The sequence below is a fragment of the Nocardia sp. A7 genome, from assembly GCF_046549215.1.
Lineage (GTDB): Bacteria > Actinomycetota > Actinomycetes > Mycobacteriales > Mycobacteriaceae > Nocardia.
In genome coordinates, this window is record NZ_JAJPWE010000002.1 from 974,625 (window position 1) to 1,030,823 (window position 56,199).

Here is a 56,199-nt window from a genome sequence, read left to right on the forward strand (position 1 = left end):
GATGCCCCCCGCGGCGGCACCGAGGATGATCATCACGCCCGCCGTTCCGCCACCGACGATCAGCGAGCCGTTGCCCCAGGTCACATCGGACAGGATTCGCATGGATTCGCGGCTGTACTGACGCAGGGCCACCGGAATCGAGACCACCGCGCGCACGAAGAACGTGAACATGTGCCCGAATCTGATGATGCCGCGCCACGGCACGGCCGCCGCGGTCATAACGCTCCGCACACCCGGTGGCAGATAGGTGGCGGCCATTACAGCGTCGTCCTCGGGAACAGCATGGTGTAGATCTGGGTGAAGCCGAGGTTTACCACCATCAGCACGACGATGGAGGCCACCACGGCGGCATTGACCGAGTTCGCGACACCACCCGGCCCACCCCGGGTGTTGAGGCCCTTCTCGCAGGCGATCACGACGACGATCACCCCGAACACCGCCGCCTTGACCATCGCCAGATACAGGTCACCCGCGGTCGCGAACGAGGAGAAGGTCGCCATGTAACTGCCCGGCGTCCCGTCCTGGACATAGACGTTGAACAGGTAGCCGGCGAGGAATCCGACAAAGCAGCTGATACTGGTGAGCGCCATGGCGATGAGGATTCCCGCGGCCAACCGAGGCACCACGAGCTTGCGCAGCACCGAGACGCCCATGACTTCCATCGCGTCGATCTCCTCGCGGATCTTGCGCGAACCCAGATCGGCGCACAGCGCCGAACCGACCGCCGCCGCCAGCAGAATGGCGGTGACCAGCGGTGCCGATTGGCGGATCACCGCCAGCCCACTCGCCGCCCCGGCCAGTGAGGTGGCCCCGACCTGCCCGGCCAGCAAACCGAACTGGATGGACAGCGTGGCGCTGATCGGTAGCGCCACCGCCACCGTCGGCAGCAGGGAGGTCTTCACCATGAACGCCGCCTGCCCGACGAACTCGTCGAAGGGAAAGCGCCGCGCCGCGATATCGGTGACGAGGTAGCGAAACGCGTCTCGCCCGAGCACGACCTGTCGTCCGACGGTCTGTAGCGAGGCGATCGGGTGTCGCCGGTTGTACTGCTTCGACCAGTCCTTGATCTCGGTGACCGCGGATGTGCTGGGTTCCACTGCGAGCCTCCCTCTTTCCGGTTCGATGTCGCGCTATCGCGGTGCGGGCGCGGCGAGTTCCCGAAGCGAGGACAGGAACAGTTCGTCCATGTGCGGGCTCAGTTCGCTCAGGGTCGCCGCGCCGGCGTGACTGGCGGAGCCGAAGACACGTTCGAGGGCGTCGGCGGGCGTGGTGGTGCCGATGGACAGACACAGGCAGGCCACGCCGTCGACGCGCAACTCCTCGAGTGCCTTGGCGGCATCGGCTTCGGCGTAGCGGCCTTCGTAGCCGCCGTCGTAAGGGCAGCCGTCCGACAGCACGACCAACAGCCGATTCTGTGTTCCCGCTTCGTTTTTGAGGATTTCGCCCGCACCGCGGATGCCTGCCCCCAGCCGGGTGTAGTTCGATGGCTGCAACTGATTGAGTCGGGCTCGTCCGACGGCGCCGAACCGCTGATCGAAGGTCTTGATCGCAGGCAGGTGCACCGCGTGGCGGCCCTCGGAGCGGAAGGCGTACACCGCGACACGGTCACCGAGCTCTTCGAGCGTGACGGCCAGGGTGGCGGCCGCGCGCCGCTGATGTTCGTGTACGGACAGACCCTCCAGATCGGCATCGGTCGCTGATCCGGAAGCATCGACCAGGATCAGCACTCCGAGATTGCGTTCGAGCCTGCGGTGTTCCAGGTACACGTTCTCCGGCCGCGAATAGCCGGAGCGCAGGTCGACGAACAGATCGATGAGCGCTTCGATATCGAGCTCGTCACCATCGGGGCGACCCCGTAACACCTTCGGGCCCAGCCCCACCCGAGCCAGCCGCCGCCGGAGCACGTCGTCTTCGGGAACCCGCGCCGCCGAGATATCGGTGGGAACCGTCAGCGGAAAATCGACGACTCGGCACCAATCCGGTTTGTACCGGTCGTTGAACACGTCCCACTCCGGATAGAGCGCGCCACCGATTCCGACGGCGGCACCGGGCTTGTCGGCATCGGTGAACTTGATCCGGGTGGGCAGCGGCCGGGCTTCCGGTCCGACCATCCGCGCCCGCCGCACCGCACTGACCGGTGCTTCGGCGCCGGCGGGGGAGTCCCCGTCCGAACGTGAACTGCCCGCTGTCTTGCGGAGGAAGTCCATCACCGACTTGCCGCTGAAGAGCGGATTCTCGAAGAGTTTGAGGATCTTGCTCTCCTCGGATTTCTCGACGCTGTCCTCGAGTTCCTCGTCGGCCTCCGGTATCTCGCTGAGATCGAATTCCAGACGCAGCTCTCGGTCGGTCGCCCGCCCGCCGGGGCCGGGGTCCGACGCCACCAACTGGGAGGGCTTGATGGTGCCGAACCACACCGGTGGCTCGTCGATCTTCATTTTTCCCTTGGCCGCCGCGAGTGAATCCGCGGCGGTCGCGGTTCTGGGTTCTCCGTCGAGCCCGAGTCCGGCAGCGAGCGGAAGGCGTTCGGCGAGTTCAGCGAGGACACGGTGGCCCTCGAGTGCCAGATAGCGGCGCGCTACCGAGGGACGCCCCCGCAGTGACCGCACCCATGCCGGGTCCAGGCTCCCGGCCCCGAGCAGCGCGCTCTGCACGAGTACTTCGCGGCGCTGCTCGGTGTCGGTACCGCCTCCCGAGACGAAGACGATCTGGCCGTTCGTATACGGGACCCCGCCCGCAGGCAGCTCTGCGACAGCCACAGACCTGCCTGCGAGGTAGGTGGCGAGGAGCCGGAACCTGTCCGGCCCGTTCGCATCGTCGGCGTTCATGGCCGCGGCAGGACGGCGTCGACGAGTTCGCCGAGGGCGGCAACGATATCCGCGTCATCGGACAGCGCCTGCACGACGGCCGATTGCACGGCAGCGCGCAGGCTCAGCCCGCCGGCGACGAGACCACCGGCGAGGATCAGCATCCGGGTGGAGGACACCTCGCGCAGCGGCGAGTTGTCCAGGTTGCGGATGGCACTGCCGACTCTGACCAGAGCCCGCGCGGTCTCGGCGTCGACCCCGGCTTCGTAAGCCACCACCTCGCGCTCGATCTCGGGTGGCGGGAAACCGAGTTCGATGGCCACGAACCGCTGGCGAGTCGACTCCTTCAGGTTCTTCAGAACGCTCTGGTAGCCGGGGTTGTAGGAGATCACCAGCTGGAACCCGGGTGCCGCGGGCAACGTCACCCCGAGCCGGTCGACCGGAAGTTCGCGACGGTGATCGGCGAGCGGATGGATCACCACGGTGGTGTCCTGGCGCGCCTCGACGACCTCGTCCAGATAGAAGATGGCGCCCGCCCGCACGGCCCGCGTCAACGGACCGTCCACCCAGACCGTTTCGCCGCCCTTGAGCAGGAAACGGCCGACCAGATCGGCCGAGGTCATGTCCTCGTGACCGGCGACGGTGATCAGCTCCCGGCCGAGCTCGGCGGCCATGGTTTCCACGAAGCGGGTCTTGCCACAGCCGGTAGGACCCTTGAGGAGAAGCGGTAGGCCGCCGACGGCCGCGGCGCGAAAGACTTCCACTTCGTTGCCGACCGCCCGATAGAACGGTGCCTGCGCAACGTCGAGCACAGCGCTGGATCGACTGGTCATGTCAGTTTCCTTTGTCGGTGTCGGCGAAGGGAATGATCTTCGGCAGTTCCGCACCCTCGGGCAAGATGAGTCGGCCATTCGGATCTATGTAGCCGCTGTTCCGGAAGGGAACCGGAAGATCGGGATGCGGGCAGAGCCGGTCGGTGCCTTCACCACAGATACCCATGTTGAAGTACGAGCGCTTCTGGATATCCTCGGGCCAGGGATCGGTGTGCAGGGCGAAGAACTGCGCGGGCAGGTTGTAGCCCACGAAGAAGAAGGTGCTGACCGCCGCGAAGATCGCCAGGAAACGCGTGAACTGTTGTCTGACGAATCCGCCCTGGATCTGATCCAAGCCACGTTCGACCATGGTCCGGCCGCGGTCGTCGGTGAAATAACGCAGCGAGCAGAGGCCGGCCTGAACACCGCCCCACATGAGTCCTTCGTACAGCGGCCACTGGTAATAGGTGCCCGCGTTGATCGACCATGCCTGGAGTGCGCCGGGGTAGGTGAAAAGACCCATCGGCATCAGGAACAGACCTTCGATGATCAGATCGAAGAAGAATGTCCAGACGAGCAGCACCCCGATCAGCCCCATAGTGCTGATATTGGGGAACCGTTGCTTGGTCTTTCGCATCACCCAGCAGCCGAGGATCGTGCACAGCAGCACGCCGTAGGAGTAGCCCGGTGCGTTCATCAGGATCGGTTCGGCCATCATGGCGCCCGGTTCGCCATAGGATTGCCAGCCCGGCACATCCTGCACCCACGAGCCCATATTGAACATCCAGGTGTTGTACGTACTCCATGTATTGAAGTAGTTCAGCAGTGGATCCTGGAAGAACATCAGGCCGCAGGCGACGAACAGCATGCCGTCCAGCGTTATTCGCCGCTCACGCAGCCATGGCCGGATGATGAAGAAATACATGCCGATCGGCAGACCGAGCAGGATCACCCCGGTCCAGACGGTGAGAATAACTTTCATGAAAGTCGGCGGATCGCTCGGTCCGGTGGGCACGCGCTCGAAATTGGGACCGGTGATCCAGCGGATCCATACATACATCTGGAAGGCGAGAATCAAGCCACCGACGGTGGCCCAGATCTTGACTGCATTGCTGGTGGATTGAACTTTTGCGCCGAGGGTGGCCACGCTACCGAGTGGTTCGGTAATGGTGGTTCCCTTTTTCGGCTCCGACGGTCCGCTCACAGCGCACCTCCTCGATGAATTGTTGTGGTGGTAATGGAATCGGCGATGGCCGTGGAAGTCGATGAGGGAGTCATCGGTCACGCTCCTGAAGTATCTGTACGAAGAGAAATATACCACTGGGGATCTCAGATTCCAGAGGGTTTCTAAGATTCGTGCCATAATCGCTGACATGGCTGAGCGTTGGACCAGAGAGCGCAGACTCGAACGCACCAGGGGGCTGCTCCTGGATGCGGCCGAAGAAGTATTTGCCGAAAAAGGCTTCGCGGCGGCAACACTCGATGACATCGCGCATGCCGCCGGCTACACCAAGGGCGCGATCTACAAGCACTTCGCCACCAAGGAAGAGCTCTTCCTCGAGGTGAACGATCGATACCTGCAGCGCTACTTCGACATGTTCGCCGAGGTACTGGCGGCGGCATCGAGTGTGGGAGTACAAGAGCTGGACCGAGTCGGCGAGCTGTGGCGTCGGCTCGGCGCCGACCGCGGCACCGAGCACGCCGCGCTCGGGATGGAGTTCACGCTGTACCTGCTGCGCAACCCCGAGGTCAGGGAACGAGTCGCTGCCCGGCGAGAAGAAGCCGTAGAAGCCCTGGGACAGTTCATCATCGAGAATCTCGACCGCCTGGGAGCGACCTCGCTGATTCCGCCCATGACGATGGCGCGGGTGCTCATCCACACGACGCCCTCCGTCGTGCTCGGTACCGAACTCGACGGCGTCGACCTCTACGGACCGATCCTCGAGATGTACATGTCGGCGATCAAACTGCCCTGATCGCGATTGCCCGCACCGGCCGCTCATGAGCCGCGGATTCCCCTCGGCGGACCCGCGGCGCGAGCAGCGCCGACGGTATCTGCCTGCGGTGCAGCGGAATTCGCCGCTGCCGGGCGGATCGAGAGCGATACGGTGTCGAGGTAGCCCTCGAGGCCCTCGGTGCCGAACTCGCGGCCGATGCCGCTGTTCTTGACGCCGCCGAACGGCGCGACGGGATCCATGCTGTAGGGCTCGTTGATGCCGACAGTTCCTGTGCGCACTCGGCGGGCGATCGCGGTGGCGCGCTCGATGTCGGGTGACCACACCGAGCCGGAGAGCCCGTACTCGCTGTCGTTGGCGAGGTGGACGGCGTGTTCGTCGTCGGCATAGGCGATCACGCTCAGCACGGGTCCGAAGATCTCTTCCTGCGCGATCCGCATGGAATTGTCCACGTCGGCGAACAGGGTGGGCCGGACATACCAGCCGCGCTCGATGCCCGCGGGCAGGTCGGTGCCACCGACGAGCAGGCGCGCTCCTTCGCGCAGGCCCAGGTCGATGTAGTCGCGAACCCGCTGCTGCTGACGGCGCGAGACCATCGGACCGATGCGTGTCGCGGGATCGAACGGGTCTCCGACAGTGAGGTTTTCGATCTCACTCACCAGCGCGTCGACGAACTCGTGTCGGCGGCGCTGGGGGACAAGCACCCGGGTCTGGGCGACGCAGGCCTGTCCGCCGTTCATCAGCCCGGCGACCATCATGCCGGTGGCGACGGCCTGAGGATCGGCGTCGTCGAGCACCACCGCGGCGGATTTGCCGCCGAGTTCGAGGCTGACCCGGCGCAGTGCGCCACCGCAGACCTCGGCCACCTGCCTACCCGCCGCGGTGGAACCGGTGAACGAGACCTTGTCCACGCCTGGGTGCGCGACCAGATGCCGACCGACCTCGCGCCCACCCGGTAGAATGCTGACCACCCCGGGCGGCAATCCGACCTGCTCGAGAAGCTCTGCCATGTGCTGCGCGTCCAGTGGCGTCTCCGGCGACGGCTTGAGCACTACCGTGCAGCCGGCGAGCAGCGCTGGAATCAGCTTCGCCACGATCAGGAACATCGGCATGTTCCAGGGAATGATCGCTGCCACCACCCCGACGGGTTCGTGGCCGATGACGACCTCACCCCCGAGGAAGCCGGCTCTGGTCTCCTGCCAGCGGTAACCGGCGGCGGTGTCGGCGAAAGCGCGCATCATGACGCCGGGCAGCTTTGCGTGCGCCGAGCGTGCGAACGTGATCGGCGCACCCATTTCGGTGGTGATCAGCTCGGCGAGTTCGTCTTCTCGTGCGCGGTAGCACTCGGCCAGTTCGCGGACGATCGCCACGCGGTCCTGCGGATCCGTGCGTGGCCACGGCCCCGCGTCGAATGCGCTGCGCGCGGCCGCGACAGCGCGATCGACATCCTCAGGTGCCGGGTCGGCGACCCGCGCGATGACCTGCTCGGTGTGCGGCGAGATCACCTCGTTCGTCGCGCTGGTGGCGGGGTCGACCCATTGCCCGCCGATATAGAGCTGATGACGTGGCGACATTGCTACCTCGGATCTGATTCGCGCATTCGGACTGCGGGCGAACGGGTTTCGCTGACTACGGTCGCTTGTGGACGCGACCGTCCTTCATCACGAACCGCACGTCCTCGATGGTGGTGATATCGGCGGTGGGGTCACCGGGCACCGCGATGATGTCGGCCAGCAGCCCGGGCGCCAGGCGTCCGCGATCATCGACGCCGATCAGTTCGGCGCTGGTGACGGTGGCCGCCCGCAACGCCTGCGCCGGCGTCATCCCGCGGTCGACCAGCGCCCACAGTTCCTTCGCGTTCTGCCCGTGCGGGACGGCGGGCGCGTCGGTGCCACAGGCGATCTTGACCCCGGCCGCGATCGCCTTGCGCAGCGTTTCCCGCGCTCGGGGAAAGACCTCGGCCGCCTTCTTCTGTAGTGCCGGTGCGGCTTTGGACAGGTCCAAACCTTCGGAGAGATAGCTGGTCGGCACCAGGAAGGTGCCTCGCTCGACCATCAGCGCGATGGTGTCGTCCTCGGCCAGCGAGCCGTGTTCGATGCAGTCGACGCCGGCCCGGATGCAGGCGCGAATTCCGGCGTCGCCGTGGGCGTGCGCGGCGACGGGCACACCGGCGCGATGAGCCTCGTCGACGATCGCGGCCAACTCCTCATCGGAGTACTGCTGTGCGCCGGCGACGGTGCCGTGTGACATCACCCCGCCCGATGCCGAGACCTTGATGACCTCGGCACCGTATTTGATCTGGTATCGCACACATTCGCGGACCTGTGGCACCCCGTTGGCGCGGCCTTCCTCGACAGTGATCGGCATGATGTGCGGGGCGAGCCGCTGGAACATCGTCGGGTCGAGATGGCCGCCGGTGGGCGTGATCGCGTGCCCGGCCGCGACGATGCGCGGACCTTCCAGCCAGCCCTGCTCGATGGCGCGGTGCAGGTCGACGTCGAGCAGATAGCCCCCGGTTTTCACCATCAGACCGAGATTGCGGACGGTGGTGAAACCGGCGTGCAGGGTCGTCCTGGCGTTCACCGTGGCCCGCAAGGTCCGGTACACCGGGTCGTCCTGCACGCCGTGCATCGGGTTGGGCAGCCCCGAGGGATTGTCGGGCCCGCCGATGAGCAGGTTGACCTCCATATCCATCAACCCGGGCAGCAGCGTGAGCGAACCCAGATCGATGACCTGCGCACCCGCGGGCACCTCGACCGGATCGACCGCGGCGATCCGGTTGCCTTCCACTACGATCACCGCCGGTGTGTGTCGCTGCCCGGTCTCGACATCGACCCAGGCCGCGGCGCGCAGCACGACGACCTGCCCGGTCACAGGCTCGGCTCGATCACACAGGTCAGCGACGCCGATCCGGTATCGGGAATGCGCGGCTGACTCCACACTTCGACCGGGAAGGAAACCTGAATCATCGAATACAGCAGATACATCAGGTTTTTCGCGTCGTCGGGAATGTCGTCGATGGTGAACTTGTCGCAATAGGCGAGCGCGTCTTCGGCGCGCGGGGCTATGGCATCGTAGAACCGTTGCATCTCGGTCATCGTCGAACCGAGGCGCCGGTCGTAGCGCTCGGTTTCGGTGGGCAGGCACCACACCGCGGCGAACTGCTCGAGATCGGCGAATTCGACAGGTAGCAGAGTCGCACTCATCGCTTGGCCTCCGTGCGCTCGCGCTGATAATCGCCGACCCAGTCCGCGGCGACCTTGTGCAGGTGGCGCAGCAGAATTTCCTGATCGTTGAGTTGGAAGGTGGTGACCGCCCGGGACTCGAGCATGATCTGCGTCGCCTCGAGCGTCGAAGAGTCCTGCAGCCCATACTCTTTGAAGGTGACCGCGGCCATTTCGTGCGCGACACGGTCGCGCGGGGAGCGCGCGGGCGTGAAGTACAGATTGCCTTCGAAGATGTGGGTGTTGTGCGAGGTCGGCCAGTACTGATAGGTCAGGTACCAGCCGCCGGACCAGATGAGAATGCTGAAATTCGGCCACAGCTGGAACGAATCGAGCCCCCACGGGTCGCAGCCCGCCGGATTGAGCCCGGTCGGCATCGCTCCCAGATCGGGCACGTCCCATGGACCGAACAACCCACTGCGGGTGATGTCTTCCATCGGCTTGCGCATGGTGGGGTCGAGTTCCCAGGTGACAACACCGGACGTGCTGACCAGCCGGTGCGGTCCGTCGAGTTGGTAGTGCGGCGCCTCGAAGCCGGCTTGCTGGGCGGCGACGGAGAAGTTGTCCGGTGTCTGCTTCCCGTGCAGGATCGGGGCGTGATAGAACTCCTGGAAAGCGTCCAGGTAGAGCTTCCAGTTGGCACCGACTTCGGCCCGGTAGGAATAGCGTTCGGTGAGCTTGTCGAACGGGTATCCCTCCAGCCCGGTCACCATCGGACCGAGGAATTCGCGCAGCGTCTGACGCGGTTCGGCGGCCAGGTTGACGAAGATGAATCCCGACCAGACTTCGCAATGCACGCGCACCAGCCCCAGGGTCGCCTTGTCGAGGTCGAAGAACTCGTTCTCCTGCTGCACGAAGGCCAGCGAGCCGTCGAGTCCGTAGCGCCAGCCGTGATATTTACAGGTGAACTGGCGACACGTCCCCGAGGTCTCCTCGCGCGGGAATTCGTTCCACACCAGCTTGTTTCCGCGGTGCCGGCAGATGTTGTGGAAGGCGTTCACGCTGCCGTCGCGGTCGCGGACCAGGATGAGCGAGGTGTGCGCGGCGTTGATCTCCTTGGTGAAGTAGCTGCCGGTGCGCGGCAGTTGTTCGATGCGACCGACATTGAGCCAGGCGCGTTTGAAGATCGCGTCGCGTTCGAGAGCGAAGAACTCCGGGGAGATCGAGTCTTCGTAGGACATCGGTGCGGTGCCGAGTTCGGGGTAATGCTGTGTCCAGCTACCCTCGGCCGGCTTGGGCCAACGAGGCATGGTGTTCTCCTATTCGATCGGTTCTTCACCGAGCACGGTGGTACGCAACATCTCTCGCGGCGAACCCGCCGGATACGGTGCGGCACGATGGATGACGCCGCGGTTGTCCCAGATCACGGTGTCGCCGACAGCCCAGGTGTGTCGGTAGACGCGGTCCGGTGCGGTGCAGCGACGCAGCAGTCCGTCGAGTAGCTCCCGGCTTTCGGCCGCGGGAATCCCGACAACATGGTCGGTCGAGGCTCCGAGCACCAGCGAGCGACGGCCGGATTTGTGGGTCCAGATCAGCGGATGTTCCTTGCTCGGCCGCCGCCGCCACACCGCGAGTTGCTCCGGCGTCGGATCCGGGGTGACGCCACGTTGTGATGCCTCGAGTGAATGCACTACGCGCAGGGGCGCGAGATACCGCTGTTCCGCGGCGCTCAAGTCGTCGAAAGCCTTGTAGGTGCTGGCGAATTCGGTTTCTCCACCGCTGGCGGCGACGGCCTTGGCGGTGAGCACGGTAGCCATCTGCGGGTAGGCGTCGTCCTCCGGTGTGCAGCCGTCGATATGCCAGTCGAAGGTGGCGCGCAGGTAGCTCGCCGAGGAGTTCTTGGCGGTGTCGAGGCTGACCCGGTAGATCCCCTCGGTCGGATGATGGCCCGGTGAGGTGTCGACCTGTCCGAGGGTGCGGCAGAACGCGACCTGGGTTTCCGGGTCCAATCGAAGGTCGCGAAAAACCAGGACCCCGTTGGCTTCGAGAGCGGTCATCACGGCATCGGCCACGGTGTCATCGGCGAGCAACTGTTCACGTGTCACGCCGATGACCTCGGCTCCGACAGTGTCGCCGATCTTGTCGATCGTAATCGTCATGGTGGGTGTTCCTTTGGTATTACGGCCAGGGCTGTGCGACGCGTTCGAGTTCGGCATCGGCGCTGTCGACGGGCTTGGGCTGTTGGAAGATCTCCACTGCCATCGCGACCATCACCAGCGAATACACCAGGTGCAGTAGGTGTATCGCGTCCTCGGGGAGTTCCTCGAGCGGAAATTTGTCGCAATAGGCCAGCGCGTCCTCGACACGGGGAAAACACGCGTTGTAGAAGGTGATCAGCTCCTGCATGGAACTGTTCAAACGGCGGGCGTAGCGCTCGGATTCGCTGGGCAGACACCACGTGTGCGCGAAACGCTCGAGGTCGGCGAAGGCGGGAGGCAGCATGGTCGGTGTCATCGCGCACCGGTCCCGGCGAGATCCTGACGGTATTCATCGACCCAATCGGCGACGGCCTTGTGGAAATGGCGAACCAGGATTTCTTGGTCATTGACGGGGAAATGCGTCAGACCGGCGGTCCGGTACGCCGACTCGAGTGCGGTTTGCGTGCCGGTGAGCATGCCTGCGTCCTGGAGCGCGAATTCCTTGAACACCACCGAGGCCACTTCGTGCTCGACCCGTTCGCGAACCGTGCGCGCCGGCTGGAAGCACAGCATGCCCTCGAACCGGTGGGTGTTGTGGGAAGTCGGCCAATACCGGTACAGCAGATACCAACCGCGGTAGATGAGGATCTCGATATTGGGAAAGATCTGGAAGTTGTCGATGCCCCACGGTTCGACGCGGCCGGGATTGAGTCCCGGGGGAGTCTCGCCGATATCCGGTGATTCCCATGGCCCCACCAGGCCGCTGCGGGTGAGCCGTTCGATCGGATACATGAACTCCGCCGGCAGCGTCCAGCGTCGCGCACCGCCGGTGGATACCAGCCGATGCGGACCGCCGATCTGGAAGTGTGCGCATTCGAAGCCCTTGCCCGGGGTGCGCACCGCACTCGGCACCTGTTGCGTGTGCAGGGCCGGGACGTGGTAGTACTCCTGGAACGCGTCGGCGAACAGCTTCCAGTTGCTCTGGTTGTCGGCCTTGAATTCGTACCACTCGGTCATCTTGTCGAACGGGTAGCCGTCCAGATCGGTGATCATGGGGCCGAGGAATTCCCGCAGCGTCTGCCTTGGCACGGCGGCGAGGTTGACGAAGATGAATCCAGCCCACACTTCACAGTGCACCGGCACAAGCCCCAAGTCCTTCTTGTCGAGATCGAAGAACTCACCTTCCTGCTGCACGAATGCCAGCGAACCGTCGAGTCCGTAGCGCCAGCCGTGGTATTTGCAGGTGAACTGGCGACATATTCCCGAGGTCTCCTCTTTGGGAAATTCGTTCCAGACGAGTTTGTTGCCGCGGTGGCGGCACACATTGTGGAACGCGTTGACGCCACCGTCGCGATCGCGCACCACGATGATCGACGTGCGTGCGACGTCGAGTTCCTTGGTGAAATAGCTGCCGGTGCGCGGAACCTGCTCGATCCGCCCCACATTGAGCCACGCGCGTTTGAAGATCGCCTCGCGCTCGAGTTCGAAGAACTCCGGGGAGACCGAATCCTCGAACGACATCATCGACGTTCCGAGCTCGGGATAGTGCTTGGTCCAACTGCCCTCGGCAGGCCGCGGCCATTGGTGTGGTGTGGCCGGTGCGCTCACTGGTTCGCTCACGGTCGTTCCTCCGATTCCGGGTCCGGTTGCAGGGCAACACTGTTGAGTACCATCGCCAGGCACAGATAGGAGCCGGCGACGAAGAGCAGCTCGAGCAGCTGCCGCTTGTCGAAATGGCGTTCGAGCTGGGCCCACGTGATGTCGTCGACACGATGGCGATCCAGCAGTTGGTCGGCCATGGCCATCAGTGATCGCTGCACGAGCGACCACACCGGGGCCTGCGGCCCGTGCCGGACCGCCTCGACCTGTTCGTCGGTGACGCCGAGCGCCCTTGCCATCCGAACGTGTTGTGCCCATTCGTAATCCGACCCGCTGCGCCAGGCCACCCGCAGGATCACCAGTTCGCGATCGCGTGGGTCGAGCAGGGGGCGATCGAGCAGCAGGCCGTTGTAGGCCAGCCACGCGCCCGCGAGTTCGGTGTGGTGGGCGAGCACACCGAGGATGCCCGGCATCGCCGGTGCGTCGGGAGCGCCGGACAGGTACTGATCGGCGGTCTTCACGTGCCCGCGCAGCATCGCTCGTGTCTGTTCGTCCCATTCGTGCACCGGCAACGGCGCCAGGCGGGGAGCGACGGATTCGGTCATATCACCGATCCGCCGTTCACGCCGAGCACCTGTCCGGTGATGTAGCCTGCCTGCTCCGAACACAGGAACGCGCACGCTGCGGCGATATCCGCACCGGTGCCCAGATGTCCGACGGGAATCGCCTTGGCCATCACCGCGCTGTCGGGCAGGTGCCCGGCCGCCTGCGAGCGGCGTGACATGGGTGTGTCGATACCCGAGGGCGGAATCGTATTGACCGTGATTCCGGCGGCGGCGTATTCGCGCGCCAACGCTTTGGTCATCGCCAGGACGGCGCCTTTGGACGCGGTGTAGTGCACCATGCCCGGCGACCCGCGCTGCGCGCTCGACGACGAGATCGTCACGATCCGACCCCATCCGGCGGCGAGCATGTCCGGGACCACAGCCTGCGCGCAGTGGAAAACCCCGTTCAGATTCACCGCGACCACCCTGTCCCACGCCTCCGGCGTGAGGTCGGTGAACGGCGCGAAATCAACCAATCCCGCACTGGTGACCAGGATTTCGATCGGGCCGAACTCGACGCGAACCTTGTGCACGGCCTCGCGAACAGCGGCTCGATCGGTGACATCGACCGCGCATGCCATCGCTGTGGCGCCGTCTGCTTGCAACTGCTCCGCGGCTCGTGCGGCAGCGGTGCCGTCGATATCGAGGACCGCGACCCGATGTCCGGCTTCGGCGAGCGCCGAACAGATCGACAGCCCCATGCCGGACGCGCCACCGGTGACGACCGCGACCCTCGTCGGCGTCGACCGACCGTGTATCGGTGCCGATTTCGCGATAGGTGTGTTGCTCATGTCGGAATTCCTCTGTTCGTCGATCCCCGCCGCTGGGAGAGGGTCCCGGTGTCGTCAGCGCGGTGGGAGCGCTTGATTCGGGGAAGGGGGTCGGCTGCCGTGAGCAGGCCTTCTGCCGGCCCGGGATGACCGTTCGAGGCCTGCTCGGAGGCCTTAATCGACTGCTCAAATTGAGCGAGTGATTAAGATATACGTGACGGCGCTCACGGCTGTCAAGAGTCGGGTTCGTGAACCGGCCTTGCCGACGATGAACGGCCCCGCGCGGACGTAAGCTGTTGAACTCCACCGCCGCTGGGCGCCGACAGATGACCCACGTGGCAGGCCGTGCGCCTGCCGTCCAACAGAAAGGTCTCCGTGTGAAGCCGCAGCGCAGCGCAGGCACCGAGGACTCCAGCACCCGATCCGCGCTACTCGATGCGGCCCAGCACATCATGTTGGAGGAGGGCTACGCGGCCGTCAGCTCCCGCCGACTCGCCACCCGAGCCGAGGCCAACCCGGCGCTGGTCTACTACTACTTCGGCAACATGGACAACTTGTTCGTCGAACTGTTCCGGCGAGGTGCCGACCGCAGCTACGAACGTCAATTGCTGGCGTTGAAATCGGCCCAGCCGCTGTGGGCGCTGTGGGAAGCCATCCACGACCAGTCCCATACCGCCCTGACGATGGAATTCGTCGCGCTGGCCAATCATCGGAAAGCGATTCGCGCCGAAATCTCGGAATCCTCGCGGCGATTCCGCGCGCTCCAGCTCGATGCCGTGACCGCGGTGCTCGCCGAATACGGCAACAGCGCCGCCGGCTACACCCCCGGCGCGCTCGTGCTACTCATGTCGAGCGTGTCCCGTTTCCTGCGCATGGAGGAAGCCTTCGACGTCGACACCGGCCACGCCGACGTCATCGACCTCATCGAGTCCTTCCTCCGTGAGGTCGAAGGTGAACGGCGCGTTGGCAACAGCGGTTGACGGGTCGGGTGCTACGCCTGCTGTGCACGAGGTGACGTCGCGGCACGTGCCGCGAGGAAGTCGTCGACGATGCGGGCGCAATCCTGCGGAGTCGACTCACGCAAGCCGAGAAGTTTCGCGAAAACGAGCGGACCGACCAATTGCGACAGCACGAAGTATGTGTCGAACTCGCCCAGTTGCCGATGGGCCTCGGGGGTTTCGAGCACCTGGTCGAACGGCACCCGGTACTGGTCGATGATGCGCCGGCTGAGCGAGGTGATGGCCGGGTTGTCGGCGTTGCGGTCCGAGCCGGTCGCCAGCCACGCCAATGTCGACACCTGCAGTGGCGCGTCCCGAATCGCGTCGGCCTGCCGTTCCAGCAGTGTGATCAGTCGGTCCCGCAGCGGGCCTTCCGGCGGAGTCTCCACTACCGGTGGCAGCAGACGTTCGATGGTGGCCGCCCGCAGTTGCATCGCATTGTCGAAATGGCGGTACAGGGTGGTTCTGGCGACCTTCGACAACTTGGTGACGCCCTCGACGGTCACCGCTTCCAATCCACCGGCCTGCATCAGGTCGGCAGCGGCATCGAGGAGGCGGGCGCGCGAGCGAGCCTTGCGTGGGTCGACCTCGACGTCGTCAGATCCGCTCATGGAGCCCAGTATTCCTCCGTCCAGGTACGTCAGCTCATCGGCCTATCTCTTGCCGCACAGTTGTGCTACAAGTTGTAGCGTAGCAATACTAAGAGTATCGGAGGCCCCCGATGGATCCCACCGGACGTGCGCGACTGTCCGCGGCCCAGCGCTGGCTACTGACACTGTCCTGTCTGGCGGTCATTCTCGTCACTTCCTCCATGGCGGCGCTGTACACGGCACTACCGGAGATCGCGGCCGACACGGGTGCCAGTCAGGCCGAACTCACTTGGATCGTCGACGGATACACCTTGGCGCTGGCCTGCCTCGTCCTGCCCGCGGGCGCGTTGGGCGACAGGTACGGCAGGCGCGTGGTCCTCATCGTGGGACTGTTGATCTTCTCGGTCGCTTCGGCGGCGCCATTGCTGCTCGACACCCCGATCTGGCTGATCGCCGCGCGGGCCCTGACCGGGGTCGGCGCGGCACTGGTGATGCCGTCCACCCTGTCTCTGTTGACCGCGGGATTCCCGGCGGAACGGCGAGGGAGCGCGATCGGACTGTGGGCCGGTGTCGCCGGTGTCGGCGCGATCCTCGGTATTCTCGGCTCGGGCATCCTGATCGAAAGTTGGTCCTGGGTCTCGATTTTCGTCGGAATGGCCGTGGCGGGCGCGGTGCTGTCGGCGGCGGCTTTCACCGTGCCCGAATCGGTGGACACGTCACGGCCCGCGATGGACCCGCTCGGCGCGATCACCAGCGCCCTGGCAGTCGGCGCGATCGTGGTCGCGGCGATCGAAGTGCCCGCGCGTGGCTGGCTCGACCCGATAGTGATCGGCGCGACCGTGATCGGGATCGCCGTGGCCATCGCTTTCGTCGTCATCGAGAAGCGGGTCACGCATCCACTGATAGATCTGCGGCTCTTCGCCGACCGGGGATTCGGCAGTGGCACCGCGATAGTGACCGTGCAATTCCTGGTGACCTTCGGCCTGTTCATGCTGATCGTGCAATATCTTCAGCTGATTCTCGGCTACCGGCCATTGCTGTCGGCGCTCGCGCTGGCCCCGATGGGTATTCCGATGGTGGTGATCTCCGCGTTCGCACCCCGGCTGGCGGAACGAATCGGCCTGCGAATCCCCACCTTTGCGGGCCTGTTGGCGATCGGGGGCGGGCTGCTCATGATCGCGCAGGTCGACGCCCATTCGTCCTACCTGGATCTGCTCGGCCCACTACTGCTGATGAGCGCGGGGATCGGATTGTGCACCGCGCCTGCCACCGCCGCGATAGTCGACGGCACCCCGGTGGAGAAGCACGGCGTCGCCGCGGCGGTCAACGACGCTGCCCGCGAAGTCGGTGCCGCGATCGGCATCGCGATCGCGGGCAGTGTGCTCGCGGCGGGATACGGCCAACGCATCGCCCCCGCACTACCCAACCTCCCCGAGGCCGCGCGCGAACCGGTCGGCGACTCACTCGCGGCGGCACTGCAGGTGGCCGAGCGCGCAGGTCCCTCCGCGCAGCCACTCGCGGATTTCGCGAAATCCGCGTTCATCCACGGCATGCACCAGTCGGCGACAGCTCTGGGCTGGCTGACCATCGGCGCTGCCGTCCTCCTGGCCGGATGGACACCAGGCCGACGCCGCGCGACCCCGCCTTCCGCTGTGGAGCCTGTCGATTCACGCCGGGAGGTCACGGCCGAGACCGGACTGAACAGCGGGTCTGCGAGTTCCGAGAAAGAATGAGGCCGGTTCGCCGTCACCGGCGGATACCGAGCAGACCGAGGGCGAAGTCGGCGTAGGCGGTGGCGATCTGCTCCGGCGTGGCCGGGCCGTCGAGACGGAACCACTGGGGCAGGGCGGTACACATCGTCGCGATCGCGCGTCCGGCGGCCCTCGCGTGTTCGGCGGTGAGGTTGTCCTCGGCGAGTGCGGTATCGATGTCCTCATCGAGGAAGTGCTGGATCTCATTGCGGGAAGCGGCGATTCGCGCTCGATTGCCAGGGTTCAGACTGCGCATTTCGCTGGCGCCGATGAAGGCTAGTTCGCGGCGGTGGGTGTGGAACAGGGCGAGTGCCTCGACGACTCGGGCCACCCGGTCGCGGCCGGTGCTCGCCTCGCGCCGGGCCGCACCGACCCGCCAGTGCAGCTCGTCCATGGTCAGGTCGAGTGCCCGAACCAGCAGGTCTTGTTTGTCGCGGTAGTGGTGGTAGACGCCCGGCACACTCATACCGGCTCGCTGCGCGATCGACCGCATGGTGGCGCCGTGGTAGCCGGTCTCCACGAAGGATTCGATCGCGGCGGCCAGCATGGGATCGATATCGAGCCGCGGGAACTCGCGCCACGCGCGAGCTGTCCCGTCGACCGGATCGACGACGGCGCCGTGCCTGCGGGGCGGAGTCGTCGGGCTCGCTGGCTCGCCGATCAGCCACTGCGTCGTCGTGCCGAGTTCTGCGGCCAGCAGTCGGAGTCGGGGCACCGAGACACCCGTTTTGCCTGTCTCGACGGCGCTGAGCGTGGCCGGGCTGACATCGATACGACGTGCGGTCTCGCGCAGCGACAGGCCCGCTGCGACCCTCGCCTCTCGCAGGCGCGCGCCGAGGTCGGTCGGTTCACCGTCTGACAAGCTCACGCTGTTCAGCATAACTGAACAGCCGTAAAGGCTTCAATGCGGCGTTTGACAGGTCTTATTGCTACGTGTCAGTGTCAAGGATATTCAATGCCGAGCGATCGTTCGGCACGTGAGTCGAGGAGTGGTTTCGTGGCGATCGACCTGTCCTATCCGTCCGAGGTGCAGAGCCTGGCCGAACGCACTCGCACGTTCATTCGCGAACATGTGCTCCCGATCGAGGACGCGCACGACGGTGACATCGCTGCGGCAGGTGGTGAGAAACTGCGCGTCGAACTGCAGCAGGCGGCCCGCGACGCCGGAGTCTTCGCCCCACACGCGCCGATCGAATTCGGTGGCCACGGCCTCGACATGTCCAACCGCGCGCCGGTGTTCGAGGAGGCGGGCTACTCGCTGTTCGGCCCGACCGCCCTCAACATCGCCGCCCCGGATGAGGGCAACGTCCACATGCTCGCCCACATCGCCGACCCGGAACAGAAGCAGCAGTTCCTCGCCCCGCTCGCCCGTGGCGAGGTGCGCTCGGCCTTCGCCATGACCGAACCGGCCCCCGGGGCGGGTTCGGATCCGTCGGCGCTGACCACCCGCGCGGTCCGCGCCGACGGCGGCTGGCGCATCAACGGCCACAAATGGTTCATCACCGGCGCCGACGGCGCGGGCTTCTTCATCATCATGGCCCGCACCTCGGGTGAACCGGGCCAGCGTGGCGGCGCCACCATGTTTTTGGCCCCCGCCGACAGCCCCGGCATTCGCGTCGGCCGCCATATCGACACCCTCGACAAGTCGATGATCGGTGGCCACTGCGAAGTCGTCTTCGACGACCTGCTCGTTGCGGAGTCGGCGGTGCTCGGCGAGGTCGATCGAGGGTTCGAATACGCCCAGGTGCGGCTCGGTCCCGCCCGCATGACCCATGTGATGCGCTGGCTCGGCGCCGCGCGCCGCGGCCATGATGTCGCCCTCGCGCACGTGGCGCACCGCGAGGGTTTCGGCTCACGCCTGGGCGATCTCGGCATGATCCAGAAGATGATCGCCGACAACGAGATCGACATCGCCGCCACCCGCGCGCTGCTGACTCGCGCCTGCTGGGAGCTCGACCGGGGCGAACCCGCCGCGAACGCGACCTCGATCGCGAAAACCTATGCTGCCGAAGCGATCTTCCGCATCGTCGACCGCAGCATGCAGATGTGCGGTGGCCTCGGTGTCTCCGCGGACCTGCCGCTGGCTCGTCTGTCGCGCGAAGTACGCCCGTTTCGGATCTATGACGGCCCCTCCGAGGTGCATCGCTGGGCTATCGCCAAACGCGCGGTGAGCGCGGCCAAGCGGGCACAGCGGGACTCCGAATGACACTGCCGGGCATGGACATCGGCGCACTGGAGCTGTTCCTGCGCGCCCAGGGTGTCGAGGTGCGCGGGGAGCTGCGCGTGGAACTGATCAGTGGTGGCCGGTCCAATCTCACCTTCGCTGCCGCCGATGATGTCTCGCGCTGGGTGGTGCGCCGCCCGCCGGTCGCCGGGCTCACCCCGTCGGCGCACGATATGGCCCGCGAATACACCGTCACCGACGCACTGCAAGGTTCGGCGGTGCCGGTCGCGAAGACCGTCGCGTTCGATGCGCAGGGCACCGCGCTCGGGGCCCCGATGACCGTGGTCGAATTCGTCGACGGCCTGGTGATCCGCGACCAGGACGACCTCGCAACTCTGACCGATTCTCAGGTCGCGGCGAGCGTGGCCGAGTTGGTGCGTGTGCTGGCCCGACTGCACGAGATCGACCCGCACGCGGTGGGTCTCGACAAGTTCGGACGACCTGCGGGGTTTGTCGAACGTCAGGTGAATCTGTGGGCGTCCCAATGGGATCGGGTGAAAACCCGCGAACTCCCCGATGTCGCGGTGCTGCACGCCGCCCTGTCCGAGGCGGTCCCGCGCGAATCCTCGGCCTCGATCGTGCACGGCGACTTCCGCATCGACAACACGATTCTGGACGCGGCCGATCCGGGCCGGGTGCGCGCCGTCGTCGACTGGGAGATGTCGACCCTCGGCGATCCGCTCACCGACGTCGCCCTGATGTGCGTGTACCGCTCGCCGGTGTTCGACCTGGTCCTCGGCTCATCGGCGGCCTGGACCAGCGACCGCATGCCCACCGCCGACACCCTCGCGCAGACCTACGCGACGGCCTCCGGACGTGACCTCGGCGACTGGGGCTTCTACCTCGCGCTCGCCAATTTCAAACTCGGCGTGATCGGCGAGGGCATCACCCACCGGGCACTCCAGGGCTCAGGTGCGGGCGCCGCGGCCGAACGCGCCGCCGAGGCGACCCCGGAATTCATGGCCGCCGGGCTGCGCGCACTGAAAGGACACCGGCAATGACCAAGTCCGCACTGATCAGCGGCGCCTCCCGGGGCATCGGCCTCGGAATCGCGAATCGGCTTGCCCGACAGGGCTATTCGCTGACCATCACCGCGCGCGATGCCGACCGCCTCGAGGCAGTCGCTGCCGAGCTGCATGCGAACGGCGCGGCCGAGGTAGTCCCCGTCGCCGCGGACATGTCCGACGAGGAAGGCGTCGCGCGGGTCCTCAGCGCGCACACCGACCGGTTCGCGACGATGTCGGCGTTGATCCTGAACGCGGGTGTCGGCACCGCGGGCACACTGGCCGAGTCGTCGATGCGGCGCTTCGACAAGACCATCGCGGTCAACGTGCGCGCCCCGATCCAGCTCATCCAGGGCGCGCTGCCGATGTTGCGCGCGGGGGCACTCGCCGATCCCGGTCACGGCGCCAAAGTCGTTGCGCTGTCCTCGATCACCGGCGTCTACGCCGAGGCGGGACTGGCCGTCTACGGCGCGGCCAAAGCCGCGCTCATCTCCGTGCTGACCACCCTCAACGCCGAAGAATCCGGCAACGGCGTCACCGCCACCGCGATCGCGCCCGCCTACGTCGACACCGACATGAGCGCCTGGATCCACGATCAGGTTCCCCCGGAGCAGATGCTCGCGGTGAACGACATCGTCGAGATGGTCGACTCGCTGCTGCGGCTGTCCGCCCGCGCTGTGGTCCCCACGATCGTCATGTCCCGCGCGGGTACCGACGGATACCGCGCCTAGCCGACATCCGTGGGCAGAAGGCTCTTGGCGCGTTCGAGGAGGGCATCGAGCCCTGCTTCGAACGTGCGGTCCTGCGCGAGCCGGAACTGATACCCGCTCTCCGCCAGCCCGGCCAGCAGCGGCATGGTGGCGGGGTCGATCGCAGCGGTCGCAGGTAGTCGGGCGGGCTCGAGGTTCTCTTGGCGTTCCAGCAGCGCGAACGCGCTGCTGTGCGATGCCAGGGAGAAGTAGGTGTCGAGCGCATGCTCCGGCGTGAAACCGGCGGCCACGAGGGTGGTGAGGATGGTTTCGAGTCGCTCGCGCGCGACCCGATCAGGATTGTCACCGTAATTCGAGGTGTCGACGATCAGTAGATCGCACAGGACGGGATTTTCCAGGAACAACGTGCGCATCGTCCGGAAATGGTGGCGGAGCAGTTCGTGCCACGGGCCGTGGCCGGTGAAGGGCAGGGCGATCTCGTACTGCTCGAGGGCGCGATCGCGCATCGCCTGCAGCAGTAGGTCTTTGCTGCGGAAGTACCAGTAGATGCTCGTGACGCCGACGTCGAGACGGCGGGCGAGTGCGGGCATGCTGAGTTTCTCCACCGTGACTTCCGTCGCCAGCGCGAACGCGCCGCTCACGATGTCCGCCGCGGTGATCGAATTGCGTTGCCGCCGCTGTCGCCGCGGAGTCCGTACCGCGCTCTCCTCGCCCTTCACAGGCCTCCCGTCATCGCCTCGATCGGAGCCTAGCGGCACCTGCTCGATCGTGATGATGCCGACCCGCGCCGGTGCCACGACTGGTTGTGCCGGGCCCGAAATTACGGTAAACACTTATGGTAAGAGGTTACTGTATGGCGACGCAGGCGATCGATACGGGCCTCTCGAAAGGACGCAGCCGTGAGTTCGAGTCACCCGTCGACGGAGTCCCAGCGCAAGCGAAACCGCTTTCATTTCGACCGCCACAATCCCGGTTACCGGGAACGTTTCGAGGCGGTCACCCACGAGATGCACCAGCGGTGTCCGATAGCCTGGACCGACACCCACGACGGCCACTGGGTCGCGGCGGGCAACCGTGAAGTCTTCGAACTCGCCCGCTGCCCCCATGTTTCGAACGATCGGGACTACAAGAACGAGCGCCGGGGCTATCTGGGGATCACCATTCCCTACAGCGAGCCGGTCATCCCGCTGCGCAACGGAATTCTCGAGATGGACGATCCGGAACACCGCCTGTTCCGCGCCGTTCTCAATCCCTACCTGTCGCCCAGTGCGGTCCGGCGGTGGGAGCCCTTCATCGACGAGATCGTGCGAGCCTGCCTCGACGAGAAGATCGAGTCCGGGCAGATCGACTTCGTCGACGACCTCGCGAACATCGTTCCGGCCGTCCTCACACTCGCCATGCTCGGTGTCCCCCTGCGACAGTGGGCGGTCTACAACGAGCCGGCTCATGCCGCGGTCTACACCCCGCCGGATTCACCCGATCGGGACCGAGTCCAGAACCTGAACATGGCGATGGGCATGGACCTGATGGCCAACCTGCACGAGATCCGCGAAACGCCGCGCCCCGGCCTGATCGATGCGCTGGCGCGCATGGAGATCGATGGTGAGAAGCCGGAGGAGATCGACCTTCTCGGTATTCTCGGCCTGCTCATCGGCGGGGGATTCGATACCACGACAGCGCTCACCGCCCACTCGCTGGAGTGGCTGTCGCAGCACCCCGCCGAACGGGAAACCCTGAGCCGGGAACGCGACACGCTGCTGAACTCGGCGACCGAGGAGTTCCTGCGGTACTTCACCCCGGCGCCGGGGGACGGCCGGACCATCGCCGCGGACTGCGAGGTCGCCGGGCAGCAGTTCAAGGAGGGGGAGCGCCTGTGGCTGTCCTGGGCGATGGCCAACCGCGACGCCACCGTCTTCCCGTCCCCCGACGAAGTCGTGCTCGACCGAAAAGCGAACCGGCACTTGAGTTTCGGACTCGGCATCCACCGGTGCATCGGTTCCAATGTGGCGCGCACGGTCTTCAAGCGGATGCTGGCCGCGGTTGTCGATCGCATGCCCGACTTCCACTGCGACCCCGACGGCGCGGTCCACTACGAAACGATCGGCCTCATCCAGGGGATGCGGCAACTCCCCGCGACCTTCACCCCTGGACCGCGGCTGGGGCCCGGACTGAACGAAACGATCGACGAACTACAGCGGATGGTGCACGAGCAGCGCCTCGCGGCGCCGATCACCGCGGCACCCTGAGCCGGGGGATCGGCATGCCCGGCGATCTCCGCGAAGTGAGCCTCTGCTGCAACCCGGCGATGATCACTGTGAGATCGAAGGAAAGCCGATCCTCATCGGCGCCTCGACGGTCCCGCTGGCTGACGGCGACCACTTCGCGAAGCATCGGAAATTCCGTCTCGGGGACCGCGCGCAACGCTGCTGCTAATTCCGCCACCTCGGGATCTGCGCCCCGTCGAGCGGTGAGCGCGTCGCGCCCGGCCGAAGCGGCGGTGTCGGTGACGAGGATCAGTGCGCCCCGGGCTTCTTCGATCCCGAAACCCGCCTCCGTCAACGCTTGCAGGACGCGCTCCACCGAAGCCAATGTGCCCAAGCCGCCTGTGTAGGAAGGTTGCAGATAGGGGATCAACGTCCCCACGACGACGACGGCATCGCGCAACGCTGTCGCGAACAGGGTCAGTACATCGCGCCAATCGCCCGCGGCCGGCAATACCACGCGGCGGAGCTCGGACTCGAAAACATCCCGGGCAACCATTTCGCGCAAGCCCTCTTTTCCGCCCACGTGATAGTTGAGGGAGGTGGGATCGACTCCGAGCACGTCGGCGACGGCCTGCATCGTCAGCGCTGCGGGCGCCACACTCCGAGCGGCGCGCAGGATCTGTTCGCGGCTGATCTTCTGCGGTCGACCACGACCACGCGTCTGCCCTGATTCCGCAGGCGTATCGGGTCCGCCGAACTTCTGTCCGCTCACCGTCTCAGCCTAGAGACCTCGGCGAGAGGCTAACTCTCCTATTCGAGAATGAATTTTTCCGCTCCGGGGAAAACTTGCGCAAAACCGCCCCGAGCAGACGATCGCGGGGGTAGACAAGACCGGTGTGACCGTGCGGAACAAGCCCACGATCGTCGCTCGCAGTCGCGCTGAGAACGTCACTCTCAGCATGGAAGAGGTACCGATGTCATCTGCCGAATACCGCGTCGTCCAGTGGACCACCGGGAATGTAGGAACGAGTTCCGTGCGGGCCCTCACCGCCGATCCCACCATCGAGCTGGTCGGATGCTTCGCCTGGTCACCCGACAAAGTCGGGCGCGATGTCGGCGAGCTGGCAGGCGACGCGCCGCTTGGCGTGACCGCCACCGACGACATCGAATCGCTGCTGGCACTGAAACCCGATTGCGTGGTCTACAACCCGATGTGGTTCGACGTCGAGGAAGCGGTGCGCATCCTGTCCTCGGGCGCGAACGTGGTGACCACCGCATCGTTCATCACGGGCCACAATCTGGGTGACGAGCGCGATCGGCTGGAAGAGGCGTGCCTGCGCGGCGGGTCGACGATATTCGGCTCCGGGGTCAGTCCCGGTTTCGCCCAATTGCTGGCGATCGTCGCGGCGAACGCGTGCGACCGGGTCGACAAGGTGACCATCGCCGAATCCGCCGACACCACTTTCTACGACTCGCCGGCCACCGAACGTCCGGTCGGCTTCGGCACCCCGATCGACGATCCCGACCTTCCCGGCATGGCCGCCCACGGAACCGCGGTGTTCGCCGAAGCCGTTCGGCTGGTGGCGGATTCGCTGAACATCGAACTCGACGAGATCGTGTGCCAGGCCGAATACGCGCAGACCACCGAGGATCTGGACCTCGGTTCCTGGACCATAGCCAAGGGCTGCGTGGCCGGTGTGGCCGCCAGCTGGCAGGGCCGCGTCGGCGATCGCGTCATCATCGACATCAATGTCCGCTGGCGGAAAGGTCGGACGCTGGAGCCGGACTGGAAGATCGACGGCGACGGCTGGAAGATCACCGTCGCGGGCCGGCCGACCGTGAACATGACCGTTGGGTTCCTTCCCCCGCCCGATTTCCAGGCCGAGACGATCGCCGATTTCATGGTCCTCGGCCACATCATGACCGCGATGCCGCCCATCCACGCGATACCCGCGGTCGTCGCGGCCGCACCCGGCATCGCGACCTATAACGATCTGCCACTCACCTTGCCCCGCAACATCATCGCGCGGGCATGAAGCTCGCAGCACCCGCACAGTACGACTCGTCGCAGGGGTACGCCAGGAGTTCGAACGTGGCGGAACCGAGGTTCGATCATGGTGGCGTACTGCTGGCTCTGCGGATCCAGGACTTCGGATCGGGCCCGCCGATCGGGTGATTGTGAACAGGCGCAGTCGATTCCGGCTGTCTGCCATGGAGTCATGGTGTTCACCATCTCGTGCATTCGGGCTACCCTCTGCCTTGACTTGCAGGTCCGGCTAACGGCCGCACTGCCGCGGTCGGTACCCGGCTCGCTGCCGGTGGCCGCCGTCGGCGTGCGCGTCGACTTCGCGGCCGAGCTGTCCCGGCGAGATGATCGCCGGTGTCCAGCACTGGTGGGGTGGTAGAAAAGATCGTACAGTGCCTTTGCGCTAAGGCAAGTGCGGCGACGAGAGATGGGTTGTGGCAGAGGCAGTGACGGATAACTTGGACGGTGTCGGTGAGATCATCCGACAATGGGCCCAGTCGCGGCCCGAACTCGATGTCTCCGCGTTGGAGATCTTCGGGCGAATGCACCGCAGTTTCCTGCTCTATCGCGCACGGATCAACGGTGTGTTCGAACAGTTCGGCACCAACGAGGCGGGATTCGACGTGCTCGCGTGCCTGCGCCGCGCGGAACCGGAGTTCCGGCGCACGGCGGGGGAGTTGGCGAAGCAGACGCTCATCACGACGGGCGGCCTGACTTTGCGGGTCAACCGACTGGAGGAGGCCGGGCTGGTTCTCCGGGAACGCGATGCCGAGGACGCCCGGGTCGTCTACGTGACCCTGTCCGATGCGGGGCGTGAACTGGTGGACCGTGTCGCCGATGAGCACTTCGCCGAACTCGCGCGGATGCTGGTGGGTCTGGACACCGAGCAGAAAGCTCAGCTGGCGGGGCTGCTCACGGTGCTCGAGGGATCGCTACGGACAGCAGAGTTGTCGCTGGGGGAGGACGCCACGGTCGATCGCACTGCATGAACGGCCGGTTTCAGGCGCTCCCGGATCTCACGATCTGGGAGCGTTCGTCTTTTTTCGGGGCAACTTCGCAAAACCTCTTGGTGTTTTTTGTGGGGGACGTCACACCATCGATCAGAGGTGTGACCTGCATCTCTCCATTCGGAGCGGCAGATTCCGGTGGCGTTAAACGGCTGTTAATCATCGAATTCGGGTGCATCCGGCGTTGACCTCTTAGCGGTAAGGAAGTAGAAATCTCTTGCAGCCAAGATGTTCGGCAACCGCGGCGATGAACTCAGCCCCGGTCGCCACCATCGTCCCGACAGGAGACGTTCATGACGACAATCCGCTTCGCCGCCGCAGTTCTGCTGGCCGGTTCCGCCTTGGTTCTGAGCTCGTGCGGCGGCTCGGGCGAGCGCACCGCCGCGGCGACCGACGGCACACTCGAGCAGACCTCGGTCTCGGTGGGCGTGCTTCCGCTGGCCGACTACGCGGCGGTGTACTGGGCGGACGAGAAGGGCTTCTTCGAGCGGGAGGGGCTCACAGTGACGCTCGAGCCGATCCAGGGTGGGCCCATCGGCATCCAGAAGGTCGCCTCGGGGGAACTCGACTTCAGCATCGCCAACTCGATCTCCGCGGCCATCGCGCAGTCCCGCAAGACACCGATCACCACCGTCGTGCACACATCCTCGCTCGGCGACCGCAGCGGAATTCTGTATGTCGCGCCGGAATCGCCGATCACATCGATCGCTGATATCGACGGCAAGACCGTCGGGGTGAACACCACCAACAACATCGGCGATGTCACCATCGCCAACCTCGCGACCGACCGGGGCGTCCAGATCGAGCCGCGGTATGTCGAGGTGCCGTTCCCCGAGATGCTGCCCGGGGTGCAGGCCGGGTCGATCGACGTCGGGTACGCCCCCGAGCCGTTCTCCTCGGCAGCGCGCGGCGCCGGTATGCGGGAGATCGCGGACCTCACGACGGGCATCAACAACGCACTGCCTGCGTCGATCTTCGTCGCGGGTAACGAATTCGTGGACGCGAACCCGGACACCACCGCGGCGTTCGCCCGCGCGATCTACGCGGCGGGGGCCGATATCTCCGCCCACGAGGCCGATTTCCGCACTTGGCTGCCCGGTGTCGCCAAGGTTCCCGCGGAAGTGGCCCGGTCGATGTCGCTGCCGATCTTCGCGTCGAGCATGGATCCGGCGAAGATGCAGGCCGTCGCCGATATGCTCGGCGCCCAGGGACGGATCCCCGAGGGCTTCGACGTCACCTCGCGTCTCCTCACGCTCGAGAACTGAGATGAATCTGCTCAGTGAGCCACTCGGGCGGAATCAGCGGATCGCCTACGGAATCGTGGGCGTGCTCGGGACGGCCGCGCTGACCGAAGTGGTCATCCGAACCGGATTGATCTCCACACCCGGTCTGCCCGTTCCGAGCCGGGTGCTGGCGGAGACCGGCGCACTGTTCAGAGATCAAATCTTCTGGCAGGAAGTCGGTTTCACACTCCAGGAGTGGATGCTCGGCCTGCTGATCGCCACCGTGGCCGGAATGGTGCTCGGTGGCCTGATGGGCGCCTTCGCGAAGGTGTTCACCGCCTTCGAACTCCCGGTCGAGGTTTTCCGGGTCCTGCCCTCGGTCGCGTTGGGCCCGGTCCTGGTATTACTGCTGGGTTCGGGAATGTTGCCGCTCTCGATCACGGTGGCGCTCGCCTGCATGTGGCCGATCCTGCTGAACACGCTGTACGGAGTCCGAGCCACCGACGCCACCGCCGTGCAGACGGCCCGCACCTTCGGTCTCTCGGGGCTCGCGATCCTGCGCCGGATCAAGATTCCCAGCGCACTTCCGTTCGCGTTCACCGGGATCCGGATCGCCGCGTCGATCGGACTCATCGTCGCCGTCAGCGCGGAACTGCTGATCGGCAACGGTCAGGGGATCGGTGGTTACATCCTGCTCAACAGCGCGAACGCCACCAACCTCGACACCGTCTACGCCGCGACGCTGGTGGCCGGAGTTCTCGGCCTTGCGGTGAGCACGGCCTTCACCGCCCTGGACAACAAGGTGTTCGCATGGAAGAAGGGGCTGGCCCAGTGATGGTCGCATCGACCGACGAGACCGTGGTCGCCGCGCCTGCGGTTCGGCCGAATCCGAAATCTCGTGCCGTCGGCTCGGCGCGCACTCGCGGCTCCCTGTCGCTGCTGCTGAGCAACACGGGCATCCGGCTGCTGGTCCCGGTGCTGATCCTGGCCGCGTGGTGGGCACTGTCGCAGTCGGAGGTCGGTTCGCTGATCGTCGCTGCGCCGTTCGATGCTTTCGAGCGGGTCTTCACCGACTTCTTCAGCGCCGACGCCGGCCGCCTGTTCCTCGGCGACGCGACCTTCGATCACTTCGTCCCCAGCGTCTACCGCGCGATGGTGGGACTGCTGCTGGCCGTCGTGATCGGGGTCGCGCTGGGTGTCGCGCTCGGCATCGTTCCGGTGTTGACGGCGCTGTTCCAGCCGCTCATCCACCTCGGGCGATCGCTGCCGAGCCCGGCGCTGCTCGGGGTGTTCTTCTTCCTGTTCGGAACGGGGGACAGCCCGAAGATCTTCCTCATCGCGTTCTCCGTGGTCTGGCCGATCCTGTTCAACACGATCGACGGTGTCCAGAGCGTCGGAACGGGCCGGATGCAGACCGCCGCGGTGTTCAAGATCTCGCGGTGGAATGTGCTGGCGCACGTGATCCTTCCCGGAGCGGCGCCGAAGATATTCGCCGGTGTGCGGACCGCGATGTCGCTGTCGCTCATCATCATGATCATCTCCGAGCTGCAGAAGGCCGAGAACGGTCTCGGGTATCTGCTGATCCAGACGCAGCGCAACTTCGACTACACCGGATTCTGGTCCGTTCTGATCGTGTTGGCCGCGCTCGGCGTCGCACTCAACTTCATCTTCGTGTTCGTCGAACGGCGGGCGTTGGCCTGGCACCGAGGAGTGACTCAGCAAAATGACTAGTACAGATGTGGCGACCACGTCCGCGGAGCTGGTCCTCACCGGCATCTCGAAGTCGTACGGAACCAACCTGGCAGTCCGCGATATCACCGCTGTCGCGCCCGCGGGCAAGGTCAGCGTTATCGTCGGACCCTCCGGTTGCGGCAAATCGACCCTGCTGCGGATCATCAGCGGACTCGATGTGCCGACGACCGGTGCGGCTACCTTCGACGGGCGACTGGTATCCGGTGTCCCCGACGGCCTTGCCATGGTTTTCCAGGACTACGCGCGCTCGCTGTTCCCGTGGATGCGGGTGGACAAGAACATCGCCTTCCCGCTCGCGGGGCTACCGCGCCCGGAGCGCGCCGCCCGGGTACAGGAGGCCATCGACGCGGTCGGTCTGTCCGGCAAGGAGAAGCTCTACCCCTGGCAGATGTCGGGCGGTATGCAGCAGCGGGTCGCCATCGCCCGGGCGCTGGCCAGCCACCCGAAGCTGCTGCTCATGGACGAGCCGTACGCGTCGGTCGACGCCCAGACCCGCGCCGAACTCGAGGATCTGCTGCTCACGATCCAGGCGCGGCTCGGGATCACCGTCCTGGTCGTCACCCACGACATCGACGAGAGCGTCTACCTCGCCGATCACATCATCGTGTTGTCGAAGCCGCCGAGCATCGTGGCCGAGACGATCGAGGTCGACCTGCCTCGCCCGCGAGATCACATCACCACCAAAACGGACCCGAGATTCGTCGAGATCAGATCGCACGTGACGAGGCTGCTGCGCGGTGACGGCGTGACCGCCGAGGACCCGAGTCACCCGGTTGTGAGCAAGGCGCACTGATGCGGGCCACGGTCGACGGATCCGGCATCGTCGCGCAGAGTCAATCGGCACTCGCGCCGTTCCGGTTATACCGCCCCGAGTCGATCGCCGAGGTGAAGGCGGTGCTCGCGGCGGACCCGGAGGCGGTGATCGGTGCCGGCTGCAGCGATCTCGTAGCCAGGATCCGTGAGGGCTGTGCGCCCGCGGCCCTGGTATCGCTGCGGAAAGTGGCAGGCCTGACGGCGATCACGCACGGTGACGGTGTACTGCGCCTGGGGTCGATGGTCACCCATCACGAGGGCGCGACCAGCGCGACGGTCGCCACGGCGATCCCCGGACTCGCGGCGGCGTGGTCGCGGATCGCCACCGTGCGGATCCGGTACACCGGCACGGTCGGCGGGAATCTGATGGCGCGGCGATACCGCTACGAGATGCCGTTGATTCTGGGCGCACTCGATGCCCGGTTGTCGATCTCGGACGGGCGCACCCTCGTCCCCGGCGACCTGTGGACCGACGACACCACCGCGCTGCTCACCGATATCGCGGTGTCCACCGCGGATCTGGTGTGGTTCGGATACGAGCGTTCGATGCGCCCCACCACGACTGTCGCCGTGGCGATCCGCCGGAGTGCTGATGCCACCCTGTCCGTCCACGCCACCGCGGGGTCTGAGTACCGCCGGGGCGTCTCGCTGCGCGCCGACACCGCCGCGACAGCGGTCGCCGATATCGACGCGGTGTCGACCGCCGCAGTGCTCGCCGCCCAACTCCCGGATGGTGTCGCCGATTACACCGGGTCCGCCGAGTACCGCAGGCACCTTGTCGCGGTATTGATCCGCAGGCTGCTCTGCGAGGCGGCCACCGCCACCCATCATCGTGAGGACGAACCGCATGTGTGACCCCGAGTCCGAGGCGAACGCGGATGTGCCGCAGGGTGCGCTCGAAACCTCGATAGAGTTCAGTCTGAACGGCGAAAAGCGTAACTGCACAATAGATTCCAGCGCGGTCCTGCTCGATGTCCTCCGCGAGGACTTCGGTTGCCGGGGCGTGCGGCGTTCGTGTGAACGCGGTGTCTGTGGGGCCTGCACGGTACTCGTCGACGATATCCCGGTCGCCTCCTGTTCGACGTTCGCGTTCGCGGTCGAGGGAGCCGCCGTGGAGACCGTCGAAGGACTCGCGGCCGCGGACGGAACTCTCTCGCCCCAGCAGCAGGCCTTCGCGGAATGCGGTGGCTACCAGTGCGGTTTCTGCACCTCCGGCATGCTGATGCTCACGACCGGTCTGCTACGCCGGGAACCCCGGCCCGACCGCGGCACCATCCGCGAGTGGATCAGTTCCAACACCTGCCGCTGCACCGGCTACGAGATGATCATGGAATCCGTCGAACGCGCGGCGGCACTGACTGCCGCGCCGAACGGGGAGCGCGAGTGACCGCGGTATCGGATCGGCCGAGCAGCCGCGAAGCCCGTACCCACGTGGTGGACGACCGGGCGATCGGTGGGTACCGGATCCGGGAACTGCCGACGGCATCGCCGCTACACCGGGTGGTCGGGCGGGACGGCCCGCGTGCGGACGCGACGGCCAAGGTCACCGGCAGGGCCGTGTACGGGGCCGATATCGTGCGCCCGGGCATGTTGCACGCGAAAGTGCTGCGCAGCCCGCACGCGCACGCCCGCATCCTTTCCATCGACGCCTCGGCGGCGCGAACGCTCCCGGGTGTCACCGCGGTCGTCACCCAGGACGAGATCGACGGGCTGCAGTGCTACGGGACGATGGTCAAGGACCAGCCGGTGGTCGCGACGGGCGTCGTCCGGTACGTCGGTGACGTGGTGGCCGCGGTCGCCGCCGTCGATGAGCGCACCGCGCTCGCGGCACTGGATCTGATCCGGGTCGAGTACGAGGTGCTGCCCGCGGTGTTCACCGTCGATGAGGCACTCGCGGAATCGGCGCCGGTCATCCATCCGGACGAGCCGTTCGGGGTGATCCCGAAGTACGGGCAGGGCGCGTCGGCGTCGCTGCGCAGTGCGCCGAACGTGAGCTACGAGTTCCGCTACAGCACCGGCTCGCCCTCGGTCTGGGAAAGCTGTGACCACGTCTTCGAGGACACCTTCCAGTTCTCGCGGATGAACCACATGCATCTCGAACCGTTCGTGACCGTCGCCGAGGCGAGCGCCGACGAGATCGAGGTGTGGACCTCGACGCAGTCGCCGTTCAACCTGCGGAAGGAGCTCTCGCGCGTTTTCGGGCTGCCGGAGAACCGGATCCGCGTGCATGTGCCGTTGCTCGGCGGCGGCTTCGGCGCGAAGAACGGGCCGAAGGCCGATCCGGTCGCGATCCGGCTCTCGCAGCTCAGCGGCGGGCGGCCGGTGCGGTTCTGTATGACCACCGAGGAGGTGTTCCTCACGGTATCGCAGCACGCGGCGACCCTCATCGTGAAATCCGGTGTGCGGGCCGACGGTACCTTCGTCGCGCGGCAGTCGACGGTGCTGCTCAACGGCGGTGCCTACGCCGAGCACAGCCCCGCGGTCGCGGAGAAGGCCGGCTACCGGATGCCCGGCGCCTACCGATGGCAGCACATCGATTCGGTGTGTCGGGTCGTCACCACCAACACCGTCCCGGCCGGTGCCTACCGCGGATTCGGTGGCACGCAGGCGACGTGGGCCAGTGAGCGGCAGGTCGACTTGATCGCCGATCGCCTCGGACTCGATCCGTACGACTTGCGGGTGCGCAACCTCAAGGCACTCGGCGAGGAATTCGTTCCGGGCGAGTCCGGTATCGACTCCGATCTGGTGGCGGGGATGCGGGTGGTGGCCGACGCGATCGGCTACCACGAGCGCGCCCGTACCGGAAACCGGGGGATGGGCGTTTCGGTCGGGGTCAAGGACGGCGGCGGTATCAACAAGCCGGCCATGGCGCGGGTCAAGGTCACCACCCGGGGCGACGTCCTGCTCAACTGCGCACTCACCGAGATGGGGCAGGGCGGGCACTCCGCGATGGCGCAACTGGTCGCCGAGGTGCTGCACTGCGATCCCGCCCGGGTGGCCTACGCGCGTATCGACACCGACAACACCCCGTTCGACCAGGGCACCAATGCCTCCTCGGGAGTGGCGGTGATGGGGCAGGCGGTGCGGACGGCGGCCGAGAAGCTGCGGGATCAGGTACTCGACTGGGCCGGTGCGCAACTCGCCGTCGATCCCGCCGGGCTCGAGCTCGTGGACTGGCATGTGCACACCCCCGACGGGGCGGTGCACAACCTGTTTCCGATGATCATGGAGGTTTTCGGGAATACTGGATTCGAGTTCTCCGCCGACGGTTTCTACAAGGCACGCAACGATCACCGAGCGCCACTCGAGGCGCCGTGTGTTTTCTGGGAGATCGGCTGGGCGGCCGCGGAAGTGGAGGTCGACCCGGAGACGGGCCGGGTCACCGTGCTGCAACTGGCCGTCAGCGGTGACGCGGGCAAGGTGATCAACAGGATCGCGTGTCGCGGTCAGGACGAGGGGGCCGCGGTGTTCGGACTGGGGCAGGCGTTGTTCGAGGAACTCCGCTACGCCCCGGATGGCGAACTGCTCAACGCCGAGGCACTGCTGTACCGGGTACCGCTCGCCGAGGACATCCCCGAACGGTTCGTCTCGATCACCCAGGAGCAGGGCCACGGCCCCGGACCGTTCGGCAGCAAGGGCATGGGGGAGGGCGGGATGCTACCCGTGGCCAGCGCCATCGCCCAGGCCGTCGCCGACGCGGTGGGTGCGCAGATCACCGAACTCCCGCTGTCACCGCAACGGGTCTACGAGGCGATCGCCGCGCGTGCTGCCGAGGTGCGGCGATGACGTTGACGCACAACGGCACACACCCTGCCGCCGCAACGGTCGGCGGCCGAGATCCGGTGCGGGTGTGCGTGCTCGGTTACGGGAGTATCGGCGCGGTCGTGGCCGACCGGCTCCTCCGCGGGGATGTGCCCGGTGCCGAACTGGTCGGGATCGTCAATCGGTCACCGGTCGAGAATCTCCCGGCGCCCGCGCTCTTGCTCGCGCAGGCGCTCGAAGTCGCGGATGTGGTGGTCGAATGTGCGTCGCAGGAGGCGGTGTGGGAGGTCGCCCAGCACGTGGTCGACGCCGGACGGGACCTGCTGGTGTCGTCGGTCGGGGCACTGTCGGACCCTGCGTTCGCGCAGCGGATCGCGGGTAGCGGGCCGGGACGGGTCGTGTGCACACACGGCGCGGTCGGCGGCCTCGACCTGCTCGCCGCCGCACGCGACGCCGCGCCTTTCGAACGAGTGCTCGTCCGGTCGACGAAATCGCCGGGATCACTGGTACAGCCGTGGATGGACGCCGCGCAGCGGCACCGGATCAGCACCACGGCGACGCGGCTGCGTGTGTTCGCAGGCAGTCCGGCCGAAGCGGCGCGACTGTTTCCGAAATCGCTCAATGTCGCTGCCGCGGTGAGTTTCGCGGTGCGCGACTGGGAGACGGTATCGGTCGAGTTGTACGCCGATCCGGACGCGGACCTGACCTGTCACGAGATAGAGGCCTCGGGTCCGATCGGCAGGTACTCGATCAAGATCGAGAATCTGCCGAGTGCGGACAACCCGCGCACCAGCGCGGTGGTGCCGTACTCCATCCTGCGGACGCTGGCCCACCTGACCGGCCATCCGAACCTCATCGCCTGACCGATCCGCGCGGCGCAACGACGAGCACCCTGAAAAGGCCCCGAACGGTGCCCATTTCGACAAAATAACGCAGATATCTTGACGCAAAGTATCTTTTAGCTCAGACTCTTTCCAAGAAGGCATTCGGTGCTCATATGGGCCGGACAGTGCTGCGACAGAGAACGGATAAAGACTCCGATGGACTTACAAGGCAGCACGAGCACTCGTTCGCAGCAGGCGGCAAGTGAGATCTCCGCCTTCGGGCCGGAAGCCCGGACCGTGGCCGCCGACGCCGCGGACCTCGATCGGTCGCCGGTGGCCGCACCGGTGCCGGATACGACCGACGAGATCTTCGTGGCCGGCCGGTGGGTCCGAGGGTCGGGCGCGGTGATCGAGTCGGTCGATCCGGCGACAGGCCGAGTCTTCGCCCGCCTGCACGGTGCCGTCGCGAGCGACGTCGACCTGGCGGTCGACGGTGGTCGGCGGGCCGTCGCGAGTTCCGGCTGGGCCGAGTGGCTACCGCACGAGCGTGCGGCCGTCCTGTACCGGATCGGGACCGCTATCGAGGCCAATATCGACCGCATCGCCGCACTGCAAACCGTTGACACCGGAAAGACGCTGGTCGAGACCGGTGCCCTCGCGCGCAGCGCCGCAGGCACCTTCCGGTTCATGGCGGCGGCCCTCGAGACCATGGAGGACGCGATCACGCCCCGTCGTGGCCCCTTCCTCACCTTCGCGACCTACGAGCCGATGGGCGTCGTCGGCGCCATCACCCCGTGGAACTCGCCGATCGCCTCGGACGCGCAGAAGATCGCCCCCGCTCTCGCGGCGGGCAACGCGGTGGTCGCCAAACCGCCGGTCTGGGCGCCGTGGGTGACCCTGCTGCTGGCGCGGCTGGCGGAGGAGGCGGGCCTACCGGCCGGCCTGTTGTCGGTCCTGCCCGGCCCGGGGCGCAGCGTCGGCGACGCGCTCGCCCGGCACCCGGGAATCGGCAAGATCTCGTTCACCGGTGGAACCACGACCGGTCGCGCGCTGGCACATGTCGCCGCGGAGAAGCTGATGCCGATCACCCTCGAACTCGGCGGCAAATCACCCACTATCGTCTTCGCCGACGCTGACCTCGAGCAGGCGCTCGCCGGGGTCATGTTCGGCATCTTCTCCTCGTCGGGCCAGAGTTGTATCGCGGGATCGCGGATCTTCGTACAGCGCGCGGTGTACGACGAATTCGTCGACCGCCTGGTCGCGGCGACCACGGCACTGCGAGTGGGACCGGGCACCGATCCACGAACCCAGGTGGCGCCCATGGTCACCCGCCAGCACCGGGACGGGGTCGCGGCGATGGTCGACGATGCGGTACGCGCGGGCGCGACGGTCCTGTGCGGCGGTACGGTCCCCGCGGATCCAGGACTGGCCGACGGCGCGTACTACCTGCCCACCGTGCTCACCGGCGTCGCGAACAGCGCGACGATCTGCCAGGAGGAGATCTTCGGGCCCGTCGCCGTCGTGCTCCCGTTCGAGGACGAGACCGACGTCATCGCGCAGGCCGACGACACGGTGTTCGGTCTGGCCTGTGGGATCTGGACCGCGGACTACCGGCGTGCCTGGCGGACGGCCCGCGCCGTGCAGGCCGGAACGGTGTGGATCAACACCTATAAGCAGTTCAGTATCTCGACTCCGTTCAGCGGGTTGAAGGACAGCGGTGTCGGCACCGAGAAGGGCCGCGACGGAATCCGGTCCTACATGAACCAGAAGAGCATCTACCTCGACGTGTCCGGGCAGCCGTTGCCCTGGGCAGGTCTGTGAGAAGGGAGCACCATGAGCGCTCATCCCTACAGCCCGGCCTTCGGTGTCGCGGGCTTCGGATTCGTCTCCGGCGCACTGTCGGTCGACGCGGACGGTATCGCGGTCCCCGGTCCCCGGGCGGCTCTCGAAGCCGCGATGGCCCGGCTGAGCGAACGACTCTCGACCATCGATATGACGCTCGAGAACGTCGTGAAGACCACCTATTTCGTCACCGACGTCGCCCTGCGCGACGAGGCGAACCGGCACTACGAGGCGGTATTCGCCGAACCGCGTCCGGCCAGGTCGTTCGTCGAGGTCGCCGCGCTGCCCTACGGCGCGACGGTCGAGATCGAGGCCATCGCCCACCGCGGGTAGCGCACCCGCACAACACGGTTCACCCATAGAGGAAGGCACACATCATGTCCAGCACCGAAAAGACCGGCGTCGACCTCGACGCCCTGATCGACTCCTGCATCGCCGCCGCCGACACCCGCTACGAGGACTGGGACACGCTCGGGTTCCAGGCGGCCCAGGGCGGTGACCGGTTCAAGCGGGCACAGATCCGCTACATCGGCTCCGGTGCCACCGGCAACCACGACACCGACAACAACATCATCAAGGCCGATCACTTCACCTTCTCCAATATGCGTCTGCCCGCGGGTGCGGTCGGCCCCGAGCACACCCACCACGACGTCGAAGAGGTCTTCTACGTTCTCGAAGGCGAAATCGAGGTCGCCGTCCACGATGTCGAGGACGGGACGAAGAAGGCGGTGCGCACCCTCGGCTACCGCGATCTGATCCGCGTACCCGCCGGGGTGCCGCGCAGCCTCGCGAACGTCTCCGACGCCGACGCGCTGTTCTGCGTCATCATCGGCACCCCCAAGCCGCAACTGCCCACCTACCCGCCCAGCTCCGAAATGTTCGGCGTCACTCGCTGATCGAGTACCGGAAGAAGACGTACGAGGAGGGCACCCGATGGACGAGCCGATGAGGCGGACGCTTCGCGTCCAGCAGAAGACCTGGGAAGCCGACGGTGTCATCAGCGTGACGCTGACCGACCCGTCCGGTGCCGAGCTGTCGGCCTGGGAACCAGGTGCGCACCTCGCGCTGCACCTCCCGAACGGGCTCGTTCGGGAGTACTCACTCTGCTCGGATCCCGCCGACCGGTCCCGGTGGACTGTGGCGGTGCTGCGCAAATCGGATTCGCGCGGCGGCAGCACCTATATCCACGACCTCTTGCCGGTCGGCGGGCTCCTCGAGGTCGAGGGCCCTCGCCAGAACTTCGCGCTCGACACCGCGCCCCGCCACATCCTGGTCGCGGGCGGAATCGGTATCACCCCGATTCTGTCGATGGTGCGGAATCTGCACCGCGAGGACGCGAACTGGACGCTGCTCTACACCGGACGATCCCGGTCGACGATGGCGTTTCTCGACGAGATCGACTCCCTGCCCGCCGACCGCGTGACGATCCACGCGGACGACACGGCAGCGGGTCGATACCCCGACATCGCCGGGCTGCTCGGGGATATCGACGGCGATGCGGTCGCCTACTGCTGCGGCCCCGAGTCGTTGATGACCGCCTGCTCCGACGCACTGGCCGATCCCGGGCAGTTGCGTATCGAACGATTCAAGGCACCCGAACCGATCACCACCGGCGCGGACACCGCCTTCGACGTGGTCCTCGCCGAGAGCGGTCGGCGGATCCCGGTCGCCCCGGATGTCTCGGTCCTGAACGCACTGCAGAACGCCGGTGTGCCGGTGGAGAGCTCGTGTACGGAGGGAATCTGCGGGACCTGCGAGGTCGGCGTCGTCAAGGGCGACGTCGAGCACCGTGACTTCCTGCTCTCGCCGGAGGAACAACAGACGGGCAGCACCATGTTCGTCTGCGTTTCCCGCTGCCGCTCCGCCGAACTCGTCCTCGACCTGTAGCCGGCCACCCTCGACAGAAAGGTCGATCATGCGATTCTCTGGAACACCGGTCTGTACTCTCCGGGCGTTGCGGTCGGTATCGGTCACGGTGCCCGACCCCGCCCGCTCGCGCGACTTCTACCACGAGGCCTGGGGTTTGAGCACCGTCGACGAAGACGGTGACACCTTCTGGCTACGTGCCACCGGCAGCGAGCACCACGTCCTGCAACTGCGCGCCGGTACCGGCAACGCATTGGACCGGATCTCGTTCGCGGTCGGGACTCCGCGCGAGGTCGACGACGCGGCAGGCGCACTGCAGAAGCTCGGAATCCCCCTGCTGCGCGAGCCCGGTCGGCTCGACGACGCGGGTGGCGGCTACGGCCTGCAACTCATCGATCCCGAGGGACGCTGCCTCGAACTGTCCGCTGATACGTTTGCCGTCTCGGCGCAGGAACCGGCAGGTCGCCGCGCGATTCCGCGCAAACTCGCGCATATCGTGCTCAACACCAGCGATATCGATCGCACCGCGGACTTCTACACACAGGTGCTCGGTATGCGGATCTCGGACTGGTCCGAACACCAGATGACCTTCCTGCGGTGCAATTCCGACCACCACGTCATCGCCCTCAACCAAGCCGACTTCCCGTCCATCAACCACGTGGCCTACGAGATGGAGAGCCTCGACCATTTCATGCGTGGGCTCGGCAGCCTCAAGCGCAGCGGTATCGACCCGCAGTGGGGTCCCGGCAGGCACGGACCGGGCGACAACACCTTCTCCTACTTCACCGATCCGGCCGGGCTGGTGTGCGAGTACACCTCCGAGGTGGCCCAGATCGACGAAGACCGATGGCTGTGCCGGACTTGGAAGCGCACCCCCGAACTCTCCGACCAGTGGGGGACGGCGGGTCCGCCGACGAGCACGGTCCGGGCGGCGATGGCCGGAGTCCCCGATCTCGGGCACCGCGGCCGGGTCACCCCGGGCATCGACGACTACTTCTACGGGGGACAGTGATATGTGGAGGGTGCAGCGGTGACCGGCACGGCCGAGCCGACCGCCCGGTGGGTTTCGGCGCGCGGGATCTCGCTCGAGATTCGTGGCGCGGGTGCTCCGGTGCTGCTCCTGCACGGCATCGGTGGAAGCGCCTCGGCGTGCGGTCCGCTGGCCGAGGTGCTGAGCGCGCGTGGCTATCGCACCTACTGCTGGGACGCGCCGGGATACGGGCGGTCCGCCGATCCGGCGCCGGGTGCGGACGGACCTGCCGAGCGCTACGACCACGCCGCCGTGGTAGCGGAACTGATCACCGAGCTCGGTGGCGAGCCGATCCATCTGATCGGCACGTCGTGGGGCGGGGTGATCGCGACCGCGGTTGCCGCCGCGAATCCGGCGTCGGTCCGTTCGCTCGTGCTGGCCGACAGCACCCGCGGCTCGGGCGTGAACACGGATCGGGCGCAGGGCATGCGGGCGCGAATCGGTGAACTGCGCGAGCTCGGCGGCCCGGCGTTCGCGGCGGCCAGGGCGCGACGGCTGGTCTCGCCCGACTGTGACGACGAGATCGCGCGCGCTGTGGAATCGGAGATGGCCCGAGTCCGGCTGTCCGGCTACACCGCTGCCGCCGAATTCATGGCCAGCACCGACACCGGGCCGAGTTTGGCCGCCGTGGCGGCACCCACGCTGGTGCTGGTCGGAGCGGACGACATCGTCACGGGCGTCGACGAATCCCGGTTGCTCGCCGACGCGATTCCCGGGGCGCGCTTCGGGCTGATCCTGGGTGCCGGCCATGCGGCAATACAGGAGAAGCCGACCGAGACTGCCGCGCACATCCTGCGGCTCTGGAAGGAACTGGACCGATGAGCAGACTGATCGTGGTCACCGGCGCGGGCCGTGGACTGGGTTTCGCGATCGCCGAACAGCTGGCCGCCGCGGGCGATCGGATCGTCATCGCGGAGATGCGTGCCGAGCTGGCCGAAGGTGCCCAGAAGTCGCTGCGGGACAAGGGGTACGACGTCACCTCGGTGGTCACCGATATCGCCGATCGCGATTCGGTGGTGGCCCTCGCGAGCAGGGTGGAGGCTATGGGTGGCGCGGACGCGCTGGTCAACAACGCGGCGCTCGCTGACGGTGTGGGCGGTGACGCCTTCTGGGAACTCGATGAGGGGTTGTTCCAGAAGGTGATGACCGTCAACGCGTTCGGGACCTGGCTGGTCAGCAAGCACCTCTTCACCCAGTTGGTCCGCGGTGGCAACGGCGCCATCGTGAACATCGCCTCCGACGCCGCCCTGTACGGCTCGCCGCGCCTGGTGCACTACGTCGGCTCCAAGGGCGCGGTCATGGCGATGACCCGCACGATGGCGCGAGACGGTGGCCCACACGGGCTGCGGGTCAATGCCGTCGCACCCGGCTTGACCCGGGTGGAGGCGACGGCCACGGTGCCGGCGTCGAGATATCAGCTCTACGCCGACAACCAGGTGCTGGCTCGCGAACAGACCCCCGGCGATGTCGCGGGCACGGTGCAGTTCCTGCTCTCGGACGCGGCGAGCTATCTGACCGGTCAGACCCTGGTGGTCGACGGCGGATTCGTCATGAACTGACCGTTGTCCCCGGCTATCCGGAAAACCTTCCCGCACAAGGAGACCGACCTTCGATGGATCTGCAACTCACCGACCGCACCGTGATCGTCACCGGCGCGAGCTCCGGTGTAGGACTCGCGACGACACGGATGCTGCTCGCCGAGGGCGCCCGGATCGCCGCCTGCGCGCGCGACCTGGATCGACTACGCGCCGCGATCGACTCGATCGACGGGGTCGATCCCACCAAGATCTACCTCGCCGCCTGCGATGTCACCGACCGCGACGAGGTCGAATCCTTCGTCGGCGCCGTGACCGGGCACTTCGGCGGTATCGAAGGACTGGTGTGCAATGCCGGACGCTCGCTCATGGCGCCGCTGTCGCAGACCACCGACGAGCAGATCCGCGCGGAGTTCGACCTGAAGATCTTCGGCGCCTGGAATCTGGTGCGCGCGGCCCGCGGACCGCTCGCGGCCGCGGACCGCGGCTCCGTCGTCACCGTCAACGCGATCCTGGCGCGTCAGCCGGAGCCCCGCCTGGCCGTCACCTCGGCCGCGCGTGCGGCCCTGCTCAACCTCACCCACTCGATGGCCGAGGACCTCGCCGCGGACGGAACCAGGGTGAACTCGGTGCTGCTCGGGCTCGTCGACACCGGCCAGTGGCGCCGCCGCTTCGAGGACTCGGGGACCGCCGTCGACTACGACGCGTGGAGCGCGGAAATCGCCGCCGACCGCGGAATAGCGCTCGGCCGGTTCGGCACCGCCGAGGAGGTCGCGTTCCCTGTCGTCACCCTGCTCTCGCCACTGAGCGGCTACACCACCGGCACCAGCATCGACGTCGGCGGCGGCGTCGGCCGCTACATCTGACCATCAGCCCGGCCCGGCGTATCCGCCGTTCCCAGATCTCTCCGGAGGACACACCATGACGACCACCGACAGCCCCGGCTCGAAGGGGCCTACCGGGGGCGATGTGCTCGTCGCTGTCATGCGCAGGCACGGCATCGACACCGCGTTCGGCGTAATCAGCATCCACAATCTGCCCCTGGTCGAAGCGGTGGCGCGAGAGTTGAAGTTCGTAGCGGTGCGCCACGAGGCGGCGGCGGTCAACGCCGCCGACGGTTACGCCCGCGCGACCGGAAAGATCGGTGTCGCGATCACCAGCACGGGGACCGGCGCGGGCAACGCCGCGGGCTCCATGCTCGAAGCACTGACCGCGGGCAGCAGGGTGCTGCACGTGACCGGTCAGATCGAGAGCGAGTACCTCGGCTCCGGCGGGTCGACGCGGGGCGTCATCCACGAGGTGCCCAAACAACTGCAGATGCTCGATGCCGTCTCCCGCTATGCGGCGACCGTCGAACGCGCGCAGGACGTCGAAGCGGACCTGGAAACCGCTATCGCCCATATCCTGGCCGTTCCGCAGGGTCCTGCCAGTGTCGAATGGCCATCGGACCTGCAGTATCTGGCGCGCCCGGCCGATCAGCGTGAGTACGAGCCGCCGGCTCTCCACGCGCCGGTACCGGACAGCGACGCGATCGCCGAGGCCGTCGCGTTGCTGTCGGCGGCCGAACGTCCCCTGCTCTGGGTGGGCGGGGGCGCGGCTGGCGCGAAAGACGAACTGGCCGCCCTGCTGCACACCCTCGGGGCGGGCCTGCTGACCAGCAATTCCGGGCGGGCGATCGTGCCCGAGGACGATGCGCTGGTGATCGGGAACTTCGCGACGGCGCCGGAGGTCGCGCCGCTACTCGCGGATGCCGATCTGTTGCTGTCGATCGGTACCCACTTCCGCTCCAACGAGACCAAGAGCTACCACCTGCGGTTACCTGTTACGCAGATCCAGATCGATGTGGATCCGGCGGCCATCGGCCGTGTCTATCCGGCGAAGGTCGGCATCGTAGGGGACGCCGCGACCACCCTCGCCGCGATCAACGACGGCCTGACGAACACATCGGTGGACCCGGGCTGGGCTGATCGGGTCACCGGCACCAGGGTGGCGGTCCGTGCCGCGCTCACGGACTATATCGGTGGCTACGCCGAGATCTGCGAAGGGATGCGGTCGGTACTGCCGCGCGAATCCGTGGTGGCGCGCGATGTGACCATCCCGTCCAGCCAGTGGGGCAACCGATTGCTGCCCTTCTACGAACGCGAGACCAACATTTTCCCCCTCGGCGGTGGTATCGGTCAGGGGCTTGCCATGGGGATCGGCGCCGCGCTCGGCCGGCCCGAGGTACCGACCGCCGTGATCGTCGGCGACGGCGGTCTCGCCGTGCACCTCGGCGAACTCGCCTCGCTCGCAGGCAGCGGCGCCTGGTGCGTCGTGGTGATCTTCAACGACGGCGGGTACGGCGTACTGCGAAATATGCAGCAGGCCAACGGTTTCGACCGATCCGGTGTCGACCTGTTCACGCCTCGGTTCGATCTGCTCGCGGCCGCGCTCGATATTCCCTACACCCTGGTGCAGGGCCCCGGACGTTTCGAGCGGGCGTTCGCGGACGCGGTGGGTCTGCGCGGTCCGGCGATCGTCGAGGTCGATGTCGCGGCGGTCGAACCGCCGCCCGGCCCGTTCACCCCGCCCGTGCACATCCCGGTTCGAGAGGGCTGATCCGGTGACCGCCGACGAATGGGACGACGACACTCCCACGCACGCGCTGGTGTGCCTCCATGCCGGCCCGGAGCCGGCGCGCTGGTTCGCCGATCAGGTCGCGGCGCTCGGCGCGATCGCCCACCTGTGCCGCGCGCTGGATCCGGCCGACCCGGAGTCCGTCGACGCCTGGGTGAACGAGGTCGCGTCCGCCGTGACAGCCCTCGGCCACGACCGCGTGCACCTGCTGGCCACGGGCGCCACGGCATACGGCGCCATCGCTTTCGCCGCCTGCCGCCCCGCGCTGGTCACCAGCCTCGTGCTCGGCGATCCGGAGGTCGAGCCGGACATTCCCGGCTACGGCGAACTCCTGGCGCGCGTGACCGCCCCGAGCCTGGTGATCGCCTCGGTCCCCGATGAGCACACCGACATCGCCCGCGCACAGAGCATCGCCGGTGGGATCGACAACGGTGTGTTCGTCGTCATCGACGGCGCCACGATCCCAGCTCACCGCGAACGTGCCGGCTCGTTCAACGAATGGGTCACCGCGTTCACCATCATCGCCGAAGGTCTCGATGCCATGGCATCGGAACGACAGGAGAAAGCCAATGCCTGAGAAAGCCGCGCACTACCTCGAACCCGAACAGACACACCCCGAACCGATCAGCCCCTACGAGATCAAGCTGTCCGGTTCGATCATGGAGATCTTCGGCAGGGGCGTCCACGATCTGCCCGGACTGATCGCGGGACTGAACGATCTGGGGCTGCACGCCCCCGACGGGCAGGACTGGAACGAGGACAATTTCCGCGCCGAGATGCGACGACTGGGAGACTGAGATGAGCACCGTGACCACATCTGTCCCGACCGCGACCGGCGGTCCGAAGAAACGCGCGGTCGGCGTCCGTAGAGAGATGACCGCGGCCGATATCGCCGCTGACGGGCTGCGCGACCGGTGGTATCCGATTCTGCCCTCGCGCATGGTGAAGCCCGGCGAGTCCAAGAAGGTCACCCGTCTGTCGGTCGACTGGGTGCTGTTCCGAGACCCGCGCGGCACCGTCCATATGCTCGAGGACCGCTGCCCGCATCGCAGCGCTCCGCTGTCGGTCGGTCAGCACCTCGGCGACCGGCTCGCCTGCAAGTATCACGGCGTCCAAGTGGACGGCACGGGCACCGTCGTCTCCGTGCCCGGTATGCCCGGCTGTGCGCTCGAAGGTAAACAGGCGACGGTGTCGTTGCGGGTCGTCGAGGCCGCCGACACCATCTTCGCCTTCGTTCCGCTGACCAAGGATTCCGAGCCGACGCCGTTCGTCCTGCCCGACCGGCTCACCGACGAGGCAGTCTCCTGGTTTCCGAACTTCGCGGAGTGGGCCGGACCCTGGCGTTTCTATATGGACAATGTCCTCGATCCCATGCACGGTGCGTTCCTGCACCGCGATTCGCATTCGATGTTCGGCGGTGACACGTCGGCCCGCTTCCGGATCCGGGAGACCGATCGCGGCTTCTTCTTCGAGAAGACCGATCAGGTCGGCGTGAATTTCGACTGGGTCGAGTACGTGCGCGGATCCATGGACTACGTCGACCTGGAGATCCCCTACGGCCCGACCGCCGGCCCCGGCGGCGTTTTCGGCATCGTCGGCATGGCCACGCCGATCGACGCGGGCAACTCCGCGATCTTCCACTGGCGCACCCGCCGAGTAGCAGGCTGGGAGCGTGAAGTGTGGCGCTTCCTGTACCGCACCCGGCTCGAGGCCCGGCACTGGGAGGTACTCGAACAGGACCGCGAGGTGCTCGAGGCGCTGGCCGCCGACGCCGATCACGAGGAACACCTGTATCAGCACGATCTGGGTGTCTCGCGGATCCGTCGCATCTACCGGGCGGACGCGAAGAAGCAGGCGGCGATCCTGGCGGGCGAACCGGTATGAGCGCGACCAAAGCGGACCCTGCCGACAGCATGATGCTGACCGTGTTCCTGCGGCATGATCAGTCGCAGAACCTGGAACAGCTTCAGAGCAGGCTCGACGACGCCGGCTGGTGGCAGCACTTCCCGCCGGCCGGCTGCGAGGTGGTCTCCTGGGTCGTCGCGATGGGCGTGGGACAGATCGTGACGCTGCGGCTACCGGCGGCATCGCTCGCCGCCGTCAACGTAGAGCTGGAACGGCGGGCGTGGGGTGTGTTCCACACCGACTTCTACCCGACCTACGATTTCGTGCCGGTCCGCGAGCGGCTGACCCGCGAATCCGGCGAGCGGCGCAGCGCATGACCAGGGTTGCGGCGCAGACGGTTCCGGAAGCGCCGCGGCCGGGCATGTTCAGCAACGCCAGGGTCCACGGCGATCAGTTCTTCCTGTCCGGGATGCACGCCGGCGGGCCCGACGGACCCGTGGGCGGCGCCGACGCGTACGCGCAGGCTCGAGAGGCATTTCGGCGGGTACGGGCGCTCACCGAGGCGTGCGGGGCCACCGTGGACGACATCCTGGTCTTGCGCGTCTATCTGACCGATATCGCCGATCGCGCGCTGGTCGGCAGGGCGCGATCCGAGGTGTTCGCCGGCGACTTCCCGTGCTCGACGCTCATCGAGGTGTCGGCACTCGTCGAGCCCGGCCTGAAAGTGGAGATCGAGGCCCAGGGGGTCGTCGGATCACACAGTCGCACCTGATTCACCGCTGGTCCGCATCGGATCGGCACTTTCGAAAAGTTGAGGAAAGAGATCATGAGCAAGGCACTGAGTGTGGCCGTTTGTGGGGCGGGTATCGGCGGTCTCACCGCTGCCCTCGCGCTCCGAAAGATCGGTATCGACGCGCAGGTTTTCGAGCGGACCCGCCGATTCGCCCGGGTCGGCGCCGATATCAACCTGACGCCGAATGCCGTCCGGGCCCTCGATGGGCTCGGTCTGGGTGCAGCGCTGCGGGATTCGGCTGCCCGCCCACAGTTCAGGATCAGCCGGACCTGGGATACGGGCGCGGAGACCTCGCGGCTCGAAATGGGCTCGTCCGCGGAGGCACGCTACGGGTCACCGCAGCTCACCCTGCACCGCGGTGACCTCATGTCCACCCTCGAGGCGGCCCTGCCGGCGGAAAACGTCTCGTTGGGCAGGCAGGTCGTCGACGTCGGCGACGGGATGATCCATTTCGCCGACGGCGGGACGCATCGGGCCGACGTGATCATCGGTGCCGACGGTATCCATTCGGTCGTGCGCACCGCGTTGTTCGGCCAGGAACACCCCACGTTCACCGGTGTCGTGGCGTTCCGCGCGGTGATCCCGGCTTCGGCGGTCGCCGCGGTGCCGAATCTGGACAGTTTCACCAAATGGTGGGGACCCGACGCCGCGACGCAGATCGTCACGTTCCCGCTGAGCCAGGGCAAGGATATCTTCATCTTCGCCACGTGCGCGCAGCACGAGTGGACCGAGGAGTCGTGGACGACCCCCGGCAGCGTCGACGAACTGCGCGAGTTGTACCGCGACTTCCATCCGGAGGCGCGCGCCTTGCTCGACGCGTGCGACGACGTACTGAAATCCGCTCTGTACGTGCGTGATCCGCTGCCGTCGTGGACCGAAGGCCCGGTAGCGCTGCTCGGGGACGCGTGCCATCCGATGATGCCGTTCATGGCGCAGGGGGCAGGTCAGGCGATCGAGGACGCGGTGGTGCTGGCGCGCTGCCTCGGATCCGACAGCTACGCCGACGCGGCCGATGCCCTGGCCGGATACGCGAATACCCGGATGGACCGGGCCGCACGGATCCAGCACGGCTCCCGGTCGAACGAATGGCTCAAAGCTGCGGGCAACGGTGACTGGGTGTACGAGTACGACGCCTGGAACACGCCGCTGGCCGGGGTCTGACACCACGGAACGACTCAGCTCTGCGCCGTCCGAGCCCCTATTCGGCCCGAGAGGGCCCGGCGCCAGGGTATGTTTCCCACCACGCGGGCGAAACTGGTTGTGGCACTGGCGATCACGGCCGCGGATCCTGGTGCTGAGGAGACTGCCATGAAACCGATCGTGCTGGATCCGACCGGTGCCGACATCCAAGGTGAGTCGGCACGCATTCGGCAGCGTGGCCCGGTGGCGCTGGTCGAGCTGCCCGGCGGCGTGCTCGCCTGGTCGGTCACCGATCAGGCCGTGCTCCGGAGCCTGCTCGCCGACCCTCGGGTGTCGAAGGATCCCGGACAGCACTGGACGTCGTTCATCAACGGCGAGATCACCGAGGCGTGGCCGTTGTTGCCCTGGGTGGCGGTGGACAGCATGTTCACCGCCTACGGCGCCGATCACCGCAGGCTGCGCAGACTGGTCTCGCCGGCTTTCAGTCATCGCCGCAGTGCCGCGCTGCGTCCTCGGATCGCCGAGATCACCGAGAACCTGCTCGAGGCACTGGCGGCCACCCCTGCCGACGAGCCGGTCGATCTGCGTGACGGCTTCGCGTACCCGGTTCCGATCCGGGTCATCACCGAACTGGTCGGTGTGCCGGAAGGACTGGGGTCGGCGCTGCACAAGTGCGTGAACGGCTTCTTCGACGGCTCGTTCACGGCCGAGCAGGCACAGGCCAACTACCTCGAAATGTACGGATTGGCTGGCGAACTCGTCGCCTACCGTCGTGCGCATCCTGGGGACGACGTCACCAGCGTGCTGATCGCCACGCGCGATGAGGACGACTCTCAGCTGTCCGAGAAGGAGCTCGTCGACACCTTGATGCTCGTCATCAACGCCGGCCACGAGACCACGGTCAATCTGCTCGACCAGGCGATCGTCGCCCTTCTCACCCATCCTGAACAGCGTGCCGCGGTCGCCGCTGGGCAGGTGTCGTGGGCGGACGTGGTCGAGGAGACGCTGCGCTTCCAGGCGCCGGTGGCACACCTGCCGCTGCGGTACGCGGTCGAGGAGATCGACATCGCCGGGGGGTATCGAATCGGCAAGGGCGAGGCGATCCTGGCCTCCTACGCAGGCGCCAGCCGTGACCCGAAAGTGCACGGCGCCGATACCGACGTGTTCGACCCCACCCGTGCCACCCGCGAGCAGCACCTCGCCTTCGGCCACGGGGCCCACCACTGCATCGGCGCATCGCTGGCCCGGCTGGAAGTGGCCGTCGCGCTGCCCGCACTGTTCGACCGGTTCCCCCAGATGAGGCTGGCCACGAGTCAGGCCGAGTTGGCGCCGGTGCCGAGCTTCATCTCCAACGGGCACGCAACTGTCCCGGTGTATCTGCACGCCGACTAGCGTTCGAATTCGCCGCCTCCCCGAACCAGGACGTCGCCGTGGCCTCGGCGCGCGGACGGCCGTCACGACATGCTCGAGCACGCACGTTACGAATCGGCTGACACTGCACAGAACCGAACAAACTGCAGGTCAGCCTGGCGATTTGGTTTCCGACGACGCGTCGGATAATCTTTTGGCACACCAGCAAGTCCGGGTGGCGGAATGGCAGACGCGCTAGCTTGAGGTGCTAGTGCCCGTATTAGGGCGTGGGGGTTCAAGTCCCCCTCCGGACACAACCAGTACGCCCACGGGTGGGGTCGCTTCGGCGATTACCACCCGTGTTTTGTCTCTATAGGTGAGTTTGAGCCCGAGTTGGCGGTAGACCACATTCTTATCGTCAGGTTCAGCTCGATGCAGGGCCGCGAGCATCCCGCCGAGACCCTCGACCAGCTCCCGAATGTCTCGACGGGTCAGCCGCGGATGGTGACCGACAGTTTGCTCCAAGGTCGCGAGCCTGTTCGCCGCGACCTGTCGCTCGGCCTGTGTCTGTCTGGTCCAACCTGCGACAGTGACAGGATCGGCACAGGTCAGGCCGGGTTCCGAAGAAGTCTTCATGACCCGGCCTGACCCATTTACACCCCACTAAGTCACCACTTATTCAATCGACGAATTTCGCGCGTCTCATTTTCCTTGACAAAACTCAGCGGTGCCACGAGTAAGAGTTGGAAGATAGTTGCGGAGTTGGCCCAGATTTCAGAGTATTGGCGCTGATCGAAGTGAATGAGAATCTAGGTATCTCGCTGCGAAAGTGCTGGTCAGAAAGTGTCCTCCCCACATGCGTGGGGTGAGCCGCGTTGGCGTCGCCACATCGAGCTGCGCACCCCGTCGACCCCACATGCGTGGGGTGAGGCCGAGGGACTGTGTGGCCTGGCGGGCCCGGTTGTTCTTCCCTACAGGAACGAGCGTGAGCCCGGGACTACCCTGGGTCGAAGTCGGGTTCCTCCCCGTCGCACCCGCACACGTGAGATTCCTCGAAGTAGCAGGGCGCTGGCGACACCAGGTCGTCGTCCCAGGGTGCCTGTCACGTCTGGTTGTTCTGCTCTCGATGAGTGACCGGCCCGACGTAGAGGGATTCGGTCACTCATGGGGAGCAGTCGTCTAGCTTCCACCACGCCGTAGCCACGATCCTCGACGACGCCGGACTCGGTCGCGACACTGCAAACAAACTCTCGGGAGCCTTTGCGTGGACGGTTTAACGTGCTCTCATTGTCGTAAGAGAAGAGGAGTGAGAGATGTCACCGACTCCGCAAGTTCCTGATACGCCTGACCCCGATCCCGATCCTCGGGAGCAGGACTTCGACGATATGGTCGATGCTGCTTTTGCGCGGCCTGGAGGCAGGGGCGTCACCAAACCGAAACTGTCGGCGGAGCAGCGCGCTCAGCTGGGATTGATGGTGCGGACCCAGTACACGTTCTGGGTCGTGTTCCAGTCTTTGGTAGCGATTTTGGCGATAGCTGCGGTCGCGACGGTTGTCGTGAGCCTCTGGAGATTGGCGGGCGGAGACTCGACGGCGGAACAGTTGCAGGAGATCGTCGTGGCGGTTGCCGGCGTAGTCGCCGGAGGGGTCACGGGGTTTCTGCAGACCCAAGTATCCAAAACGAAGAAGGACTACGACGTCGCAATGGGAGCTTGGCGCCGCGGCTAGACGCCAAGGTGCCCACGCGGCGTCGATGGGAGCTAGTCGCTGTGAGCGATGCCGAATGGTCACCTGTGTCTTTCCCGGGGATTCAGAGCGCTGTCGAGGTAGCGGTCAGAACCGAAGAGGGACCTGACGTCGATACCTGCGCGGGGGCATGGGACCAGGTCATCCGGATGGCATACGCGCACGGCGCCGCTGGTGCGCCGTTAGTGCTCGGGGCGGCCTTGAGGCGCAATTCGATTCCTCGACCGTGGTCGAACGATGTATTTCTCGCGGTCAGTGCCACCTTTGTGGACTACGGATCTTCCCTGTCGGAATACGATCAGGCCGATCTGGGCGTGCGACTGCACTTCGACGGTCTGGCCTTGGGATTCTCCGGCTACGCCGATCTGCTGCGCGCGACCGACCTGGCACTGTCGATAGTTGATGGAGAAGGAGAGGGGAAGTCCCGCCGGTCGGCACGCATTCGTCATCTGGGCTACCGCGCTGCCGCGTTGCTCGAACTCGGTGATCATGAGCAAGCCGGTGAGCTGCTTGCTCAGGCCGAAGGTGCTCTAGGCCTCGACCCGATCCCACCATTGGGGCAACCGGTGATGGATACGGCCGTCGATCGGCTCGCTGCAGGCGTGATGACGCCGGTGTTGGTAATCAAGGCGATCGCCAACACTGAAGACCTCGTGCTGTGGATCCGTCAACTCCAAGCCGACGTCGCAGGACGAGCGGATGACCTGGTAACCGCAGTAGCGTTGTACCAATCGCTTTGGCAGCCATACGGTTCGCACGGGTGGGCTCTGGTCGTGAACGCGGCGGCGTGCCTGATCGAGAGCGAGAACTTCGGCAGCGCCAGACGAGTTATCGACTACCTCAGCGGTACAGAACACTGGAGCTCTGTCCTGCCCCACGCCGCCCTGGTCGCTGGCTTCGCCGCGATAGGAGCGGGGCAAGTGCGGGAAGCCAGCGGTTATGCCGAGTCCCTGTCGGAATCCATCACGGCCGATCTCGTCGGTGATCTGCATCTTCTGCGTGCGCGGATAGCCAAAGCAGAGGACAAGGTGGAAGAGGCTGCGGCCTGCTACCTCGCCGCTGTAAGGGCAAAACTCGAACCGCGTCGTGCGGCTCTGGACCACCCCCATGACAGCACCTCGATGCGCGAGATCATCCCTATCGCCGACGAGGCGATCGCCTACCTCGCCGACAACGATCACGCCGCAGACATCTTACGGGTCGGCGACAGCGTGAAGGCCAGCCGGTTGCGGGCGATCCTAGCGCGCCCTCGACGGGACGATGGAGCGATCGTGCCGAAGCCACTCGAGCAGCAGGGCAACCGGATACGGGCTGAGCTTAGGGCTGAACAAGATCACCTCGATGAGCAGCTCGCACGGATGGATCGTCGAGATATCGAGAACAGTGGGTTGGATACAACAGATTTCCAGCAACGCGCTCAGCTGCGCCAGGAGCGCCAGGCGTCGCGAAATAAGTCGCTTCTCTACGATCCGGCGTGGACGGCCATGACAGACGCCACCACACTCGATGTCGCCGCGCTACAGCGCAGGTGCGGTGACAGCGGCACTGCAGCGATCGCGGTGTACCGCTGTAGAGAGCGGATCGTCACGGTCCTCGTCGACGGCGCCGGACTGGAGTTGGGCTCCGCCACGCTGGCCCCCGAAATTGTCTCAGCTTTGGACACCTATACATCGAACTTGGCTGACTCTAGGCCTGTCCGTGAGTGGTTCGATCCGGACATGCTGGGATTGAGGCTCGATCAGTTCGTCCCTGCGCATCTGATCGAGCGAGCCGGTAATGCGAGCGCTGTCGTTATCGCGGCACATCGTCAGCTGCACCTGATTCCGTGGGCATTGATGCGCTGCAACCACGAAGGCGCCCGTTTCGTTGAGCGGGTCGCTGTGGCAGTGACCCCCAACCTGGATTGCCTGCAGTATCTCGACTTCGTCGTTTCACCGATTGGGCTCCTTGGGCTGTTCGGTCCGCCCGCACCGGCCATTCCGTCGCTGGCGCTTCCCGCCGGCGTCAACGAACGCGACGCGATCGCAGAAACCTTCGGTTCCGCCAGGATCGGTGCGACCTTGGCGGGTGCGAGCGCGACGAGCACCGCCCTGTTGGAAATTTTGCAGCGACAAGATATTTCTGGCATCCACCTGATTTCTCACGGCCGTGTTGCGATCGACGACCCGTTGAGTTGCTGCTTCATCGTCGCTGACGGTCGTGTCGACGCCGCAGCGCTACTGGACATCGACATCGCCCCCGCGGAGATGTTCGCCAGCGCCTGCTCGATCGGATGGCGCCCCAACAGTATCGGGGCACAAGACCTCCTCGGTGACGAAGCACTCGCGCTGCCCGGCGCACTACTCACCTCCGGTATCCGGGCACTGGTCGTCAGTACCGCTCCAATCGGAGACCAGGCCTCGGCGTTCCTTGCCGGGGCCTACCACCGGCAACGCAGCGCCGGTCTACACCCGATCCACGCCCTGCGAGCGGCGCAACTGCTGGCGCTGCAATCACAGGAATTCCCGGTGCAGGACTGGTGCTGTATGACGATCTACGGCTCGGCCTTCGCTCAAACCCCACCAGATAAGGAGATCTCATGGCAACACGACGATCGCTTCATATCGGACTAAACGCGGTCGACGCGGACTCATACGGCGGCTGGACCGGCAAACTCCAGGCATGCGAAGCCGACGCTTATTCTATGCAAGACGTCGCTTCCGCTCGAAACTTCGAGGCAGAAGTCATACGGACGAAAGATGCCACAATCAAGAACGTCTACGCCGAGATCGAGAAGGCCACAATGGATCTCAAGTCTGGTGACTATTACTTCCTCACGTACTCCGGGCATGGGGGTCAGGTCCCCGACAAAACCGGCGAAGAGTCGGATAAACTCGACGAAACCTGGATGCTGTACGACAGACAACTCGTCGACGATCAAATCTACGGAATCCTGAGCAAGTTCGCGGTAGGTGTTCGGGTCCTCGTACTCTCCGACAGTTGCCACAGTGGCTCGGTTACCCGAGGCCACGCTGAAAAACGTGATGCCGAATTCGGGACGCGTCCCGGCAGCAAGCGGGCGCCCTTAGCGACAACCGAAGCAGAGTACAAAGCGCACAAGGCTGATTACGACAAGCGGGCAGACGAATGGCCGTCGATGCCGAATCCGAAGGTCGAATTTACAACCGGCGCAGGAGTGATTTTGCTTTCCGGATGTAGAGATGACCAAGAATCAATGGATGGAACAAACAACGGAGCGTTCACTGCGGCATTTCTTGACGTCTGGGACAACGGGCGATTCAAAGGCAATCACAACACTCTCCTCGCCGGGGTTAGAAAAAAGCTCGCCGAACAACAGTACGAACAGAGGCCGGACATTTTCTCCTACGGCAACGATTTCAGCGGTCTTGTTCTCAGTCAACCACTGGCCGACTAACGCAGGCGTACCCTGGTCGACGCCTAGTCCAAAGCGCTGGAAAATTCCAAAGTTTCTGGGCAAGTCTGCGATATGGGCAAATTAGCGCGTGCCGGCTCCGCCATGGGATGATTATAACTAGGGTAGAGGGGTCGTTCGCCCCGGACTTCCTGGAGTGGCAGATGCCGGACCGGAACGATGCACGAATCTCGGGTATGTACGCGCCGGGTTGGCGCGTACATACGGAGACCCTCGGCCCTGAGCCGCTCCGGCTACTACTGCCCGGCATCCGCGCTCACTGCACCCACGCGGTCCGCCTGGTGCTCACCCGACGCACGCGCCGCGCCGCTGCGGACCTGCTGCTCCGAGTGAGGGTCGAGGGCAGCGAAATGGTCGCCGTCGCGAACGAAGGGGGTATGGAGGGGGGCACGGACCGGCTTCTCGCTCGAACCCGGGAGTCGGACTCCATTAACGATCGAGGTACCGAACTCGAACTTGCGATCGAATTGCCCACCGCAAGTCCGCTGCGCTTGCTCGTGGTGTGGTATCTGCCTACGGAGCTCGCCGCATCCGACGATGGAGGCCCCCGAGCTGCCCTCCCGCCCATGGCTGCCCCGGAATTCCCAGAAGAGGGAGTTGCCCTCGAACGTATCAACAGCCGTGACGTCGTGGACGCGTTCATCGCGGCGGACCTGCCGCTCGTGCTACAGGTCGGCGTGGCGGTGGCCCTTACAGTCAGACTCGCCCGTGAGGGACTCACCGACATCACGGGGCATCGCAACGCACAAGACGCGATCCGGATCGACCCTCAGCGCATGGTTCACATCAAGCTGCGGCGCCGGAATCTACGTGTGGTGCCTGGCACCCCGGATCGCCTCGACATAGCCTGTCCCGCAGCCGGGCAGACCGCCACCGGCACCTTCCACGTGATCGGCGCTGAACCTGGCGACGCCGTCGCGCTGCTCGCAGTCTTCCAGACCGAGACCTTCCCGCTGGCCACCCTGCGACTGGACGTGACCGTCACCACGGATCCTGTTGCCGACGTCACCTCGCTGGTCACCGGCACAGCCGCCGTCGAGCGGCTCGACCCGCGACTGCGGGACGTGCCCCGTCCTCGCGGTCGACGAGGACGTAGTGGCCGGCGAGTCGACCCTGACCTTCGAACTGAAGTTGCCGTCCGGGCAGCGGCGGTCGTACGCGACCCGCGCTCGCCCGGACAAGGCCGGGTACCTGGCCAGTCTCTACGACAACGTCGAGGCATTGTGGGTCCGGCACGAGGTGCAACCCACCGTGGCCGCACGTCGCCGGGCATTCGATGCGGATCTCGCCCAGTACGGCCTCGAGCTGGCCGCCGACTTCCTGCCAGGTGCGCTGCGCACCGACCTCAGGGCAAACTGGAGTCGACTGGACGGACTCGCTGTGGTCACCACCGAATCCGACATCCCGTGGGAGCTTGTCGCCGTCGAGGTGGACGATGGTGGCGGGCCTCGACCGCGGTTCCTCGCGGAGAAGGGCATGACCCGATGGCTCTGCGACGGAGCCCACCCGATCGCGCTCACGCTGCGTCGCGGACATCGACGATTCCTCTGCCCGAACTACCGCAACACCGGTTACCGGCTGCCGCATCTCGAGCTCGAACGGGACTTTCTTACCGACATCCTCGAGGCTGACGAGATTATTCCCGGCAACGCAGACGAACTCGGGCGGCAGCTTCGCACCCGAACCATCGATCTGCTCCACTTCGGCGGGCACGGTGATGTCGAGTTGCGGGACGGGATCCTCACCCAGCGCTTGCTTCTCGCAGACTTCGACGACAACAACCCGTCCGAGGCCACCGTCTACCACGCGGACCGCCTCGCTGAGGACTATGCCCGTCCGTCCGCGGCAGGATCACAGTCCGGCCCGTCCGGCCCACCCGACTCTTGTCCCATTGTTGTCCTCAACGCCTGCAGTGTCGGCCGCAACGCCCGGACCGGTGTCGAGGCATTCGCACCGGCTCTGATTGCCGGTGGTGCCGGCGCGGTCCTCGGCTGTCTGTGGCGCATCGAGGACGACGCGGCTACCGACTTTGTGCGGGCCTTCTACGCCGAGTTGCGCGGACATCGCACCGTGGCGCAGGCCCTGGCCGCCGCGCGCGCCACGGTCCGAGGCCAGGGCAATGCTTCCTGGCTCGCCTACACGCTGTACACACATCCGCTGGCCACGGTCGATTTCGACACCAGCGCCGCCGACGATCGAGAGGATGAAC

Annotated in this window: 55 protein-coding genes and 1 tRNA gene (2 of these 56 running past the window's edge); 38 read left to right on the plus strand and 18 right to left on the minus strand. The window is 66.1% G+C overall.

Translation table 11 applies throughout. The annotated features are described in order from the left end of the window. The 5 genes in view from ACLJPD_RS15920 to ACLJPD_RS15940 are tightly spaced (at most 33 nt apart) and all read right to left on the minus strand, a layout consistent with a single transcriptional unit that may run on beyond the window. Positions 1–258 carry the 5' portion of an ABC transporter permease gene (locus ACLJPD_RS15920; RefSeq protein ID WP_410872902.1) on the minus strand. 597 nt of this gene lie to the left of the window's left edge, so the window shows 258 of its 855 coding nt (coding positions 1–258); its start codon is at positions 256–258; its stop codon lies beyond the left edge, outside the window. Then, the gene (locus tag ACLJPD_RS15925; RefSeq protein ID WP_410872903.1) at positions 258–1,097 is read right to left on the minus strand and encodes an MlaE family ABC transporter permease; all 840 of its coding nucleotides are present in this window, start codon (positions 1,095–1,097) and stop codon (positions 258–260) included. The genes ACLJPD_RS15920 and ACLJPD_RS15925 overlap by 1 nt, the downstream gene beginning before the upstream one ends. Before the next feature lie 33 nt (positions 1,098–1,130). Then, positions 1,131–2,825 (minus strand): nitric oxide reductase activation protein NorD, encoded by a 1,695-nt coding sequence (locus ACLJPD_RS15930; protein ID WP_410872904.1) that lies wholly within the window; start codon positions 2,823–2,825, stop codon positions 1,131–1,133. Then, on the minus strand, positions 2,822–3,637 hold the full coding sequence (locus tag ACLJPD_RS15935) for a CbbQ/NirQ/NorQ/GpvN family protein (RefSeq protein ID WP_410872906.1): 816 nt from the start codon (positions 3,635–3,637) through the stop codon (positions 2,822–2,824). The genes ACLJPD_RS15930 and ACLJPD_RS15935 overlap by 4 nt, the downstream gene beginning before the upstream one ends. Before the next feature lies 1 nt (position 3,638). Continuing rightward, positions 3,639–4,820 (minus strand): spirocyclase AveC family protein, encoded by a 1,182-nt coding sequence (locus ACLJPD_RS15940; RefSeq protein WP_410872907.1) that lies wholly within the window; start codon positions 4,818–4,820, stop codon positions 3,639–3,641. A gap of 169 nt (positions 4,821–4,989) precedes the next feature. Here ACLJPD_RS15940 and ACLJPD_RS15945 point away from each other — a divergent pair, with 169 nt between their 5' ends. Beyond that, positions 4,990–5,592, plus strand: a complete 603-nt coding sequence (locus tag ACLJPD_RS15945; protein WP_410872908.1) for a TetR/AcrR family transcriptional regulator — start codon at positions 4,990–4,992, stop codon at positions 5,590–5,592. Between the two features lie 23 nt (positions 5,593–5,615). Here ACLJPD_RS15945 and ACLJPD_RS15950 read toward each other — a convergent pair whose 3' ends face one another. From ACLJPD_RS15950 to ACLJPD_RS15990, 9 genes are read right to left on the minus strand one after another with little or no spacing between them, the layout of a single operon-like run. Continuing rightward, entirely contained in the window at positions 5,616–7,145 is a 1,530-nt protein-coding gene (locus ACLJPD_RS15950) for an aldehyde dehydrogenase (protein WP_410872909.1), read from the minus strand. A 55-nt stretch (positions 7,146–7,200) separates the two neighbouring features. Next, the gene (locus ACLJPD_RS15955) at positions 7,201–8,445 is read right to left on the minus strand and encodes an amidohydrolase family protein (RefSeq protein WP_410872911.1); all 1,245 of its coding nucleotides are present in this window, start codon (positions 8,443–8,445) and stop codon (positions 7,201–7,203) included. Next, a complete protein-coding gene (locus ACLJPD_RS15960) occupies positions 8,442–8,777 on the minus strand; it encodes a hypothetical protein (protein ID WP_410872912.1) in 336 nt (111 codons plus the stop codon). Before ACLJPD_RS15960 ends, ACLJPD_RS15955 begins: the two co-directional genes overlap by 4 nt. Continuing rightward, positions 8,774–10,045, minus strand: coding sequence for an aromatic ring-hydroxylating oxygenase subunit alpha (locus ACLJPD_RS15965; RefSeq protein ID WP_410872913.1), 1,272 nt, complete (start codon positions 10,043–10,045; stop codon positions 8,774–8,776). The genes ACLJPD_RS15960 and ACLJPD_RS15965 overlap by 4 nt, the downstream gene beginning before the upstream one ends. 9 nt (positions 10,046–10,054) lie before the next feature. Further along, on the minus strand, positions 10,055–10,894 hold the full coding sequence (locus tag ACLJPD_RS15970; protein ID WP_410872914.1) for a TauD/TfdA dioxygenase family protein: 840 nt from the start codon (positions 10,892–10,894) through the stop codon (positions 10,055–10,057). 19 nt (positions 10,895–10,913) lie between these two features. Then, the gene (locus ACLJPD_RS15975; protein WP_410872915.1) at positions 10,914–11,249 is read right to left on the minus strand and encodes a hypothetical protein; all 336 of its coding nucleotides are present in this window, start codon (positions 11,247–11,249) and stop codon (positions 10,914–10,916) included. Further along, complete coding sequence (locus ACLJPD_RS15980; RefSeq protein WP_410872917.1) at positions 11,246–12,553, minus strand: aromatic ring-hydroxylating oxygenase subunit alpha; 1,308 nt, start codon at positions 12,551–12,553, stop codon at positions 11,246–11,248. Before ACLJPD_RS15980 ends, ACLJPD_RS15975 begins: the two co-directional genes overlap by 4 nt. Continuing rightward, positions 12,550–13,137 carry a carboxymuconolactone decarboxylase family protein gene (locus ACLJPD_RS15985; RefSeq protein ID WP_410872918.1) on the minus strand — a complete coding sequence of 196 codons (588 nt, stop codon included), beginning with the start codon at positions 13,135–13,137 and terminating at the stop codon, positions 12,550–12,552. The genes ACLJPD_RS15980 and ACLJPD_RS15985 overlap by 4 nt, the downstream gene beginning before the upstream one ends. Next, entirely contained in the window at positions 13,134–13,928 is a 795-nt protein-coding gene (locus ACLJPD_RS15990) for an SDR family NAD(P)-dependent oxidoreductase (RefSeq protein WP_410872919.1), read from the minus strand. Before ACLJPD_RS15990 ends, ACLJPD_RS15985 begins: the two co-directional genes overlap by 4 nt. A 356-nt stretch (positions 13,929–14,284) precedes the next feature. Between ACLJPD_RS15990 and ACLJPD_RS15995 the strand changes: the two genes are divergently transcribed. Further along, a complete protein-coding gene (locus ACLJPD_RS15995) occupies positions 14,285–14,887 on the plus strand; it encodes a TetR/AcrR family transcriptional regulator (RefSeq protein WP_410872920.1) in 603 nt (200 codons plus the stop codon). An 11-nt stretch (positions 14,888–14,898) separates the two neighbouring features. On the opposite strand, the gene ACLJPD_RS16000 is transcribed toward ACLJPD_RS15995, so the two are convergent. Then, positions 14,899–15,516 carry a TetR/AcrR family transcriptional regulator gene (locus tag ACLJPD_RS16000; RefSeq protein ID WP_410872921.1) on the minus strand — a complete coding sequence of 206 codons (618 nt, stop codon included), beginning with the start codon at positions 15,514–15,516 and terminating at the stop codon, positions 14,899–14,901. Positions 15,517–15,626: 110 nt separating this feature from the next. Here ACLJPD_RS16000 and ACLJPD_RS16005 point away from each other — a divergent pair, with 110 nt between their 5' ends. Continuing rightward, a complete protein-coding gene (locus ACLJPD_RS16005) occupies positions 15,627–17,228 on the plus strand; it encodes an MFS transporter (protein WP_410872922.1) in 1,602 nt (533 codons plus the stop codon). A gap of 13 nt (positions 17,229–17,241) precedes the next feature. Here the strand turns inward: ACLJPD_RS16005 and ACLJPD_RS16010 are convergent, their stop codons facing one another. Continuing rightward, complete coding sequence (locus ACLJPD_RS16010; protein ID WP_410872923.1) at positions 17,242–18,126, minus strand: TetR family transcriptional regulator; 885 nt, start codon at positions 18,124–18,126, stop codon at positions 17,242–17,244. Positions 18,127–18,243: 117 nt separating this feature from the next. Between ACLJPD_RS16010 and ACLJPD_RS16015 the strand changes: the two genes are divergently transcribed. The 3 genes from ACLJPD_RS16015 to ACLJPD_RS16025 are packed head-to-tail and all read left to right on the plus strand — an operon-like array spanning position 18,244 to position 21,205. Continuing rightward, on the plus strand, positions 18,244–19,452 hold the full coding sequence (locus tag ACLJPD_RS16015) for an acyl-CoA dehydrogenase family protein (RefSeq protein ID WP_410872925.1): 1,209 nt from the start codon (positions 18,244–18,246) through the stop codon (positions 19,450–19,452). An 11-nt stretch (positions 19,453–19,463) separates the two neighbouring features. Further along, a complete protein-coding gene (locus ACLJPD_RS16020) occupies positions 19,464–20,471 on the plus strand; it encodes a phosphotransferase family protein (RefSeq protein WP_410873426.1) in 1,008 nt (335 codons plus the stop codon). Beyond that, a complete protein-coding gene (locus ACLJPD_RS16025) occupies positions 20,468–21,205 on the plus strand; it encodes an SDR family NAD(P)-dependent oxidoreductase (RefSeq protein ID WP_410872926.1) in 738 nt (245 codons plus the stop codon). The genes ACLJPD_RS16020 and ACLJPD_RS16025 overlap by 4 nt, the downstream gene beginning before the upstream one ends. Here the strand turns inward: ACLJPD_RS16025 and ACLJPD_RS16030 are convergent. Next, positions 21,202–21,903 carry a TetR/AcrR family transcriptional regulator gene (locus ACLJPD_RS16030; protein ID WP_410872927.1) on the minus strand — a complete coding sequence of 234 codons (702 nt, stop codon included), beginning with the start codon at positions 21,901–21,903 and terminating at the stop codon, positions 21,202–21,204. The genes ACLJPD_RS16025 and ACLJPD_RS16030 overlap by 4 nt on opposite strands. Before the next feature lie 180 nt (positions 21,904–22,083). Here ACLJPD_RS16030 and ACLJPD_RS16035 point away from each other — a divergent pair, with 180 nt between their 5' ends. After that, a complete protein-coding gene (locus ACLJPD_RS16035; RefSeq protein ID WP_410872928.1) occupies positions 22,084–23,430 on the plus strand; it encodes a cytochrome P450 in 1,347 nt (448 codons plus the stop codon). Here the strand turns inward: ACLJPD_RS16035 and ACLJPD_RS16040 are convergent. Next, on the minus strand, positions 23,414–24,160 hold the full coding sequence (locus ACLJPD_RS16040) for a TetR/AcrR family transcriptional regulator C-terminal domain-containing protein (RefSeq protein WP_410872929.1): 747 nt from the start codon (positions 24,158–24,160) through the stop codon (positions 23,414–23,416). The two genes, ACLJPD_RS16035 and ACLJPD_RS16040, sit on opposite strands and share 17 nt — an antisense overlap. Before the next feature lie 202 nt (positions 24,161–24,362). On the opposite strand from ACLJPD_RS16040, the gene ACLJPD_RS16045 reads away from it, so the two are divergent. From ACLJPD_RS16045 to ACLJPD_RS16195, 31 genes are all read left to right on the plus strand, one after another. Beyond that, a complete protein-coding gene (locus ACLJPD_RS16045) occupies positions 24,363–25,424 on the plus strand; it encodes a dihydrodipicolinate reductase (RefSeq protein WP_410872930.1) in 1,062 nt (353 codons plus the stop codon). Between the two features lie 448 nt (positions 25,425–25,872). After that, on the plus strand, positions 25,873–26,403 hold the full coding sequence (locus ACLJPD_RS16050; RefSeq protein ID WP_410873427.1) for a MarR family winged helix-turn-helix transcriptional regulator: 531 nt from the start codon (positions 25,873–25,875) through the stop codon (positions 26,401–26,403). Positions 26,404–26,714: 311 nt separating this feature from the next. Then, a complete protein-coding gene (locus tag ACLJPD_RS16055; RefSeq protein ID WP_410872931.1) occupies positions 26,715–27,686 on the plus strand; it encodes an ABC transporter substrate-binding protein in 972 nt (323 codons plus the stop codon). A 1-nt stretch (position 27,687) separates the two neighbouring features. After that, the gene (locus tag ACLJPD_RS16060) at positions 27,688–28,479 is read left to right on the plus strand and encodes an ABC transporter permease (protein ID WP_410872932.1); all 792 of its coding nucleotides are present in this window, start codon (positions 27,688–27,690) and stop codon (positions 28,477–28,479) included. Next, positions 28,455–29,375: an ABC transporter permease gene (locus ACLJPD_RS16065; protein ID WP_410872933.1), complete on the plus strand. Its 921-nt coding sequence runs from the start codon at positions 28,455–28,457 to the stop codon at positions 29,373–29,375. The genes ACLJPD_RS16060 and ACLJPD_RS16065 overlap by 25 nt, the downstream gene beginning before the upstream one ends. Next, positions 29,368–30,189 (plus strand): ABC transporter ATP-binding protein, encoded by an 822-nt coding sequence (locus tag ACLJPD_RS16070; protein WP_410872935.1) that lies wholly within the window; start codon positions 29,368–29,370, stop codon positions 30,187–30,189. The genes ACLJPD_RS16065 and ACLJPD_RS16070 overlap by 8 nt, the downstream gene beginning before the upstream one ends. Continuing rightward, positions 30,189–31,064 (plus strand): FAD binding domain-containing protein, encoded by an 876-nt coding sequence (locus ACLJPD_RS16075; protein WP_410872936.1) that lies wholly within the window; start codon positions 30,189–30,191, stop codon positions 31,062–31,064. The genes ACLJPD_RS16070 and ACLJPD_RS16075 overlap by 1 nt, the downstream gene beginning before the upstream one ends. Continuing rightward, positions 31,057–31,596 carry a (2Fe-2S)-binding protein gene (locus tag ACLJPD_RS16080; RefSeq protein WP_410872937.1) on the plus strand — a complete coding sequence of 180 codons (540 nt, stop codon included), beginning with the start codon at positions 31,057–31,059 and terminating at the stop codon, positions 31,594–31,596. The genes ACLJPD_RS16075 and ACLJPD_RS16080 overlap by 8 nt, the downstream gene beginning before the upstream one ends. Then, complete coding sequence (locus tag ACLJPD_RS16085; protein ID WP_410872938.1) at positions 31,593–33,995, plus strand: xanthine dehydrogenase family protein molybdopterin-binding subunit; 2,403 nt, start codon at positions 31,593–31,595, stop codon at positions 33,993–33,995. The genes ACLJPD_RS16080 and ACLJPD_RS16085 overlap by 4 nt, the downstream gene beginning before the upstream one ends. After that, complete coding sequence (locus tag ACLJPD_RS16090) at positions 33,992–34,834, plus strand: aspartate dehydrogenase domain-containing protein (protein WP_410872939.1); 843 nt, start codon at positions 33,992–33,994, stop codon at positions 34,832–34,834. The genes ACLJPD_RS16085 and ACLJPD_RS16090 overlap by 4 nt, the downstream gene beginning before the upstream one ends. 177 nt (positions 34,835–35,011) lie before the next feature. Next, positions 35,012–36,616 (plus strand): aldehyde dehydrogenase, encoded by a 1,605-nt coding sequence (locus ACLJPD_RS16095; protein ID WP_410872940.1) that lies wholly within the window; start codon positions 35,012–35,014, stop codon positions 36,614–36,616. A gap of 12 nt (positions 36,617–36,628) precedes the next feature. Further along, positions 36,629–36,970 carry a RidA family protein gene (locus ACLJPD_RS16100; protein ID WP_410872941.1) on the plus strand — a complete coding sequence of 114 codons (342 nt, stop codon included), beginning with the start codon at positions 36,629–36,631 and terminating at the stop codon, positions 36,968–36,970. Between the two features lie 44 nt (positions 36,971–37,014). Further along, positions 37,015–37,533 carry a cupin domain-containing protein gene (locus tag ACLJPD_RS16105; protein WP_410872942.1) on the plus strand — a complete coding sequence of 173 codons (519 nt, stop codon included), beginning with the start codon at positions 37,015–37,017 and terminating at the stop codon, positions 37,531–37,533. Positions 37,534–37,570: 37 nt separating this feature from the next. Continuing rightward, on the plus strand, positions 37,571–38,524 hold the full coding sequence (locus ACLJPD_RS16110) for a PDR/VanB family oxidoreductase (protein ID WP_410872943.1): 954 nt from the start codon (positions 37,571–37,573) through the stop codon (positions 38,522–38,524). 28 nt (positions 38,525–38,552) lie between these two features. Next, positions 38,553–39,515 (plus strand): VOC family protein, encoded by a 963-nt coding sequence (locus ACLJPD_RS16115; RefSeq protein WP_410872944.1) that lies wholly within the window; start codon positions 38,553–38,555, stop codon positions 39,513–39,515. 18 nt (positions 39,516–39,533) lie between these two features. Next, positions 39,534–40,355, plus strand: coding sequence for an alpha/beta fold hydrolase (locus tag ACLJPD_RS16120; RefSeq protein ID WP_410872945.1), 822 nt, complete (start codon positions 39,534–39,536; stop codon positions 40,353–40,355). Next, a complete protein-coding gene (locus ACLJPD_RS16125; protein WP_410872946.1) occupies positions 40,352–41,092 on the plus strand; it encodes an SDR family oxidoreductase in 741 nt (246 codons plus the stop codon). Before ACLJPD_RS16120 ends, ACLJPD_RS16125 begins: the two co-directional genes overlap by 4 nt. Before the next feature lie 53 nt (positions 41,093–41,145). Beyond that, positions 41,146–41,934 (plus strand): SDR family oxidoreductase, encoded by a 789-nt coding sequence (locus ACLJPD_RS16130; RefSeq protein ID WP_410872947.1) that lies wholly within the window; start codon positions 41,146–41,148, stop codon positions 41,932–41,934. Between the two features lie 55 nt (positions 41,935–41,989). After that, positions 41,990–43,666: a thiamine pyrophosphate-binding protein gene (locus ACLJPD_RS16135; RefSeq protein WP_410872949.1), complete on the plus strand. Its 1,677-nt coding sequence runs from the start codon at positions 41,990–41,992 to the stop codon at positions 43,664–43,666. A 4-nt stretch (positions 43,667–43,670) separates the two neighbouring features. After that, positions 43,671–44,261, plus strand: a complete 591-nt coding sequence (locus ACLJPD_RS16140; RefSeq protein WP_410872950.1) for an alpha/beta fold hydrolase — start codon at positions 43,671–43,673, stop codon at positions 44,259–44,261. Beyond that, positions 44,254–44,481, plus strand: a complete 228-nt coding sequence (locus tag ACLJPD_RS16145; RefSeq protein WP_410872951.1) for a recombinase-like helix-turn-helix domain-containing protein — start codon at positions 44,254–44,256, stop codon at positions 44,479–44,481. The genes ACLJPD_RS16140 and ACLJPD_RS16145 overlap by 8 nt, the downstream gene beginning before the upstream one ends. Before the next feature lies 1 nt (position 44,482). After that, complete coding sequence (locus ACLJPD_RS16150) at positions 44,483–45,568, plus strand: Rieske 2Fe-2S domain-containing protein (protein WP_410872952.1); 1,086 nt, start codon at positions 44,483–44,485, stop codon at positions 45,566–45,568. Beyond that, on the plus strand, positions 45,565–45,906 hold the full coding sequence (locus tag ACLJPD_RS16155) for a hypothetical protein (RefSeq protein WP_410872953.1): 342 nt from the start codon (positions 45,565–45,567) through the stop codon (positions 45,904–45,906). The genes ACLJPD_RS16150 and ACLJPD_RS16155 overlap by 4 nt, the downstream gene beginning before the upstream one ends. Further along, a complete protein-coding gene (locus tag ACLJPD_RS16160; RefSeq protein WP_410872954.1) occupies positions 45,903–46,301 on the plus strand; it encodes a RidA family protein in 399 nt (132 codons plus the stop codon). Before ACLJPD_RS16155 ends, ACLJPD_RS16160 begins: the two co-directional genes overlap by 4 nt. A 54-nt stretch (positions 46,302–46,355) precedes the next feature. Further along, entirely contained in the window at positions 46,356–47,483 is a 1,128-nt protein-coding gene (locus ACLJPD_RS16165) for an FAD-dependent monooxygenase (RefSeq protein WP_410872955.1), read from the plus strand. Between the two features lie 147 nt (positions 47,484–47,630). Further along, a complete protein-coding gene (locus tag ACLJPD_RS16170) occupies positions 47,631–48,854 on the plus strand; it encodes a cytochrome P450 family protein (RefSeq protein WP_410872957.1) in 1,224 nt (407 codons plus the stop codon). A gap of 187 nt (positions 48,855–49,041) precedes the next feature. Then, a tRNA-Leu gene (locus tag ACLJPD_RS16175) sits at positions 49,042–49,126 on the plus strand. 999 nt (positions 49,127–50,125) lie between these two features. Further along, a complete protein-coding gene (locus ACLJPD_RS16180) occupies positions 50,126–50,539 on the plus strand; it encodes a hypothetical protein (RefSeq protein WP_410872959.1) in 414 nt (137 codons plus the stop codon). 167 nt (positions 50,540–50,706) lie between these two features. After that, complete coding sequence (locus ACLJPD_RS16185) at positions 50,707–53,169, plus strand: CHAT domain-containing protein (RefSeq protein ID WP_410872960.1); 2,463 nt, start codon at positions 50,707–50,709, stop codon at positions 53,167–53,169. Continuing rightward, entirely contained in the window at positions 53,136–53,972 is an 837-nt protein-coding gene (locus tag ACLJPD_RS16190) for a caspase family protein (protein ID WP_410872961.1), read from the plus strand. The genes ACLJPD_RS16185 and ACLJPD_RS16190 overlap by 34 nt, the downstream gene beginning before the upstream one ends. Positions 53,973–54,986: 1,014 nt before the next feature. Then, a protein-coding gene (locus ACLJPD_RS16195) for a CHAT domain-containing protein (protein ID WP_410872962.1) crosses the window boundary here: on the plus strand, positions 54,987–56,199 show its 5' portion. It continues 5 nt past the right edge of the window; 1,213 of the gene's 1,218 nt are visible here — the first part of the coding sequence; it begins with the start codon at positions 54,987–54,989; the stop codon falls past the right edge of the window.

Excerpts from the sequence above, each read along its gene's own strand:
- ACLJPD_RS15930 (WP_410872904.1), bottom strand. The coding sequence starts at position 2,825 with ATGAACGCCGACGATGCGAACGGGCCGGACAGGTTCCGGCTCCTCGCC.
- ACLJPD_RS15935 (WP_410872906.1), bottom strand. The coding sequence starts at position 3,637 with ATGACCAGTCGATCCAGCGCTGTGCTCGACGTTGCGCAGGCACCGTTC.
- ACLJPD_RS15945 (WP_410872908.1), top strand. The coding sequence starts at position 4,990 with ATGGCTGAGCGTTGGACCAGAGAGCGCAGACTCGAACGCACCAGGGGG.
- ACLJPD_RS15950 (WP_410872909.1), bottom strand. The coding sequence starts at position 7,145 with ATGTCGCCACGTCATCAGCTCTATATCGGCGGGCAATGGGTCGACCCC.
- ACLJPD_RS15960 (WP_410872912.1), bottom strand. The coding sequence starts at position 8,777 with ATGAGTGCGACTCTGCTACCTGTCGAATTCGCCGATCTCGAGCAGTTC.
- ACLJPD_RS15965 (WP_410872913.1), bottom strand. The coding sequence starts at position 10,045 with ATGCCTCGTTGGCCCAAGCCGGCCGAGGGTAGCTGGACACAGCATTAC.
- ACLJPD_RS15970 (WP_410872914.1), bottom strand. The coding sequence starts at position 10,894 with ATGACGATTACGATCGACAAGATCGGCGACACTGTCGGAGCCGAGGTC.
- ACLJPD_RS15975 (WP_410872915.1), bottom strand. The coding sequence starts at position 11,249 with ATGACACCGACCATGCTGCCTCCCGCCTTCGCCGACCTCGAGCGTTTC.
- ACLJPD_RS15985 (WP_410872918.1), bottom strand. The coding sequence starts at position 13,137 with ATGACCGAATCCGTCGCTCCCCGCCTGGCGCCGTTGCCGGTGCACGAA.
- ACLJPD_RS15990 (WP_410872919.1), bottom strand. The coding sequence starts at position 13,928 with ATGAGCAACACACCTATCGCGAAATCGGCACCGATACACGGTCGGTCG.
- ACLJPD_RS16000 (WP_410872921.1), bottom strand. The coding sequence starts at position 15,516 with ATGAGCGGATCTGACGACGTCGAGGTCGACCCACGCAAGGCTCGCTCG.
- ACLJPD_RS16005 (WP_410872922.1), top strand. The coding sequence starts at position 15,627 with ATGGATCCCACCGGACGTGCGCGACTGTCCGCGGCCCAGCGCTGGCTA.
- ACLJPD_RS16010 (WP_410872923.1), bottom strand. The coding sequence starts at position 18,126 with ATGCTGAACAGCGTGAGCTTGTCAGACGGTGAACCGACCGACCTCGGC.
- ACLJPD_RS16020 (WP_410873426.1), top strand. The coding sequence starts at position 19,464 with ATGGACATCGGCGCACTGGAGCTGTTCCTGCGCGCCCAGGGTGTCGAG.
- ACLJPD_RS16025 (WP_410872926.1), top strand. The coding sequence starts at position 20,468 with ATGACCAAGTCCGCACTGATCAGCGGCGCCTCCCGGGGCATCGGCCTC.
- ACLJPD_RS16045 (WP_410872930.1), top strand. The coding sequence starts at position 24,363 with ATGTCATCTGCCGAATACCGCGTCGTCCAGTGGACCACCGGGAATGTA.
- ACLJPD_RS16055 (WP_410872931.1), top strand. The coding sequence starts at position 26,715 with ATGACGACAATCCGCTTCGCCGCCGCAGTTCTGCTGGCCGGTTCCGCC.
- ACLJPD_RS16060 (WP_410872932.1), top strand. The coding sequence starts at position 27,688 with ATGAATCTGCTCAGTGAGCCACTCGGGCGGAATCAGCGGATCGCCTAC.
- ACLJPD_RS16065 (WP_410872933.1), top strand. The coding sequence starts at position 28,455 with ATGGAAGAAGGGGCTGGCCCAGTGATGGTCGCATCGACCGACGAGACC.
- ACLJPD_RS16070 (WP_410872935.1), top strand. The coding sequence starts at position 29,368 with ATGACTAGTACAGATGTGGCGACCACGTCCGCGGAGCTGGTCCTCACC.
- ACLJPD_RS16075 (WP_410872936.1), top strand. The coding sequence starts at position 30,189 with ATGCGGGCCACGGTCGACGGATCCGGCATCGTCGCGCAGAGTCAATCG.
- ACLJPD_RS16080 (WP_410872937.1), top strand. The coding sequence starts at position 31,057 with ATGTGTGACCCCGAGTCCGAGGCGAACGCGGATGTGCCGCAGGGTGCG.
- ACLJPD_RS16090 (WP_410872939.1), top strand. The coding sequence starts at position 33,992 with ATGACGTTGACGCACAACGGCACACACCCTGCCGCCGCAACGGTCGGC.
- ACLJPD_RS16095 (WP_410872940.1), top strand. The coding sequence starts at position 35,012 with ATGGACTTACAAGGCAGCACGAGCACTCGTTCGCAGCAGGCGGCAAGT.
- ACLJPD_RS16100 (WP_410872941.1), top strand. The coding sequence starts at position 36,629 with ATGAGCGCTCATCCCTACAGCCCGGCCTTCGGTGTCGCGGGCTTCGGA.
- ACLJPD_RS16105 (WP_410872942.1), top strand. The coding sequence starts at position 37,015 with ATGTCCAGCACCGAAAAGACCGGCGTCGACCTCGACGCCCTGATCGAC.
- ACLJPD_RS16110 (WP_410872943.1), top strand. The coding sequence starts at position 37,571 with ATGGACGAGCCGATGAGGCGGACGCTTCGCGTCCAGCAGAAGACCTGG.
- ACLJPD_RS16115 (WP_410872944.1), top strand. The coding sequence starts at position 38,553 with ATGCGATTCTCTGGAACACCGGTCTGTACTCTCCGGGCGTTGCGGTCG.
- ACLJPD_RS16125 (WP_410872946.1), top strand. The coding sequence starts at position 40,352 with ATGAGCAGACTGATCGTGGTCACCGGCGCGGGCCGTGGACTGGGTTTC.
- ACLJPD_RS16130 (WP_410872947.1), top strand. The coding sequence starts at position 41,146 with ATGGATCTGCAACTCACCGACCGCACCGTGATCGTCACCGGCGCGAGC.
- ACLJPD_RS16135 (WP_410872949.1), top strand. The coding sequence starts at position 41,990 with ATGACGACCACCGACAGCCCCGGCTCGAAGGGGCCTACCGGGGGCGAT.
- ACLJPD_RS16145 (WP_410872951.1), top strand. The coding sequence starts at position 44,254 with ATGCCTGAGAAAGCCGCGCACTACCTCGAACCCGAACAGACACACCCC.
- ACLJPD_RS16150 (WP_410872952.1), top strand. The coding sequence starts at position 44,483 with ATGAGCACCGTGACCACATCTGTCCCGACCGCGACCGGCGGTCCGAAG.
- ACLJPD_RS16155 (WP_410872953.1), top strand. The coding sequence starts at position 45,565 with ATGAGCGCGACCAAAGCGGACCCTGCCGACAGCATGATGCTGACCGTG.
- ACLJPD_RS16160 (WP_410872954.1), top strand. The coding sequence starts at position 45,903 with ATGACCAGGGTTGCGGCGCAGACGGTTCCGGAAGCGCCGCGGCCGGGC.
- ACLJPD_RS16165 (WP_410872955.1), top strand. The coding sequence starts at position 46,356 with ATGAGCAAGGCACTGAGTGTGGCCGTTTGTGGGGCGGGTATCGGCGGT.
- ACLJPD_RS16170 (WP_410872957.1), top strand. The coding sequence starts at position 47,631 with ATGAAACCGATCGTGCTGGATCCGACCGGTGCCGACATCCAAGGTGAG.
- ACLJPD_RS16180 (WP_410872959.1), top strand. The coding sequence starts at position 50,126 with ATGTCACCGACTCCGCAAGTTCCTGATACGCCTGACCCCGATCCCGAT.
- ACLJPD_RS16185 (WP_410872960.1), top strand. The coding sequence starts at position 50,707 with ATGGCATACGCGCACGGCGCCGCTGGTGCGCCGTTAGTGCTCGGGGCG.
- ACLJPD_RS16190 (WP_410872961.1), top strand. The coding sequence starts at position 53,136 with ATGGCAACACGACGATCGCTTCATATCGGACTAAACGCGGTCGACGCG.